Source organism: Mesorhizobium argentiipisi (SeqCode), from assembly GCF_037179585.1.
Lineage (GTDB): Bacteria > Pseudomonadota > Alphaproteobacteria > Rhizobiales > Rhizobiaceae > Mesorhizobium > Mesorhizobium argentiipisi.
In genome coordinates, this window is sequence record NZ_JAPYKO010000012.1 from 109629 (window position 1) to 164925 (window position 55297).

At 62.7% G+C, this 55297-nt stretch carries 54 protein-coding genes, 1 tRNA gene and 4 pseudogenes (2 of these 59 only partly in view); 35 read left to right on the forward strand and 24 right to left on the reverse strand.

The features are described from left to right. The 4 genes from O7A05_RS18150 to mgtE all read left to right on the forward strand — a co-directional run. Positions 1 to 214, forward strand: partial view of a DsbA family oxidoreductase gene (locus O7A05_RS18150; protein ID WP_337094371.1) — the final stretch only. The gene continues 470 nt to the left of window position 1, outside the view; only the last 214 of its 684 coding nucleotides appear in the window; its start codon lies beyond the left edge, outside the window; it ends in the stop codon at positions 212 to 214. A gap of 155 nt (positions 215 to 369) precedes the next feature. Continuing rightward, a complete protein-coding gene (locus tag O7A05_RS18155; protein ID WP_337094372.1) occupies positions 370 to 867 on the forward strand; it encodes a DUF6252 domain-containing protein in 498 nt (165 codons plus the stop codon). A 357-nt stretch (positions 868 to 1224) separates the two neighbouring features. Then, a complete protein-coding gene (locus tag O7A05_RS18160; protein WP_337094373.1) occupies positions 1225 to 3114 on the forward strand; it encodes an ABC transporter ATP-binding protein/permease in 1890 nt (629 codons plus the stop codon). Positions 3115 to 3391: 277 nt separating this feature from the next. After that, a complete protein-coding gene (gene mgtE, locus O7A05_RS18165) occupies positions 3392 to 4756 on the forward strand; it encodes a magnesium transporter (protein ID WP_337094374.1) in 1365 nt (454 codons plus the stop codon). A gap of 226 nt (positions 4757 to 4982) precedes the next feature. On the opposite strand, the gene gor is transcribed toward mgtE, so the two are convergent. From gor to rpiA, 3 genes are all read right to left on the reverse strand, one after another. Next, positions 4983 to 6371: a glutathione-disulfide reductase gene (gene gor / locus O7A05_RS18170; RefSeq protein ID WP_337094375.1), complete on the reverse strand. Its 1389-nt coding sequence runs from the start codon at positions 6369 to 6371 to the stop codon at positions 4983 to 4985. Between the two features lie 116 nt (positions 6372 to 6487). After that, a complete protein-coding gene (locus tag O7A05_RS18175) occupies positions 6488 to 7105 on the reverse strand; it encodes a DUF2059 domain-containing protein (protein ID WP_337094376.1) in 618 nt (205 codons plus the stop codon). A gap of 21 nt (positions 7106 to 7126) precedes the next feature. Further along, the gene (gene rpiA / locus O7A05_RS18180; protein ID WP_337094377.1) at positions 7127 to 7822 is read right to left on the reverse strand and encodes a ribose-5-phosphate isomerase RpiA; all 696 of its coding nucleotides are present in this window, start codon (positions 7820 to 7822) and stop codon (positions 7127 to 7129) included. 158 nt (positions 7823 to 7980) lie between these two features. Between rpiA and O7A05_RS18185 the strand changes: the two genes are divergently transcribed. Further along, positions 7981 to 8661 (forward strand): phosphoglycolate phosphatase, encoded by a 681-nt coding sequence (locus O7A05_RS18185; RefSeq protein WP_337094378.1) that lies wholly within the window; start codon positions 7981 to 7983, stop codon positions 8659 to 8661. Between the two features lie 127 nt (positions 8662 to 8788). Further along, a tRNA-Val gene (locus tag O7A05_RS18190) sits at positions 8789 to 8863 on the forward strand. A gap of 197 nt (positions 8864 to 9060) precedes the next feature. Here O7A05_RS18190 and O7A05_RS18195 read toward each other — a convergent pair. The 3 genes from O7A05_RS18195 to O7A05_RS18205 form a co-directional block, all read right to left on the reverse strand. Continuing rightward, entirely contained in the window at positions 9061 to 9231 is a 171-nt protein-coding gene (locus O7A05_RS18195; RefSeq protein ID WP_337094379.1) for a hypothetical protein, read from the reverse strand. Positions 9232 to 9367: 136 nt separating this feature from the next. Beyond that, complete coding sequence (locus O7A05_RS18200) at positions 9368 to 10741, reverse strand: MBL fold metallo-hydrolase (protein WP_337094380.1); 1374 nt, start codon at positions 10739 to 10741, stop codon at positions 9368 to 9370. 142 nt (positions 10742 to 10883) lie between these two features. Continuing rightward, the gene (locus tag O7A05_RS18205) at positions 10884 to 14291 is read right to left on the reverse strand and encodes a S8 family serine peptidase (RefSeq protein ID WP_337094381.1); all 3408 of its coding nucleotides are present in this window, start codon (positions 14289 to 14291) and stop codon (positions 10884 to 10886) included. Between O7A05_RS18205 and O7A05_RS18210 the strand changes: the two genes are divergently transcribed. Both O7A05_RS18210 and O7A05_RS18215 read left to right on the forward strand, forming a co-directional pair. Continuing rightward, a complete protein-coding gene (locus tag O7A05_RS18210; RefSeq protein ID WP_337094382.1) occupies positions 14259 to 14657 on the forward strand; it encodes a hypothetical protein in 399 nt (132 codons plus the stop codon). The genes O7A05_RS18205 and O7A05_RS18210 overlap by 33 nt on opposite strands. Before the next feature lie 439 nt (positions 14658 to 15096). Next, positions 15097 to 15780, forward strand: a complete 684-nt coding sequence (locus tag O7A05_RS18215; protein ID WP_224604813.1) for a Crp/Fnr family transcriptional regulator — start codon at positions 15097 to 15099, stop codon at positions 15778 to 15780. A 63-nt stretch (positions 15781 to 15843) separates the two neighbouring features. Here O7A05_RS18215 and O7A05_RS18220 read toward each other — a convergent pair whose 3' ends face one another. Then, a complete protein-coding gene (locus tag O7A05_RS18220) occupies positions 15844 to 20064 on the reverse strand; it encodes a cytochrome P450 (RefSeq protein ID WP_337094383.1) in 4221 nt (1406 codons plus the stop codon). Between the two features lie 118 nt (positions 20065 to 20182). Continuing rightward, on the reverse strand, positions 20183 to 21967 hold the full coding sequence (locus O7A05_RS18225; RefSeq protein ID WP_337094384.1) for an adenylate/guanylate cyclase domain-containing protein: 1785 nt from the start codon (positions 21965 to 21967) through the stop codon (positions 20183 to 20185). A 407-nt stretch (positions 21968 to 22374) separates the two neighbouring features. Between O7A05_RS18225 and O7A05_RS18230 the strand changes: the two genes are divergently transcribed. Both O7A05_RS18230 and O7A05_RS18235 read left to right on the forward strand, forming a co-directional pair. Further along, positions 22375 to 22632 (forward strand): PepSY domain-containing protein, encoded by a 258-nt coding sequence (locus O7A05_RS18230; protein WP_337094385.1) that lies wholly within the window; start codon positions 22375 to 22377, stop codon positions 22630 to 22632. Between the two features lie 283 nt (positions 22633 to 22915). Further along, positions 22916 to 23395 (forward strand): hypothetical protein, encoded by a 480-nt coding sequence (locus O7A05_RS18235; protein ID WP_415927022.1) that lies wholly within the window; start codon positions 22916 to 22918, stop codon positions 23393 to 23395. A 64-nt stretch (positions 23396 to 23459) separates the two neighbouring features. Here the strand turns inward: O7A05_RS18235 and O7A05_RS18240 are convergent, their stop codons facing one another. Then, positions 23460 to 25340: a L,D-transpeptidase family protein gene (locus tag O7A05_RS18240; protein WP_337094387.1), complete on the reverse strand. Its 1881-nt coding sequence runs from the start codon at positions 25338 to 25340 to the stop codon at positions 23460 to 23462. Between the two features lie 460 nt (positions 25341 to 25800). Between O7A05_RS18240 and O7A05_RS18245 the strand changes: the two genes are divergently transcribed. Next, on the forward strand, positions 25801 to 26202 hold the full coding sequence (locus O7A05_RS18245) for a rhodanese-like domain-containing protein (RefSeq protein WP_337094388.1): 402 nt from the start codon (positions 25801 to 25803) through the stop codon (positions 26200 to 26202). Between the two features lie 152 nt (positions 26203 to 26354). On the opposite strand, the gene O7A05_RS18250 is transcribed toward O7A05_RS18245, so the two are convergent. Next, positions 26355 to 27263, reverse strand: coding sequence for an alpha/beta hydrolase (locus O7A05_RS18250; protein ID WP_337094389.1), 909 nt, complete (start codon positions 27261 to 27263; stop codon positions 26355 to 26357). 47 nt (positions 27264 to 27310) lie between these two features. On the opposite strand from O7A05_RS18250, the gene O7A05_RS18255 reads away from it, so the two are divergent. Next, the gene (locus tag O7A05_RS18255; protein ID WP_224582445.1) at positions 27311 to 27763 is read left to right on the forward strand and encodes a MarR family winged helix-turn-helix transcriptional regulator; all 453 of its coding nucleotides are present in this window, start codon (positions 27311 to 27313) and stop codon (positions 27761 to 27763) included. 12 nt (positions 27764 to 27775) lie between these two features. Here O7A05_RS18255 and O7A05_RS18260 read toward each other — a convergent pair whose 3' ends face one another. Both O7A05_RS18260 and O7A05_RS18265 read right to left on the reverse strand, forming a co-directional pair. Continuing rightward, positions 27776 to 28387 carry a pyridoxamine 5'-phosphate oxidase family protein gene (locus O7A05_RS18260; RefSeq protein ID WP_337094390.1) on the reverse strand — a complete coding sequence of 204 codons (612 nt, stop codon included), beginning with the start codon at positions 28385 to 28387 and terminating at the stop codon, positions 27776 to 27778. Between the two features lie 92 nt (positions 28388 to 28479). Further along, positions 28480 to 28833 carry a gamma-butyrobetaine hydroxylase family protein gene (locus O7A05_RS18265; RefSeq protein ID WP_040982795.1) on the reverse strand — a complete coding sequence of 118 codons (354 nt, stop codon included), beginning with the start codon at positions 28831 to 28833 and terminating at the stop codon, positions 28480 to 28482. 255 nt (positions 28834 to 29088) lie between these two features. On the opposite strand from O7A05_RS18265, the gene moaA reads away from it, so the two are divergent. The 13 genes from moaA (at position 29089) to O7A05_RS18330 (ending at position 38704) form a co-directional block, all read left to right on the forward strand. Next, the gene (moaA, locus tag O7A05_RS18270) at positions 29089 to 30084 is read left to right on the forward strand and encodes a GTP 3',8-cyclase MoaA (RefSeq protein ID WP_337094391.1); all 996 of its coding nucleotides are present in this window, start codon (positions 29089 to 29091) and stop codon (positions 30082 to 30084) included. A gap of 117 nt (positions 30085 to 30201) precedes the next feature. Then, positions 30202 to 30651, forward strand: coding sequence for a hypothetical protein (locus O7A05_RS18275; protein WP_337094392.1), 450 nt, complete (start codon positions 30202 to 30204; stop codon positions 30649 to 30651). Positions 30652 to 30738: 87 nt separating this feature from the next. After that, positions 30739 to 31095 carry a hypothetical protein gene (locus tag O7A05_RS18280; RefSeq protein ID WP_337094393.1) on the forward strand — a complete coding sequence of 119 codons (357 nt, stop codon included), beginning with the start codon at positions 30739 to 30741 and terminating at the stop codon, positions 31093 to 31095. 124 nt (positions 31096 to 31219) lie between these two features. Then, positions 31220 to 32140, forward strand: coding sequence for a DMT family transporter (locus tag O7A05_RS18285; RefSeq protein ID WP_337094394.1), 921 nt, complete (start codon positions 31220 to 31222; stop codon positions 32138 to 32140). Positions 32141 to 32144: 4 nt separating this feature from the next. Continuing rightward, the gene (gene mobA, locus O7A05_RS18290; protein WP_337094395.1) at positions 32145 to 32777 is read left to right on the forward strand and encodes a molybdenum cofactor guanylyltransferase MobA; all 633 of its coding nucleotides are present in this window, start codon (positions 32145 to 32147) and stop codon (positions 32775 to 32777) included. Next, on the forward strand, positions 32774 to 33289 hold the full coding sequence (mobB, locus tag O7A05_RS18295) for a molybdopterin-guanine dinucleotide biosynthesis protein B (protein ID WP_337094396.1): 516 nt from the start codon (positions 32774 to 32776) through the stop codon (positions 33287 to 33289). The genes mobA and mobB overlap by 4 nt, the downstream gene beginning before the upstream one ends. Before the next feature lie 152 nt (positions 33290 to 33441). Next, on the forward strand, positions 33442 to 34227 hold the full coding sequence (locus O7A05_RS18300) for an ABC transporter substrate-binding protein (RefSeq protein WP_224716295.1): 786 nt from the start codon (positions 33442 to 33444) through the stop codon (positions 34225 to 34227). Between the two features lie 77 nt (positions 34228 to 34304). After that, complete coding sequence (locus tag O7A05_RS18305; protein ID WP_337094397.1) at positions 34305 to 35021, forward strand: ABC transporter permease; 717 nt, start codon at positions 34305 to 34307, stop codon at positions 35019 to 35021. Continuing rightward, complete coding sequence (locus O7A05_RS18310) at positions 35018 to 35842, forward strand: ABC transporter permease (protein ID WP_337094398.1); 825 nt, start codon at positions 35018 to 35020, stop codon at positions 35840 to 35842. Before O7A05_RS18305 ends, O7A05_RS18310 begins: the two co-directional genes overlap by 4 nt. 113 nt (positions 35843 to 35955) lie before the next feature. After that, positions 35956 to 36825 (forward strand): NAD(P)-dependent oxidoreductase, encoded by an 870-nt coding sequence (locus tag O7A05_RS18315; RefSeq protein ID WP_337094399.1) that lies wholly within the window; start codon positions 35956 to 35958, stop codon positions 36823 to 36825. Positions 36826 to 36831: 6 nt separating this feature from the next. Beyond that, positions 36832 to 37536 carry a DNA alkylation repair protein gene (locus O7A05_RS18320; protein WP_337094400.1) on the forward strand — a complete coding sequence of 235 codons (705 nt, stop codon included), beginning with the start codon at positions 36832 to 36834 and terminating at the stop codon, positions 37534 to 37536. Next, on the forward strand, positions 37496 to 38074 hold the full coding sequence (locus O7A05_RS18325) for a GNAT family N-acetyltransferase (RefSeq protein WP_337094401.1): 579 nt from the start codon (positions 37496 to 37498) through the stop codon (positions 38072 to 38074). Before O7A05_RS18320 ends, O7A05_RS18325 begins: the two co-directional genes overlap by 41 nt. Positions 38075 to 38134: 60 nt before the next feature. Then, positions 38135 to 38704, forward strand: a complete 570-nt coding sequence (locus O7A05_RS18330; protein ID WP_337094402.1) for a DUF3299 domain-containing protein — start codon at positions 38135 to 38137, stop codon at positions 38702 to 38704. 22 nt (positions 38705 to 38726) lie between these two features. Here the strand turns inward: O7A05_RS18330 and O7A05_RS18335 are convergent, their stop codons facing one another. The 4 genes from O7A05_RS18335 to O7A05_RS18350 form a co-directional block, all read right to left on the reverse strand. After that, complete coding sequence (locus tag O7A05_RS18335; protein WP_006205209.1) at positions 38727 to 39218, reverse strand: Lrp/AsnC family transcriptional regulator; 492 nt, start codon at positions 39216 to 39218, stop codon at positions 38727 to 38729. A gap of 108 nt (positions 39219 to 39326) precedes the next feature. Next, positions 39327 to 39944 (reverse strand): uracil-DNA glycosylase family protein, encoded by a 618-nt coding sequence (locus tag O7A05_RS18340; RefSeq protein ID WP_337094403.1) that lies wholly within the window; start codon positions 39942 to 39944, stop codon positions 39327 to 39329. A 28-nt stretch (positions 39945 to 39972) separates the two neighbouring features. Beyond that, a complete protein-coding gene (locus O7A05_RS18345) occupies positions 39973 to 40584 on the reverse strand; it encodes a glutathione S-transferase (protein ID WP_337094404.1) in 612 nt (203 codons plus the stop codon). Between the two features lie 47 nt (positions 40585 to 40631). Next, a complete protein-coding gene (locus O7A05_RS18350) occupies positions 40632 to 41255 on the reverse strand; it encodes a thermonuclease family protein (protein WP_337094405.1) in 624 nt (207 codons plus the stop codon). Between the two features lie 76 nt (positions 41256 to 41331). On the opposite strand from O7A05_RS18350, the gene O7A05_RS18355 reads away from it, so the two are divergent. Beyond that, positions 41332 to 42855 carry a sensor histidine kinase gene (locus O7A05_RS18355; RefSeq protein ID WP_224706481.1) on the forward strand — a complete coding sequence of 508 codons (1524 nt, stop codon included), beginning with the start codon at positions 41332 to 41334 and terminating at the stop codon, positions 42853 to 42855. Positions 42856 to 42872: 17 nt separating this feature from the next. Here O7A05_RS18355 and O7A05_RS18360 read toward each other — a convergent pair whose 3' ends face one another. Next, a complete protein-coding gene (locus O7A05_RS18360; RefSeq protein WP_337094406.1) occupies positions 42873 to 43868 on the reverse strand; it encodes a nicotinate-nucleotide--dimethylbenzimidazole phosphoribosyltransferase in 996 nt (331 codons plus the stop codon). Positions 43869 to 44034: 166 nt separating this feature from the next. Here O7A05_RS18360 and O7A05_RS18365 point away from each other — a divergent pair, with 166 nt between their 5' ends. Both O7A05_RS18365 and O7A05_RS18370 read left to right on the forward strand, forming a co-directional pair. After that, positions 44035 to 44265, forward strand: a complete 231-nt coding sequence (locus O7A05_RS18365) for a DUF1289 domain-containing protein (protein WP_337094407.1) — start codon at positions 44035 to 44037, stop codon at positions 44263 to 44265. 10 nt (positions 44266 to 44275) lie between these two features. Further along, a complete protein-coding gene (locus O7A05_RS18370) occupies positions 44276 to 44980 on the forward strand; it encodes a TIGR02281 family clan AA aspartic protease (RefSeq protein ID WP_337094408.1) in 705 nt (234 codons plus the stop codon). A gap of 112 nt (positions 44981 to 45092) precedes the next feature. Here O7A05_RS18370 and dusA read toward each other — a convergent pair whose 3' ends face one another. Continuing rightward, positions 45093 to 46088, reverse strand: coding sequence for a tRNA dihydrouridine(20/20a) synthase DusA (gene dusA, locus O7A05_RS18375; RefSeq protein WP_337094409.1), 996 nt, complete (start codon positions 46086 to 46088; stop codon positions 45093 to 45095). 115 nt (positions 46089 to 46203) lie between these two features. On the opposite strand from dusA, the gene O7A05_RS18380 reads away from it, so the two are divergent. Together O7A05_RS18380 and O7A05_RS18385 are read left to right on the forward strand one after the other, a co-directional pair. Further along, positions 46204 to 47265, forward strand: a complete 1062-nt coding sequence (locus tag O7A05_RS18380) for a site-specific integrase (protein WP_337094410.1) — start codon at positions 46204 to 46206, stop codon at positions 47263 to 47265. Positions 47266 to 47730: 465 nt separating this feature from the next. Further along, positions 47731 to 47901 (forward strand): hypothetical protein, encoded by a 171-nt coding sequence (locus O7A05_RS18385; protein WP_337094411.1) that lies wholly within the window; start codon positions 47731 to 47733, stop codon positions 47899 to 47901. A 4-nt stretch (positions 47902 to 47905) separates the two neighbouring features. Here O7A05_RS18385 and O7A05_RS18390 read toward each other — a convergent pair whose 3' ends face one another. Next, positions 47906 to 48163 carry a hypothetical protein gene (locus O7A05_RS18390; RefSeq protein ID WP_337094412.1) on the reverse strand — a complete coding sequence of 86 codons (258 nt, stop codon included), beginning with the start codon at positions 48161 to 48163 and terminating at the stop codon, positions 47906 to 47908. Positions 48164 to 48350: 187 nt separating this feature from the next. Here O7A05_RS18390 and O7A05_RS18395 point away from each other — a divergent pair, with 187 nt between their 5' ends. Then, a complete protein-coding gene (locus O7A05_RS18395) occupies positions 48351 to 49073 on the forward strand; it encodes a Crp/Fnr family transcriptional regulator (protein WP_337094413.1) in 723 nt (240 codons plus the stop codon). Here O7A05_RS18395 and O7A05_RS34450 read toward each other — a convergent pair. The 4 genes and pseudogenes from O7A05_RS34450 to O7A05_RS18410 form a co-directional block, all read right to left on the reverse strand. After that, positions 49064 to 49342, reverse strand: coding sequence for a DUF6894 family protein (locus O7A05_RS34450; RefSeq protein WP_415927023.1), 279 nt, complete (start codon positions 49340 to 49342; stop codon positions 49064 to 49066). The two genes, O7A05_RS18395 and O7A05_RS34450, sit on opposite strands and share 10 nt — an antisense overlap. A gap of 690 nt (positions 49343 to 50032) precedes the next feature. After that, positions 50033 to 50320, reverse strand: coding sequence for a hypothetical protein (locus O7A05_RS18400; RefSeq protein WP_337094414.1), 288 nt, complete (start codon positions 50318 to 50320; stop codon positions 50033 to 50035). Next, positions 50317 to 50655, reverse strand: a complete 339-nt coding sequence (locus O7A05_RS18405) for a hypothetical protein (RefSeq protein ID WP_337094415.1) — start codon at positions 50653 to 50655, stop codon at positions 50317 to 50319. Before O7A05_RS18405 ends, O7A05_RS18400 begins: the two co-directional genes overlap by 4 nt. 170 nt (positions 50656 to 50825) lie before the next feature. After that, positions 50826 to 52019 (reverse strand): annotated as a pseudogene (locus O7A05_RS18410) (chromate transporter); the annotation flags it as partial. Here O7A05_RS18410 and O7A05_RS18415 point away from each other — a divergent pair. The 3 genes and pseudogenes from O7A05_RS18415 to O7A05_RS18425 form a co-directional block, all read left to right on the forward strand. After that, positions 52017 to 52355 (forward strand): annotated as a pseudogene (locus tag O7A05_RS18415) (DUF1259 domain-containing protein); the annotation flags it as partial. The pseudogenes O7A05_RS18410 and O7A05_RS18415 overlap by 3 nt on opposite strands. 78 nt (positions 52356 to 52433) lie before the next feature. Next, positions 52434 to 53030, forward strand: coding sequence for a superoxide dismutase (locus O7A05_RS18420; protein WP_337094416.1), 597 nt, complete (start codon positions 52434 to 52436; stop codon positions 53028 to 53030). A gap of 15 nt (positions 53031 to 53045) precedes the next feature. Beyond that, a complete protein-coding gene (locus O7A05_RS18425) occupies positions 53046 to 54041 on the forward strand; it encodes a YncE family protein (RefSeq protein WP_337094417.1) in 996 nt (331 codons plus the stop codon). Positions 54042 to 54518: 477 nt separating this feature from the next. On the opposite strand, the pseudogene O7A05_RS18430 reads toward O7A05_RS18425, so the two are convergent. Then, positions 54519 to 54794, reverse strand: a pseudogene (locus O7A05_RS18430) (transposase); the annotation flags it as partial. Here O7A05_RS18430 and O7A05_RS18435 point away from each other — a divergent pair. After that, positions 54704 to 55297: pseudogene (locus O7A05_RS18435) on the forward strand (IS256 family transposase) (its annotated part continues 441 nt past the right edge of the window); the annotation flags it as partial. The pseudogenes O7A05_RS18430 and O7A05_RS18435 sit on opposite strands and share 91 nt — an antisense overlap.

Genomic DNA, 55297 nt, shown 5'->3' on the forward strand with positions numbered 1-55297 from the left:
GGTCGAGACGCTGCTGCCGACCGATGCTGACGTCGAGGCCGTCCGCAACGAGATCGCCACCGCTTCGCGCATGGGCATCACCGGCGTGCCCTGCTTCCTGCTCGAAGGCAAATACGCGGTAATGGGCGCGCAAGATGCCGATACGCTTGCCGACGCGATCCGCCAGGTGGCCCAGGCCAAGGCGCGCGGCGAATTGGAAACCACCGCAGGCTGAGCCTTCCTTCTACGCAATTCCGGGCGGAAGCCGTCGCGCACCGTTCCTGGATTGCTCCTACCTGACAGTCGGCTCGCCACACGATCTGGTGAATCGCCCTGAAGACGGCGCTGAGCTAAAACCCGGCAGGGTTTAACTGATTTGAGGGGCACCGAATGACGGTCAGGCGTCGCGCATTGTTGCTGCTGTGCTTGCCTTTCGCTCTCGGGCTTTCGCTGACATTGCAGCGCGTGTCGGCCGAGGAAGCCGTCATGTCGGCGACTTTTGAAGGCAAACCCTGGACAGCGTCTTTCACCATGGCCCAGACGATGCAGATGGGCGGCAAGCCGATGCTGAACTTGTCGGGAACCGAGCAGGGCTCGCCGACCAAGACCTTCAATTCGATGCTGGTGCTCAAGGATCCGAACGACCTTGCCGGCAGCTATAAGCTCAAGACCGGGTCCGCCGCGAACAGCGCCAATTTCAATATGCTTGATTCCGGCGCCATGGTCGGCCTTGTCCGTTTTGCCAGCGGCGAGATCGTCATCGACAAATACGACGCAGCCGCAAAGACCATTTCCGGTCATTTCAGTGCCTTGGGAAAAGACGAATCCGGCAAGCCTGAAGGGCTCACGGACGGCAAATTTTCGGGCATTCTGGTCGCCGCGCAGTAGCCATTTCGGCTGAGCGGCGCCTCTTTTTTGTTCACAAACCCGTGTTTTTTGCTTCCCTTAGGGAAGCGTTCCGTCGGCTGGCTTAATTGCCCTTAACGCCGTGGAATAAAACCCAAAATCTGAGCGATGAATGAACTCCCGGCAGCAGCCTCCTGTTGCCCGCGCGCCACGGCGGGTAACCTTGTTCACATTCTCCGCCAGAAAATTAATGGAAAATGATCAATTGGTGTTACCCTATGTAACAAAACTAAGACAGGTTTGGGCGGGATCGTGATTCGGGTCGGTAGACCGCGACGTACAATACCGGAGCCAATATCCAGCGAGGCAAAAACCTCGCCCCTGACGCCGGTATCGTCGATGCGTACATTCTGGGGGCTGATGCGAGCCTACTGGTTTTCCGACCGGTGGAAGGAAGCCTGGACCCTCACCATCGTCATCGCGCTGCTGACGGCGCTGTCCAGCAAGGCTGGCGTCTGGTTTGCCGTGGCGCTGGGCGAGCTGGGCAATTCGATCGCCTTCTTGCACGACGCTGCCAACACTCACCCCTTGCAGACCATTCTGACCAATGCCGGCATATTGGTGCTGCTGGTGGTGCTGAAGGATGCCGGCCTTACCGGGGTGCGCAATCTCGTTTCGACGACTTTGCACCGCAAATGGCGAGGCTGGCTGAACAACCAGTTCAACCAGGCCTTGCTCGACGGCAACCATACCCATTTCCATGCGCAGCACGGCTCGGTGGCGGGCGGCATCGTCGCTCCGGACAACATCGATCAGCGCATCCAGGAATCGATCAAGGACATGACCGGCGGCGCCATCGGGCTTGCCATGGGCGTGTTGGGTGTGACGACTTCGCTTTATTTTATCGGCGAAAACCTGATTGGATCCTCGGTCGAAGTTAAAGGCCTGGAGTTCCTGGGCAGCTATGGCACGGCGGTGCTGGCTTTCCTTGCCGTCGCCACCTACGTGCCGCTGAATACGTGGATCGCCATCAAGCTCGGGCGATTGCTTGAGCGGCTCAATGTGCGCATGCAGCAGGCCGAGGGCAGCTACCGCAGCGAGCTGACGACATTCCTGCGCCGCAGCTTCCACGTCGCCGCCTCGCATGGCGAAGGCGTGCAGAAGTCGATGCATGACAGGCTCTATGTCGACATCGACAAGACGTGGGGGCGGCTCAATATCGTCAACACAAGCTACACGTCGTTCGAGCTGATCTACAATTTCGTCGGCGCCCGTATCGTTGCTTACGCCCCGGGCCTCGTGTCGTTCATCCATAATCGTCTCGACTACAAGGGCTACATCACCGGCTCTGAAATGGTCGCCCAGTTGATCAGCCAGTGCTCGTGGTTCATCCATGTGATGCCGGCGATTGCGACGCTCAGGGCCAACAGCCAGCGCGTGACCGAACTCGCCGACGCCATCGAAAACGTCCAGCACCCGCGCGAATTCTATCAGCAGACCGGCCGCTCCGACTTCAGCTACGCCAGCCAGAATCCGGTCTTCGGCCTCACCATCCAGAAGCTCGAACTGGCGCATCAGGGCGAAGATGCGACGCCCTTCCTCAGTGCCGCCAATCTGCGCTTCCGCCGCGGCGAATGGACCTTCCTCAAGGGCGAGTCCGGCTGCGGCAAGACTTCGCTGATCAAAGCGATCAACGGCCTGTGGCCCTACGGTCGCGGCACGATCGTCTTCCCGGAGGGCGTGACGAGCTTCTACGCCGCTCAAGAAGTCAAGCTGCAGCAGGTCTCGCTGAAGCAGCTCGTCTGCCTGCCGGGTTCAGAGAGCGATCATGGCGACACGCAGGTTGCGGCCGCCCTGCACAAGGCCGGTCTCGGCGACTTCATCGGCCACCTGGCCGATGAAAGCCGCGAGGGCAAGATCTGGGACCAGGTGCTTTCGGGCGGCCAGAAGCAGAAGCTGGTGGTCGCGCGCATCATCCTGCAGCAGCCGGGACTTCTGTTCCTCGACGAGGCGACCGGTGCGCTCGACCCTGAAGGCAAGATAGCCTTCCACCAGGCGATCAAGGACAATTGCCCGAACGTCACCGTCATCAGCGTCATGCATGAGGCGGTGGCGCCGCGCTCGCTGTCCGGCGAGGAGTTCTATCACAGCGTGGTTTCGATCGCCGACGGCGTGGCCACCAAGAAGCCGCTTGCTCCCAGCCTGCCGCGCGAGCTCACCACCATTCTCACCCAGTCCCGGCCGGTCGAGGACAAGTGGTTGCGCTTCCGCCGGCTGAAGCAGAAATAGCCATACCAAGCCTTTGACCGGCGACCGTCGCACGGCCTGGACTCTCGTCGATCACAGTCTCGCGATCCGGCCTGCTCGCATCCACTTTCAGCGCCCTTCGCGATTGACTCGGCAAAAACCCCTCCTATGTTGCGCCCGCTTGCCAAATTCAAACTCGAACCTCGCGAGCAGAAAGGTCAACCCGCCATGCCTGGCGACAGTCACAGTCGAACGCAACCGCCGTCCGCCCTGACGTGACCTGACGGCTCACGTCCTGCCGGACGGCATGGAGTGAGCCATGAACGAATTCGCACCCGTATTGGACGACGAAGCCGTCGCCATAGCCCGTGTTCTTGCCAACGATCACGTCGCAGACGTCGTCGAAGCTCTCAACCACGAGCCCCGCGAGACAGCGATCGAGCTTCTCTGCGCAGTGCCGTTCGAGCGGCTGGTGGAGATTTTCGACCAGCCCGAGCTCGAAGCAGCACCCGAGCTTGCCGAGGCCCTGCCACGCCCGAAGGCGAGCAAGCTCCTGACCGCCATGTCGGTCGACCGCGCCGCCGACATCCTGCGCGAGCTGGACGAACCGGCCCGCTCGGAGCTGCTCGGCGCCTTGGCGCCGCCGCTGCGGGCGACGCTGCTGTCCATCCTGGGATACCCGGAAGGCAGCGCCGCCTCGATTATGACGACGGAATTCGTCAGCGTGCCTTCGGACTGGACCGTCGGCCGCACGCTCGACTACATCCGTAAGGTCGAGCGCACGCGCGAAACCATCTACGCCATCTACATCGTCGATCCGGACACGCATCTCCTGCTGCGGGCGACCGGATTGCGCCGGCTGATCACCGGCAACCCGGAGGATTCGATCCTGTCGGTGGCACCCGACCGCATGCCGGTGACGGTGACGCCGCTCACCGATCGCGAGACCCTGGCGCAGACCATCTCCAAATACGACCTGCTGGCCTTGCCTGTCGTCGACCACGGCAGGATCCTCGGCATCGTCACCGTCGACGACATCATCGACACGATGATCGAGGAGACGACCGAGGACGTGCATCGTTTCGGCGGCATGGAGGCGCTGGACGAGCCTTATATGAAGATGGGTTTCCTCGCCATGATCCAGAAGCGCGCAGGCTGGCTCTGCGCGCTGTTCCTCAGCGAAATGCTGACGGCAAACGCCATGCAGAGCTACGAGGGTGAGCTGGAGAAGGCGATCGTGCTGACGCTGTTCGTCCCGCTGATCATGAGCTCCGGCGGCAATTCCGGCTCGCAGGCGACGTCGCTCGTCATCCGCGCGCTGGCGCTGCGCGAGATCGGGCTGCGCGACTGGTGGCGGGTGGCGCTTCGCGAGTTGCCGACCGGGGTGGTGCTCGGCTCGATCCTCGGCATCGTCGGCATCTGCCGCATCGCGCTCTGGCAACATTTCGGCTTCTACGACTACGGTCCGCACTGGATGCTGATCGCGGCGACGGTGGGCGCGGCGCTGGTCGGCATTGTCACCTTCGGCTCGCTGTCCGGATCGATGCTGCCCTTCGCGCTGAAGCGCATCGGCTTCGACCCCGCAAGCGCCTCGGCGCCGTTCGTCGCCACGCTGGTCGATGTCACCGGGCTGGTGATCTACTTCTCGGTGGCGCTGGTGATCCTGCGCGGCACGCTTCTTTAGATCAGGATGACGTTTCGTTGAATTGCTATCCTGATCTAACTGTTTGTTGGAGCATGATCTTCTCCGAAAACCGGTTCCCACGTTTCGGGATCATACTCTAGGCTTGGGACTTATCGCCGCCGGCATTGCCGGCGGCGGCTTGTCTCATCATCGGGCTTGCCGACCATAGACCGCGTCGCGCAGCGAGCCCGGGAAAGCGCCCGTCGAATTGCAGACCAGCTGAATGTCAGACCCGTTCGCCGTTCTTCACGCGATAGGTCGGCTTGTACATCGTCACCAGCTCCTCGGCCGCGGTCGGATGCACGGCCATGGTGCGGTCGAAGTCCTCCTTGGTGAGGCCAGCCTTCAGCGGGATACCGAGAAGCTGCGCCATCTCGCCGGCATCCGGGCCCAGAATGTGGGCGCCGATCACCTTCCTGGACGCTCCGTCGACCACCAGCTTCATCAGCATCTTCTCGTCGCGGCCGGACAGCGTGTGCCGCATCGGGCGGAATGACGCGCGATAGATCTCGACGTCGGGGAAGCGCTTGACTGCGTCGTCTTCCGACAGGCCGACGGTGCCGATCTCCGGCTGCGAAAAAACCGCCGTCGGAATGGTGTCGTGGTCCGGCGCGGTTGGATTGTCCTTGAAGGCGGTCTCGATGAAGCACATCGCCTCGTGGATGGCGACCGGCGTCAGCTGCACGCGATGGGTGACGTCGCCGATCGCCCAGATGTTGTCGACATTGGTGCGTGAATATCGGTCGACGACGATTGCGCCCGTCTTGCCGAGTTCGATGCCGATGCCTTCCAGGCCCATATTTTCGGTGTTGGGAATACGCCCGATCGCCAGCATCACCTGGTCGACCGTCAGTGTTTGGCCGGAAGACAGCAACACATCCAGCCTCCCCGCTGGGGTCTTGCGCACCCGTTCCGAAACCGCGGGGCAGAGGATCTTGATCCCCTTTTTCTCCATCGTCTCATGCAGCGAGCGGCGCAGATCCATGTCGAAGCGGCTGAGGATCTCCTGGCCACGATAGACCAGCGTAGTGTCGACGCCGAGGCCGTGGAAAATGTTGGCGAATTCCACGGCGATGTAGCCGCCGCCCTCGATCATGATCGCCTTCGGCAGTTCCTTGAGATCGAAGGTGTCGTTGGAGAAGATGCAATATTCATGGCCGGGCAGCGCCGGATGCGGCGCCGGACGGCCACCGGTGGCGATCAGGATATGGTCGGCGCTGACCGTGCGGTCCTCGGCAACCAGATAGATGCTGTGGGCGTCGACGAGCACTGCGCGTGAATGAAAGGTCTCGCCGCCGGCGCCTTCGACATTCCTCTTATAGATCGCCTCGAGCCGGGCGATCTCCTTGTCCTTGTTGGCGACCAGCGTCGGCCAGTTGAAGCTCGCCTCGGCCACGGTCCAGCCATAGCCGGCGGCGTCGGCGAAATGTTCAGGAAACTGCGAAGCATAGACGTAGAGCTTCTTCGGCACGCAGCCGCGGATGACGCAAGTGCCGCCGAACCGGTACTCCTCGGCGATGGCGACCCGCTTGCCGAGGGCCGCCGCCACCCGGGCCGCCCTCACCCCGCCTGAGCCGCCGCCGATGACGAACAGATCATAGTCATAAGCGGCCATCGCTTGGGCTCCTGCGGATGAGAAAGTCGGGGGTCACAGGTAGGCTGCCAAGCGGCAAAAGAAAAGCCCGGGGAACCCGGGCTTTGTGGTCCAGTGCCGTGGGCCTGTAATGCGGCTCAGTTCTGCGAGTCGTCCGCAGGGGCCGAATTGTCGGCGGGCGCCAAATTGTCCGCCGGAGCGGAATTGTCGGCGGGCGCCGTGGCGGCCGGAGCCGGTGCTGCCGGCGCCGCCGCCTTGGCCGCGGCCGCGAGCGTCTCGCCAACCTGCTGGGCGAGGTCGCGCGCTACGCCGTTTTGCCAGATGTCGGCGGCCTTCACGAGGTCACGTGTCACCGCGGGGCCGCTATCCAGCAGCTTCTTGCCGGCTTCCGAGCTGTAGAAGGCGGCGATGTCGTTGAGGTCTTTCTCGGAGAAAACCTTGGCATAGGCCATGGCCGCCTCCTTTTCGAGGTCGGCGCGCCGCGAGGCCATGCCGAGCGCCTTCTCGGTCACTGTCTTGCCGATCAGCTCCTGCATGTCCGGGTTCTTCTGGATGAGCTGTGACTCCAGTGCCGCTGCCGCCTGCGGCAGGATGTTGTCGAACGAGTCCGTGGCGTGGATCGCCGCGACCGCCGCACGGGCGGCCTTAAGGTGCGATTCGCTGACATCCTGCGCAAACACCGGCGAGGACAGCGCAAGAACGGCCGAGGCCGCCAGAAGCGTCGAAAGGCGGCGAACTCGTTTAGACAACATCATAGTCGGTAGAACTCCCTGGTTTCAGGCTGCATGGACGGTTTCGATACCGTCGCCGCCGGCGATGATGGCCGTTGACGCCAGCCCGATGAATAGACCGTGCTCGACAACGCCTGGAACGGCGAAGAGAGCATTCGAAAGCGCTCTTGTATCCGGAATGCGGCCAAAAGATGCATCGAGGATAAAGTGGCCGCCGTCTGTAACAAATGGCTGGCCCCCCGTCATCCTCAATGTAACCGGGCCGGAAAGGCCGAGCTTTGCCGCGGCGGCTCGAATCGCGATCTCGGTGGCGCGAAGGCCGAACTGGTTGACCTCGATCGGCAGTGGGAACCGGCCGAGGGTCTCGACCAGCTTGGACTTGTCGGCAATGACGATCATGCGATCGGACGCCGCCGCGACGATCTTCTCACGCAGCAGCGCGCCGCCGCCGCCCTTGATCAAGGTCAGGTCCAGGTCGACCTCGTCGGCGCCGTCGACGGTAAGGTCGAGTTCCGGCGTGTCTTCCAGTGTAGACAGCGGCACGCCGAGCTCGCGGCAGAGCGCCGCGGTGCGCTCGGAAGTCGGCACGCCGATGACCTTGAGGCCGGTCGCAACCTTCTCGGCCAGCAGCCGCACGAATTCTTCCGCCGTGGTGCCGGTGCCGATGCCGAGCCGCATGCCGCTGCCGACATGGGCGAGCGCGGCCCGCGCGGCTTCGACCTTCAACTGCCTTGCATCCATGGGGAGCCCCGATTTCGCCGGTTTCGCGCGCCTCCTAGCATTTTTGCCTGCCCCGTCAAAGGCTCCCGTTAAAGCCTCTGTGGACCGATCGAGGCTTCTTGCTTGAACCCGGCCCAGCCTGTATCGGCTGCGGCAACTCAATTGCCGCAGGACCGCCCATGACTCGCCCGATCATCGTCTTCGACCTGGATGGAACGCTGATCGACACCGCGCCCGACCTGCTCGACAGCCTCAACCACAGCCTGGCGGCAAACGATCTTGCCGCTGTCGATGAAGCCGGCTTCAGGCGCTTCGTGGGCCATGGCGGCCGCGTCATGATCGAACGCGCGCATGCCGCGCAGAACAAGGCACTGGTGGCGGAGGAGCACGACCGGCTGCTAAAGCTGTTCCTCGACCATTATACGCTGAACATTCCCGGCAAGTCCCGCCCCTACCCCGGCGTCATCGCTGCGCTCGATCGTTTTCAGGCCGCGGGTTATCTGATGGCGGTTTGCACCAACAAATATGAAGCGAATTCCGCGACGCTGATCGGCGCGCTTGGCATGTCGAACTATTTTGCCGCGATCTGCGGCCAGGACACTTTCGCTTTCCGCAAGCCCGACCCGCGCCATCTCACCGAGACGATCAGGCTCGCCGGCGGCGATCCGCACAACGCCGTGATGGTCGGCGATTCGCAAACCGACATCGACACCGCCAAGGCGGCCGGCATTCCCGTGGTCGCGGTCGATTTCGGCTATACCGATCGGCATGTGCGCGAATTCGAACCGACCCTGGTGATCTCGCATTTCGACACGCTGACGCCTGAATTGGCGGAACGGTTGATCGCAGCGGCGCGCTGAGCGGAACTCGGATCGAGACGGTCGAGAAACCGGAAACCGGTCCGCGCGATAAGCTTGGCACATCGCCTTGACTTCGCGCGCTCGCCTACCTTATATCGCGGCTCGCTTCGGCCTTCGGGCCTAAGGCGGGCGATTAGCTCAGCGGGAGAGCACACCCTTCACACGGGTGGGGTCGCAGGTTCAATCCCTGCATCGCCCACCATCTAACCTCCCGAAATGGTTAGATGACTTAGCTTCCAAACAAATTCCGAAAACTGCCATCGGCGCGTAACTGTCGCGCAGCGATTTTTGACCTCGGCCTGGTGCAGAGTCTGGACCTGATGAATGCAACGTTGCGAGGTTCTCCCCGCATAATGGCGCCTTGATCAACTTGCTGGCGGGCACGAATGCCGTCGTCGCCTAAATCAGCCCCCGCCTCACATTCATACGCGTCACGGCCGTCACCAGAACGGCGCCGGTCATGAAATAGAGGGTGGCGATGATGTGTCCTTGATGGAAATGCAGCCCGGCAAACAGCAGGGCCGTGATCACGGCAAGAAAGGCGATGACGCGGGAGAATGCATCGGGCATGGGGCGACCTTGTGCAATGTGTTGAGCCGGCCGCCCTCATTCAGCCGCTCGCTCCATAGAGCGGTTTTCGATTTTTCGCAATCGGCCTTGAGGTCGGACTGATCAGCGCCTGCCGCGCGGCGGCGCTCCGGCGGTCCTAGACGAGGTCCACTTCCACCCACAGCCCACCTGGTCCCCGGGCAGGATCGCGCGGCGCGCTGCGCACCGCCTGGACCGAACCGGACGGCGCGGCATAAGCCGGCTTTTCGTTCTTGTCGGCCAACCATGGATCGTCGGCGCGGATGACGCGGCCCTTTGTCTTTGCCTCGAGCGCGGTCAGGATGCCGTCATAGGGCATCTCGCCCCAGTGCACTTTCAAGGCGTCGACCTTGTTGGTAGGGATGAAGGCCGACAGGTCAGCGCTGGTCAGCAGATCGAAACCCTGTTTCTGCGGCGTGGCGTTCTGGCTGCCGTGATGGGCGACCTTGAGATAGACGGTGCGCGCCAGAAGATCGGCCGATGTGACGGTGCCCTGCCCCACCGGCCATTTCAGATCCTTCCAGCTCAGCCAGTTGCCGATCTGGGCGTCGCCCGGGAACAGCAGCACCCGGCCCGAGTCGGTGAACTCGAAGGCAAGCACCAGGCTGGTGTTGTTCACGCCGCGGTCGAGCTGCAAAGCAAGGTCGGCGGCGATCCCCATCCAATCGGCGTCGATGCGCCGCCAGGACTGGTCGCGGTCTTCCATGAATGCCGCGGCCGAAACCGGTCCGGAATAATGCTTGCGGACAAAGGCGGCGATGTCGATGGCCGGGTCGCTGCCCTTGTCGCCGGTGAGCGCCGCGGAAAGCGGCGTGCCGACATTGCGCTCGAACGGACTGAGCTCGTCGACGTAATCGGCATCGGTCGCCTCGTTGACCTTGAGGCCGCTTGCCAGCGCCCGCGCGAACGGGCCGCCGCTGGCCAGAGGGAACATCTCGCTCGCCTTTTCCTCCAGCCGAAGCGCCGCCTTGTCGCGTGGCGGGCCGAGCACATAGACGCGCAGGTTGGGCAATGCGTCGATCGTCACCGGTGGCCCGCCGGGCTCGAAATAGGTCGGTGACGGCTTCTGCGAAAGCTCGGCGGCAGCGTCGCGGGCCGAGCGCACCCGCTCACCGGCCGCGCCGAACTGGAAGCCGAGCACCGATTGCAGCCCGTCGCGGACACCGGCCATGTAGGAACTGAGCCCCTGCATTGCGTCGAGCTTCTGACCCACGCCTTGCAGCGCGGCGATCGCCTGGCCCTTGAACTTGTCGAGCTCCGCGGCCTCGGTATCCGCCGGATTCTCGGTCCACGCCATCCAGACGTCGCCAACGACAAAATCCCTGAAAAGGTCCTTGGCGGTCAGGAAGCCGGAGACATGATCCCAGTGTTCGTGCGTGACGACGAGGATGTCGATCTTGCCGCTGGTCTCTTTCTTGAGGTCGGCGACAATGTCGGCGACCAGCGCCGGGCCGCCGGTGATCGAAGCATGGATACCGCAATCGATGAGCATACGGAAAGGCTTTCCATCCGCCTTCTTGAAAGTAAGCAGATGGCAATCGCCGATCCCTTGGCAATAATGCCGCACGGTAACGCCCGATGCCGGCACTATTGCTGCGGCCGTTTTTGTCGGCCTAGTCCGCGTCGCCGGCTTTCTAGACATGGTCGTCGTCTCCGTCGCTGGCATGCAGCAAGGCAAAGGGCTCCGACACTTCGCCGCCGAAATAGAGCGCTCGCAGCGGCGACAGATAATTGGCCGCCATCGTCCCGGCCTGACGCTTCTGCCGGTCCGTGCTGCCGGTGTTCTTGATGATGGAGTAGCGGATCTCCTCGAACCCCTCGCGCGGGTCGATGATGATCGTGGCGCCGCCGCGGAACCAGAAGAAGCCATCGCCCTTGGCCATGCCTTGCGGCATCGCCGTGCCGTCCAGCGCAATCGGAATGCGCTGCTGGATCACGGCCACCACCTCGACGCGGAAGGAGCCATCCGGCTCGACGCGGCGCGTCGGGCGCACGCTGTAGATGTCGAAGGTCGTCTCGCCTTTCTTGGGCGCATGCATGACCGTGCCGTCCTCATTGTAGCGCGGCAGGTCGGGCAGCAGGCCGAACTGCTTGTAGAGATCCGGATCGGAGGCGAAGGCCTTGTGCATCGCCTTCCACAGCGCATAGCGGTTCTTGTCGTTGAGCGCGAAGATTTCGGCCCGCTTCAATTTCTGGTTCCAGCCGAGATCGATCTTGCTAAGCAGCCCCTTCAGCCAGGCAGGCGATGGATCTTCCGGCGCGCTCCAGGCCAGCGTCTCCTCCGAGATGGCGCGAACGTCGCGCGGCAACAGCTTCCATTTGCGGAACGATTCCAGGAAGGCCAGGCGATAGTGGAGCGGATCGTCGGGATAGGCGTCGCGGTCGGCAGTGATCAGGGCGCGCAGATATTCGCCAAAGGTGATGTCGACGGAAGGGCAATAATCGAGCGCGCGGATGCACATGGTCAGCATCTGCCTCGCAGTCTTGGCGACCTCGTCGGTCAGGCGCTCGACCAGGCTCGGATGCAAGGTTCCCGCCGGCAGGATGCCGGAGCCGCCGGTGGCAAGTTGGATCAGATCGTCGGTCCGCCGGTCGGTGATTGCCAGGAAGGCCTGGTAGACCGCGAAGACCAGGATCGAGCCGCGATCATGCGCCTCGAAGGACTTGTCGTAGTCGAGGTCGGCCATACCGGCGCCGCCATATTCGCGCAACGGCCCGGCCCTGACGCTGCCTTCGCCGAACTGCTTGGCGATACCGGAAAGCAGCGAGGCGGCCGACAATTCGCCCCTCGCCTTGCCGATTTCGAAGCTGACCAGTTCCTTCAGCGTAAAATGCTGGAACAGCGCGACGAGATCGGCGAAGGCCTCGTGGAAGGCGGGGACATCCGGGTTGGATGCTTCCTGGAAGCGGCGATGCAGCCCGTCGAGCAGCGCATGCGACATCTCATGCGCGACGATATCGCTGGACAGACACGAAAACACCGTCGTTCCGGGCGTGGTGACGTCGCCTTCATTGCCGGTCGCCGGGAAATAGCCGAACAGCAGCGCCTTCTTTTCCGGGCTGTAATAGGCATTCTCGGCGCGCAACGCATGCGGGTAGATGCGCAGGCGCGGCACATAATGCGCCTTCACTGTCATGTCGCCGGTGCGGCCGGGAGCCTCGGCGTAATGCGGCGCCCACAATGCCCGCCGGCCAAGCGCGCGCTCGAAATGGCCGATCGTGGTCATGGCGACCGCGTAGACCATCTGCTGGTGGAATTTCGGATTGCCTTCCGAAGGCGGCAGGCCGTCCTGCGCCAGAAGCACCTTGTCGTTGAGGTCGACCGGATCATAGACGCGGTCGGATGCGGGGTCGACATCGACCACTTCGAGATATTCGCCGATCGGACCGGGCAGCAGCGGCTTGTCCGTCGCCGGCTCGTCGTCCCACGGCACCGAAAGCGTCGCCTGGTAGACCGAAACCGAATCCAGCCGCTTGGCGACCGACGGATCGAGCGCATAGATGCGCAGGCGCCGTTGCGGCGGCGGCAGCGGCCGCGGCTTGCGCCTGATGGCCGGCGCGGGGCCCATGACCGGTGCGGGAACCGCTGCGCTGACGCCGGGCCGGCCGAGCAAACCTTCCAGAAACGCCTTGAGCGGCTTCGACGGTTTGCCCTGGTCCAGCGCCGCTTCGAGGAAGCGGTTGCGTGCCGCGGCCGAAACCTGATCCGGATCGCCGTCCGGGTCGGCGATCGTCTGCTCGATTGCCGCGCTGGTTTGCGCCATCTGCGTCAGTTCCAGAGCAAACATCCTTCGCTGCCGCAGCGTCGGCGGCGATAGCGGCGCCAACGAATTCCCGCCGGTCAGAAGGTCGAGCCAGCTCCATGTGTAGGTGGCGGGGGCGAGCTTCGTCAGGCTCCCCGCCGCCGGCGGCAGGAAGTCCAGCGCATCGAGAGCCCGCAACACGCCCTGCCCGATCTTCTCCTTCGTCTCCGCCGCATTCATCTTGGCAGTCGATTTCAAGGCCTTTGCGAACAACGCCTTGCGTACCGCCTCGATGCGCATCCAAGGCTGAGGATAATTCTTCACCACGTCCCAATGCTCGGCCAACCAGAGTGCGGCCGCGGCGGCGACCTGCGGGGTGGCCGCCGACGTGCCGTTGCCGTCCATGTCGACCACCTTGCGGCAATCGATTTCGGCCCAGGGCACGTTCGGCGTGTAGGCGCCGAGCGCCGTGTTCATCTTGGCAGGCGGCCCGTAATTGCCTTGCATGGTGCCGAGAGCAAGGCCGGCATAGGCGCGCCCGTCGCCCATCACGCCGCATGCCGCAAGCACGCGGTTGTAGCGGGCCGGATAGACGATGCTGCGCGGCGTGATGGTGAAATTGTTGCCGGCCGCCGTGACCATGACCAGACCGTGCTCGTAGGCAAGGTTGACGGCATCGACCAGGGCCTGCGAGGCGAGGCCGCCCATGCTCATCGACAGCACCTGCGCGCCCTGCTGGCGCGCATAGTCGATACCTTGCACCATGGTGCCGGTGGTCAGCCGCACCACCCAGTCGGCGATGCGCACCGGCAGGATCTTCGCCAGCGGCGCGCCACCGACGAAATCGGTGAAGCCCGGCCAGTGCGGCGAGGAGCCGTCGAGCTTGTTGCCGGCAAGCAGGCTGAGCGTGCCGGTGCCATGGCCGCGATTGCTGGTGAGCGTGCCTGCCGGAGCGTGATCGGTTGCGTTGTCCGGACCGGTCCCGTCGTCGACGAAGTTGCGTTGCTTCTGTGTAAGAAGCCCAACTGGCAGGGTCTGATGGCCCGGATCGAAACCGGTATCGAGATGGGCGATGGTGATGTTGGCCTGCTTGGCGCCCACCCTGTTGCGCGCCGCCGCGAACTGGCTGAAGTCCGGCGCGGCATTCCAGGCGATGCGCCCGGCGACCACCGCCTGTCCGCCCTGCGGGTCCTGATCGTCGAAAGCGCAGACGGGACTGGCGCTTGCCGCCATGCCGCGGTCGCCGACGCCGTTCCTGTAATCCCATTGCTGCTGGATATCGGGCTCGATCGCGAGCACCTCGCCGCCTGCGGCCGCAAGCGCTGGAGTCCGGCCAAGAAGATCGTGGGCGTGGTCCCAGGGATTGTCCGTATCGGCGGCATCCGTGGCCAACCGCAGCCAGGTGGCGCCGCGATCCCCGGCGGCGGCCGGACCTGCGCTATCGACACCAGGCGGGAGAGCAAGGATTGGTTCGGCTTCGATCCCGCCAATCCGAAGCGGCCGGCCTCGCACCGCGAGTCCCGCGCCGTCGCCACGAACCTTGACAAGGAGTCCCTTCACGGCTGCCATGGCGTGCCCCTCCCCAATGCGAACCATGGCGCCGACCGTCCGCTCCAGTCAAGCCAAGGTTCCTGCCATGCTTCGATTGATCTCTTTGCCGACTAGGCAATGATGCAGCCTGTCTTTCAAAGCAAAGCCGACCGAGACATGAACCCGCATATTTCAGAAACGACAGTCGCTCCGCCGGACATGCATATCTGTGATCGCCTTCACATACGCCGAACAGGATCTGCGCGCAGATACTGCACCGGGTTTCTCGAAAAGAAATTTCGATCACCTAGCCATTTTCAGATTTGCTGTCTGCGCGCATGGGCACCTCCCACCCAAGCGCGCGGACGGCGTTCCCAAGGATCGGCCCGCAACCGCCAGTGCGCCCGGTCTCCTTACAGTTTGCCGGCTTGTCCAATTTCGGCGTGTCGGGCGTGACATCGGAATCTCGTCCGCCGCCTGCCGAATTCGGTCAGCCACCACAGAAGGAGACGACGCTTTGATCGAGCACGCACTTATCCTACAATTTCCGCTTAACGAGAGGCGGAATCGTATCATGGCTACAAACGGCGCGGACGATAGGAACCTGCCGCGCCTGGCGCGCATCGACCCGCGCCAGTTCGACTTGCTGTTCAGCGGCTGCAAGCTGGAGCGCTATGCCGCCGGTCAGCATTTGTTCGTCCAGGAGGATGCGTCCGACCGCATCTATGGCGTAATGAGCGGCACCGTCGAGATTTCGCTCTATTCGCCGGGCGGGCAGAAGCTGGTGGCCAATATCGAACTGTCGCGCAGCCTGGTCGGCGAGATCGGGGCGCTCGACGGACGCCCGCGCACGGCGACCGCCATCTGCCTCACCGCCTGCGAGCTGGTTTCGCTGAGCCGGACACAACTCTTTGATCGCATTGAGAAAAACCCGCCTCTGGCCCGCGCGATGATCGAATTGCTGTGCGCAAGGCTGCGCTGGGTCAGCGGCGAGCTCGGCGATCAGGCCTTTTTCGGCATCGAGGCTAGGCTGGCAAAGCGGCTGGTGTTCCTGAGCGGCGTCATGGCCGATAGCGCCGGCTGGATTCCGATTTCGCAGTCGGAGCTCGGCGAATTCCTCGGCGCGACGCGCGAATCCGTCAACAAGACGCTGAACGATTGGCGCAACCGCCAGATGATCGCCATCAAGCGCGGCGGGTTGCGCATCACCAACATCGCCGCCCTGAACCACATCGCCGAATCGCAGGACGACGACTGAACGTCAGGCTCGGCGACTTTCGCTCCACCGGCCCGTTGCATCCGAGAAACTCAGCGCGCCCGGTCACAGCCGCGAGATCAGATAGCGCAGCGCCGAGCGGCTCGGCATAAAGAAATAGCCGCCCCCTTTGGTTGTGACAAACTGCGGCACGTCCTTGAGCACAGTGACCTTTTCCCAGGACGGGATCGAGAAGCGGCCGCCGCCGCGCGCGCCGATCGTAGGGTCCGTTTCGCCCACCAGGCCCTGGAACGAGTTCGATGAGACCCATGTCTGCTGGATGAACTCGTACTGGCGTTCGATGTCGGCGTTGAGGCACATGAAGAGCAGACCCTTCTCGGTCTTTCCGCCTCTGCCCTTCTTCTCATAGGTGCGGCCGACGCGCAGGATGCGGTGGCGCTTGCCGATCCTGATCTGCGTATCGCGGTCCTCGCCGAGCGAGTCGCGCGGGTTGGAACGGCGTATGTGGGAGCCGAGCGGGCAAGCGTGCCCTTGCGGGTCCTCGGCGCCGAGGGCGAAATCATTGTCGACGCCGCGGCCCGGACGGCCGTTCGGATTGCGCACCAGCGAACTGCCGTCCTGCCAGCGGCCAAGCATTTTTGCCGCCACCCAGCGCGGCGTGATCGTCGCATCGCCGGTCTCGCCGGCGGCCTGAACAGCGGCCTTTCGGCAATAATCGTCGAACAATTCGACATGCTGTTCGAACTGGCGCACGACGAGGAAGGTGCCGTTGCGGCCGAAATCGCGCGGCGGAGGCGGCTGCCCCGGGATCTGACGGTTGCGCCGCACCTGCGACAGGATCCCGGTGCGGTCCAGTGCCGCCTCGACCGACGGCGAAGCAGGATAGAAGCCATGCTCGTCGCGATAGCCGAACAAGAACTCGCCGGGCGCGACGAGATGCATGGGCGCAGCTCCCTTGGCGGCGCGCGCCGTACCGCGAACGATCGGCTGCGAGACGCCGTCGACGAAGCCGAAATGCTCGACCGCCCGCTTGCCGTCGCGCCGCACCATCAGCGGCAGCTCGGCGGTCACGGACATGCCCGCGCCCGTCGTCTGTCGCTTCATGGCCGCGATCTCGGCTTTCAGCGTAGCCGGCGTCTCGGCGTAGCAGACGATGACGAGGTCGACAGGATTTTTGGGCGAGCCCCACTGCCATTTGTCGGGAGCGTCGGGGCCGGTATCGTTGAGGATGCGGCTGCGCTCGGGCCTTCCCATGCCCTGGCGAAAAGCCACGGGAAACGTGTCCAGCGGCTCGTCGTCGACGCCGCCTTCGAGGCCCAACCGGCGCAGGCCGTTGGGGCCGAAAGCCACCGTCATGGCGCGGCCGGCCGGCACGCCGTCGCCGAAGCTGGTTTTTTCGGTCACGAAGTCGAGCCACGCCTTGCGCTTCGCCGCCGACAAACCGTCCGGCACCTCGATCGCAAGCATATGCGCATAGCCGAGCGCGCCGAACGGCCCGAAGAAGATCGACTGGATTTCCCCAGATTCCAGTTCTTCGAGCGGCGCGGACGCCGGTCCAGCCAGGCTGGTCGCGTCTGCCGGCCGCGCTTGCGGCCGCGGAAGCGAACCGAACAGGCTCAGCCAGTCGCGCGCCTCGTTGCCGGTGGCCGAGGCGATGCCGCGTCTGATCCTGGAGTTGATGCGGATGCGCGTGGTGTTGAGATGCGGATAGGCGCTGTACCAGAACAGCGTCGGCACCTGCTGGCGCCGTGCCCAGCGCTTGAAACGATCGCCGTCGCGCGCGCCGTCGAGGAACAGCCAGCGCGTGCGCGGATAGCCTTCGGTGTTGCTCCACACGCCGGTCAGACCGGCCGCGGCCTTGGCGATGAAATCCTCAAGATAGCTTTCCCAGCTGCCGCCGTAATTGGAGAAGAACACCAGCTTGTCGGTGCCGGGCAACAGCACCCAGCGGGCGAAATGAATGGTGTTGATGGTGGCAAGGAAGCCCGGCCTGAAGACTTTCTGCGCCGATATCGAGATGAGATAGAAGGAGAGCCGCAGCGCCAGCCGCCGCAAGATCCCCTTCTTCATCGTCGAAATCGCCGTCAAATTGTTCTGCGCGGTGTGGTCCTCATTGGCGAGGATCTTTTCGAGCGCGCTCACATCGACAGGCGTGTTCGCCGGCCGGTCCTTGTCCTCGAGCCGCCGCAGCGCCAGGAAGCAAAGGCCGACGAAAAGGATGAGGATGGCCAGCAGGCCGAGCACCGAAAGCAGAAGCGCGGCGCCGGCTATCGCGACATTGGCGAAGGTGACGCCATGCGGGTTGCCGAACACGAGCACATAGGTCATGCGCCAAAAGGCGAGAACGACGAGCGCGACGGTGGCGAACATCGCCGGCGTCAAAAGCGTCGTTGTCAGCGCGCGCGACCAGTGCCCCGGCGGTCTTTCCAGCAGGCTTTCGGCAGGCTCGAACGCCCAACCGAATTGCCCGAGGCAGCGCACATGCCGGCGCGCCTCGGCCAGCACGTCCATCGCGTTGCCGGCGCCCGCGCGCGGCCTCTCGACGATCTCACGCACGCTGTCGGCGAGCTTTGCCTCGGCCAGGATCCGCCGCACGGAATGTCCCGGCGTGCCGGAAAAAACCAGCCCGGCGGCGCTGCCGAAGGAGGGCGATATCTCGATATGGTTCTTCTTCAGGAAGTCCTCTAGCGAGCCGCCGTCCGGCAGGCCGCAGACATCCCTGAAGATCGGCCGCAGCCGGTGCCCGATCGATTGCGCAATCGAGGCAATGACGTCGTCGGTGCTGCCGTCGCCGGAGATTTCGACCACCAGCGCGCCGGTCTCGGTCCCGGTTTTCTCGTCCTTGCCGGTATGAGCGACGGCCAGGCTGGTGAAATGAATGGTGCCGACCTTGTCGAGCGCAGCGCTGAGTTCGCCGATCGCCGGATTGCCGAGATCCGCAACCTTGTCGCGTACCGCATCGAGCGGCACCGGTCGGGTGATCGGGCAGACCACCGTCACCATCGATTGATCGGCGGTGCGGCAAAGCGGCGAGCGCTCGAAATCGACCTTGAGGCTTGCCGGATAGGCGCCGACACTGACCATCTTGCCGGCCCTGCGTGCGCGGGCGAGCTTCGGTTTGCTGAACAGGGCGCGGACGCATTCGCCGATCTGGATGCGGGCGATCTCGGCGCCGATGCACAGATGGATGCCGTAACCGAAAACCATGTAATCGCGATGCGGGCGCGACGTATCGAACTCGTTCGGCCGCTGCACGATGTCCGGATCGAACATGGCTGAAAGCGTCGCCGGCATCACTACCGTTCCGGCCTTCACCAGGCGCTCGCGGCGCGTGCCCTTGCCGATGACCGCGTCACGCCTCGTGTAGCGCCATGGCCCGATCCAGATTGGCTTGAAGCGCATGGCCTCCAGCACGGCCCGGTCGAGCTTGCCGGTATCGCCGGCAGCGATGGCCTGATCGACGGCTTGCCGCGCATCGCTGCGCGACAGGATCACATCCAGGCAGTTGCTGCCGGCAAGCACGTTGGTCGGCACAAAGCCAGCGACCATGCCGAGCATGATGGAATGGATGTCGGGCAGCGACAGGCGCCCCTGATCCATCAGCGCGACGAGGCGGGCCAGCGGCCGGTCGTCCTTGCCCGGTCTTTCCCTGACCGCGGCGATCGAGCGGTCTATGACCTTGATCAGGCGATCGCCGCCGACCACGGCAAGCTGGCGCGTGGTGGGGTTTGCCGTCGGGTCGGAGAAGAACAATGCGCTGAGCGCGATCGACCAATCGGCGAATTCGGTTTCGTCGTCGATTTCGAGGCCGAAATAATCGCGGCAGATGCGCACCGGCACGATCTTCATCAACCCGGCGATGGCATCGAAACCGGGGCTGGCGCGAGTCACGATGTCGCGCGAATGGCGCTCGGCGATCGGCCGGACGATGGCTTCGACTTCCGCTGGCGGGAAAGCGCTCAGCACCGCCGATTTCATCTGCCGGTATGCGGCGCCGTCCTGCATACCGAGAATGAAATTCGAGCCCCGGGCGAGTTCGGCCATTTCCGGCCCATAGGGCGTCTCGAACTCATCGCCCCGCTCCAATATGTCGCGCACATCCGCGCCCTTGGTGACGAGCAGGAAATTGCCGAAGCCGAGATTGGGCCAGAAACGGCGCAGCAGCGACAGCAGCCAGCGCGGATCGCTAAGAAGAAAGCCGGCGATGCGGGAAGCAATGCTGCTCTTGGAACGCAGGCGGTTGATGTCGAAAGGCGGCATCTCGACGACTGGACGCTGGCTCTTCTGAGCGGCGCGGACGGCGGCGAAGTATTTCAAAGTGATCATCGCGTTCAAGCCCCCCGGCTGTCCACGTCAATGCGATGCCGGCATTGTTCTGGCCTAGATTTGCATCGGTCCGGCGTATGTGAACCCGTTCACAGTCATTTATTGTCGGCTCCGGCGATCATGCGGCAGACTTGGCCAGGTCGAAATTGGCGATCAGGAAATTGTTCTTGGCCGGGTCGACGAACGGTATCCAGCGTATCCTCTGCTCGGAAAAATCGGGATGCCTGGTCATGAAAATCGCAAGCTCGCGCGCCGCCTCGTCGCGCCGGCCGCTTCTCATCAGCGCGCCTATCTTCAGGAACCTGGCGTAGAAGTAGCCCGGTGACAGGTTGAGCGAGCGCTCGGCGGTGGCGATCGCAGCCGGCCAGTCCTCGACGAAGCAATAGGCCGCGGCCAGTTCCCCCAGATTGTGGAAGCGATAAAGGTCGAACGGGCTCAATCGGTCAGTGTCCAGGAAGAAGGGGATCGCGCTGGTCGCATCGCCAAGCAAAAGGTGCGCGCTGCCCATGGCCGAGCGGGCGAAGGCAAAGCTCGGATTGATGTGGATCGCTTCGGCAAGATGCTCGGCCGCCAATGCCGGTTGGCCGCGCATGATGTCGGCAGCGCCGAGATAGGCATGCGGACGCGCATCGAGGCTGTCCATCAGAAGCGCCTTGCGCGCAAGCGTCTCGACTTTCTCCAGATCGTCGCTGTCGCCAAAACGCAGCCATGCCCGCCAGAAATACCACCATGCGAGCTCGTTGAGCACCGCGCTTGAATTCGGATCTTCCTGGTAAGCCTTGTCAAAGAAGTCGAGCGCGATTTCGGTATCGCGACGTGTCCGCCTGTTCATGTGCCAGCGGCCGCGCCTGACCAGTTGCCAGGTTTCGAGACTTTCCCACGGCACCTGGAACGTGCGGGCCTGCTCGGCGCGATCGACCTCCTTGTCGAGGATGGAAACGATCTCACTGCCGATCTGGTCGCGCAGGCTGAAGATGTCGACGAGATCGCGGTCGAAGCGCTGCGACCAGACCAGGCGCCCGTTCGAGGTGTCGGTGAGCGACGTATTGAGGCGGATCTGCCTGTCGGAGCGCGCCAGCGTGCCGCTGACGATGTAGCGGGCGCCGAGCGCATTGCCGATGAGCCTTGTGCCTAGGCTGTCGTCGCGGAACTGGAAGCTGGACCCCTTGGCGATGACCGAAAGCCAGCGCGTGTTGGAAAGGCCGTATATGATGTCCTCGGCGATGCCGTCGGCCATATAGCCGACATCGGGTTCGCTCCCATTGCCCTGGAACGGCAGCACCGCGATTGCAGGGGGGCCTTTGGCGATCGGCCGGAAATGGCCGGGCGTGGCGGGGATGGAAGCGAAGGAAGCCGTCGCCGCGGGGCCGCCGTTGCCGCCGCGGCCGGCGATCAGCACCCGCACCGGCAGGGCGATGTTCTTCAGGCTGAATTCGCCGAGATCGGTGAAGACGGCCGACGTCTTGTCCTTCACGTGATGCCACGTCGTCGCCGAGATGGCGACGCCGTCATGCGGTGCGAATTCCTGCAGCCGGGCTGCGATATTCACGTCGTCTCCGTAGAGACGGCCTTCCCGGACGATGACGTCGCCAGTGTTGATCCCGGCCCGAAACGGCATGCGCATGTGCTCGTCGACCGCGGCATTCAGCGCCACGATCCGGTCCTGGAAATCGAAGGCCGCCCGCAAGGCCTCGATCGGGTTGCCGAATTCGGCCATAATGCTGTCGCCGGCGTCGCCGAACGTGCGCCCGCCAAAGGCGCCGCAACTGTCGGAGATGATGTCGCGCCTCTCCTCGAAGGCGGCGACGGCGAGCTCGTCGTCGATGCCCATCAGCCGGGAGAATCCTACGGCGTCGATCGAAATGATTGTTGCAAGCTGACGGGTATAATTCCGTTCAGCCATGATCGAGCCCCCAGTCCCGCTTCCAGTCCAGAACAGGCGACCTGCGCTCAAAAGAAACGCGTCGCCGTCTGCCGATGGATATCACCGGCAGGTCCGGCGCGCCGTTGCCACCCTGTTGTGATCAGAATTCTATCAGGGTCTTGCCGAAAGCTCTACTACGAACAGCTAATATGACGAACTCCCCATACGGCGCATGGTTAGTCATTTATTACATCAGGCGACACATCCGGATCACGCCTCTACCTTTTGAAATCAAAAAGATTTTCGCGCTCGGGGATGCTAAGTTGGTTACCAGCTGACCGCATCGAGGCAAACGTCTCGGGAAGCGTTATTCTTACGCAGCGGAACCAACCTGCCCACGTGCGAGTTTCTGACCGCACCTGCCAACACGAGATTTGAGGGCTCTCATGCGCACTGTTGTTTTGGCAACCGGTATCGCGGTTTGCCTTGCCGGCGGATCGGCCTTTGCGGCGGACGACCGGCCACTGCCTCCGCAAAATGCCAAGAAACTCTCGGAGATCGTCGCCAAGGTCGAGCACCGCACCGACTTCCGCTATGTGAAGGGGGTCGAATGGGACAGCGACGGCTACACCATCACCTACTACACGACGGACAAGGCCAAAGTCCAAATCACCTACGATCCCGTCAGCGGCGAACCCAGATAGGCCGCGCCCGCACGCAGCCATTTCGCCAGGCCTGCTACTACGGCAAATGGACCCCTGCACGATCTCCGGCATCTGTGTGTTAGAGCATGATCCCGACAAGTGGGAACCGGTTTCGGAGAAGATCATGCTCCAACAAAGAGGATGGCGATTCAACGAAACGTCATCCTAATCTAGCGCCTGAATACTCCTGTGCCGCGCTCCGGCGTGACAGGCCACCCCTTGCATCGATAAAACTTCGGTGGCTGACTGTCCGCCATGATTGCGGGCACGGGGGTGCATGGCGATGATCGGCTACGTCCTGAAGCGCATCCTGATGGTGCTTGTCGGCTATCTGGTTGCTGTGCTTGTCGGATTGATCGCCGTGGTGGTGATCTACGCGCTATTGAGCTCGTTGCCCAACGCCCCAAGTTACTTCGGGCTTGTGGAATTCACGCCGGTCGCCGTGCTGGTGGTGCCGCCGCTTGGCATGTTCCTCTATTTCCTGACAATCATCCTGACGGCGATGCAGACGCTGGTCTTTGCCTTGATCGCCGAGTTCTTCTCGTTGCGAAGCCTGTGGCTGCACATGTTCTTCGGCGCCGCTGCCGCATCTGCCGGTTTCATGCTGATCTGGCCCGACGCCGCGGATGATCCGGAGCGCTGGGCCGACATGGGCATCATCGCCGGCGCCGGCCTGGTGGCCGGCCTGATCTACTGGTTGATCGCCGGGCGCGATGCCGGCTTGCGCCGGCCGTTGATCAAAGCAATTCCAGGAAAAGTGTGAAGCGGTCAGGCTCGGCGGCTTCGCCGTAGCCTTCCGTCCGGAATTGCTTGAGAGTAAAAAGCGCTCAGCTTGAAGGCGCGCGCACCGCTTCGGTCGCGTCCAACGCCTGCATCAGCTTGGAATCGCGGCCGTAGACGTCGTCGAAATACTCGACCTTGCCGGACATGTCCGGCCAAGCGGTGAAATAGGCGACATAGACCGGAATGACGCGCGTGACATTCTCGGTCGAATGGCCGTGCTTCAGCTTCTCGGCGATGTCGTCGACCGTGGTGCCCAGCACGGCGGCGGCCATGCCGCGCGGATCCTGCAGCCGCACGCAGCCATGGCTGAGCGCGCGCATGTCGCGCCCGAAGAACGACTTCTGCGGCGTGTCGTGCATGTAGATGGCATGCTTGTTGGGGAAGAGAATCTTCAATTCACCCAAGGCATTGGCTTCGCTCGGCTGCTGCCGCACGCTGAAGGGAATGTTGGCGCCATAGGCACCCCAATCGACTGCCGCCGATGGGATGCGCTTGCCGCGCGAATCCGTCACCTCATAGCCGGCGCGGTCGAGATAGCCCGGATCGCCGCGCAGCCTTGGCAGCATCTCGTTGACGATGATCGACTGCGGCACGCCCCAATAGGGATGGAAGTCGACCTGCTTGATCTGGTTGTAGAAGAACGCGGTCTGGTTGGTGACCCGGCCGATGACTGCGCGGGTCTTCAGCTTCTCTTCGCCATTGTCGATATAGCTGGCGGTGAAGGCCGGCTGGTTGATGAACACGCGCGGGCTGCCGAGATCCGACGGCATCCAGCGCAGTTCCTCGAGCGCCACCTTGACCTTCTCGATCTTGTCGGCCTTCGACGAGCCGGCCAGCGAAGCCACCGTGCGCGGGCCGATGACGCCGTCGCCCTTCATGCCGGCGCGCTGCTGCACGGCCTTGATCACCGGCACCAGCTCGGGTCCGTAGACCTCGCTCTTGCCTAGCCTGGCAAGCACTTCGCCGTAGTTGCCGCCCATCTCATCATCGAGATTGCGGGCGATCAGCGTCAGCAACTTGGGTAGTTCCGGGCTGCTCTCGCCCGGCTTGAGCAGCAATTTGGGATCGACGACGATCTCGTTTTCCTCACTGGCCTCGAGCGCCTCCAGCTCGACGCGCAGCGCCTGGTACTCGGCATTCTGCGGATGCCGCGATTCCAGATAGGTGCGGACCTCCTGAGTATGCGCCAGCGTCTTCAGCGCCCCTTCCAGATCGAAGGGCTTGGCCGGGAAGTCGTAGTAACCGGTCATCCGATTGGGGTCGACGCGGCCGCTCTGGGCATCCTGCGCATAGCGCAGCACGCGCGCCGACAGCGCCATCTCGAAGCGGACCAGTTCCTTGGTCCGTTCTTCCGGTGTGGCGGCGGAACTGGCGGCAGCCGGGACATCGACGGAGTAGTCGGCAGGCGTCAGGCCGTAACTCGCCGCCTCGCCCAGGACGCGCACCGCATCCTGCGCCCGGCTGTTGGGGGCATTGTCGCTCACCCAGATGAAATCCGGATTGGCCGAATAATAGGCGATCAGCGCCTTGGCGATGTCCGGCTCGGCAAACAACTCGTAATCGCTCAAGCCTGCGACGGCATCACGGAAGCTGTTGCTCGTCACCGACGGGACAAAGGCGGCGTCCCGAGGGGTCGCGGCCTGCGGTGCCGGCAGCAGCGATTTGAAATCGACCCGCACGAGCTTGTCGGCCCTGTAGGTGTTATAGGTCGGGCTGCTGATCCTGACGCCGCTACCATCCTCTCCGGCTGGCCGCACCTTGCGCGGCTTTGGCGGCGGCGGAAACTCGCCTTGCGGGTTGTGCCGGATGCCGCCGCCGAACAGCATGTCGAACAGCCCTTGCGCGCTTGCCGACTGCTGCCCGAGGGCAAGCGTCGCCGCGATCGCGATCGCCAGGACGGCTTTTTTGTTCCCGAGGATTTTCATGCTTCACCCGCACCGGTTGAAACCGGTTCCCGTTCCACGCCGCTGGACGGTCCCGCCCTCCGCAAGGCGGATGTATGACGTGACTATACCGATTCATACTGATTTCGTTAAGCTTCCATAAATTTTCGGAGCCGTGTTGCAGAACAGTTTCACATCATCGTGAGACCCAAAGCGGCGATTGCTCCGGGCCCCACGGCGCTCGCAAAGGTGTCGAAAACAATCAGGCGTTGGCGCCGCCATCTATGGTCAACGATGCCCCTGTGACGAAGCGTCCTTCAGGGTCCGCCATGTCCACCAGGCGCGAGACAGCGCAACCCATGCCGCCCTCACGGCGACCGTTGCCGGCGCTATGGCGGCGTGGACGACGATGGCCGGCGCCGACGCCTGACCAGTGACAAACGCAAGGCTTTGTGATCGAAATTTCGGCGGCCGCAGCGAACGTGGCCGGGAGGATTTTGCCGTGAAGAAAGGTTATCGCCAGCTTCTCGACGAGGCGAATGCCGAGATCGAGGTCGTGTCGCCGGAGGAGGCAGCGGGGCTGCTGGAGGATGACGAGACGATCTTCGTTGATCTGCGCGACCCGCGCGAGGTCGAGCGCGACGGCAAGATCCCCGCCGCCAAGCATGTGACGCGCGGCATGCTGGAATTCTGGATCGATCCCGAAAGCCCGTATCACAAGCCGTTCTTCGCCAGCGGAAAGACCTTCATCTTCTTCTGCGCCGGCGGCTGGCGCTCGGCGCTTGCCACCAAGACGGCGCAGGACATGGGCCTGACGCCGGTCAAGCATATCCTCGGCGGCTACACCGCCTGGAAGGCGGCCGGCCTGCCCGTAGAGCCGGGGCAGAAAAAGAAGGCGGACTGATACGCTGATTAGGGTGTGTTGAGATTCAGGTCAGGCTGAGCCGAGAACGATGATTTCCGAGAACCGGAGCGGAGCGTACTTGAAGTACGCGAGCACCGGAAGCGGAGGAAACCATCGTTCGCAGGCCGGCATCACCTGAATATCAACGCAGCCTAGTGCAGCGTCGCTTCCCGCTGGCCAGTCACGAAGCCGACCGCGCGCGCGACGACATCCCTGTCGGCGAGGATACGGCGGTGGCCGAGCCCGTTGGCCCAGTGCAGGTGGACATGTTCGCCGGCGCCCGCATAGCGCTTCGCGTGGTCGGCATGGACTTCGCGATCGTCCGGCGCGTGGATGACCAGCGTCGGCACCGACGCTGCGGCCAGTTGGCGGTCGCCGGTGAATTCGCTGAGCGGCCGCCCGGACAGATGCTTCACCCGGTCCGCCATGGCGACGCGGGAGCGCGGCCCGACGTTCATCATGCGGCTGAAATCATCGAAGATCGCGGGCAAGGAGCTCGGCGCGGCAATCAGCACCAGCTTTTGCGCCGGAAGCCGCGGCATGCCCTTGACCGACGCCGCGACGGCATTGGCGGCAATCGCGCCGCCGAAGGAGTGGCCGACGACAGCGGCAAAGGGACCGAACCATTCGCCGGCAACCCGCGCCGCGTCCACGGCATTCACCATGTTGAGATGGCGGCCGAGCGAATGGCCATGCCCAGGCAGGTCGAGCGACACGACCTTGTAGCCGGCTCCGCGAAACCCTTCGATCAAGGCGCGCATATATTCGGTGCGCGAGCGCCAGCCATGGATGACGAGCACCGTGCCGCGCGACTCCCTGCCCGGCTCCGGCCGGAATTCATGCACCGCGACGCAATCCGTCCTGGTCTTCAGCCTGTGGTGGCGCGCCTCGGCCATGAAGGCTGAGGCACGCTCGACGGCCCGGCGTTCGCCGTCGCTCAAGGCCTTGACGCTCGGTGTGCGGCAAAACAATTCGAACGCGGCGCGGCCGCTAAGACGCGGCGCGACATGCTCGGCCGCACCAAAAACGCCCCGGATGACCTTCATTCCAAATGATGCCATATTGGCAGTCCACTCATTCGTTCAAGCATGAACATAATAGTTCAAACATGAACATTAAGCAAGAGCTGCCCTGGGACAACCCTCGCTTTCGCAACTGGGTTGCGGTGGCGCGCGCCTGTCATGTGCTGGAGCGTACGCTGGCGGTGAAGCTCGCTCCGCTCGACCTCAAGCCGGCGCAGCTCGACGTGCTGATGAACCTCTACCGCCACCCCGGCATGTCGCAGCACGATCTTGCCCGCAAGCTCTTGGTCGGCCGCTCCAACATCACCATGCTGTTGCCGCAGCTGGAAATCCGCGGCCTATTGCGCCGCGAAGGCGACGAGAAGGACAAGCGCGTGCTGCGCCTGAACCTAACCGAGGCGGGCGAGGCCCTGCTGATGAAAGCGTTGAAAGTTCACATGGCGCTGATCGAAAAGGCGATGAGCCAGTCGACGCCGGAACAGTGCGACATGATCGGCGAGCAGATGCGCAAGATCGCCGATGTCCTCAAGGAAGCCTGAGCCGGCTTCCAATCACCACATCGTTTTCTTTGCTCTTTTCGGCCATTCCTTGTCGTAGGTCTCGCCGTCGATGTTCTTGCGGCTGGTGACCTCGAGGATCTGGCCGGGCGTCGGCAGCGACTTCGGATCGACATGCCTCGCCGGGTTCCAGAGTTCTGAGCGCACGATGGCGCGTGCGCACTGGAAATAGACCGTGTCGACATCGATGACGGTGACCGAGCGGGCTGGCCTGCCGTCGACCATGAAGGACGCGCAAAGCTCGGCATCGGTCGTGATATGGGCGCGGCCATTGACGCGCAGCGTGGTGCCCGATCCCGGCACCAGGAAGAGCAGCCCGACGCGCGGATCGCGAATGATGTTCTTCAGCGAATCGGCGCGGTTGTTGCCGCGCCTGTCGGGCATCATCAGCGTCTTGTCATCGACGATGCGCACGAAGCCGGCGAGATCGCCGCGCGGCGAGCAGTCGAGCCCCTCCGGCCCGCTCGTCGCCAACGCCACGAAGGGCGAGGCCTCGATGAAGGGGGCATATTCGGGAATCACATGGTCGAGTTCCTTGACGACCGAAGCCTCGCCCGGCAACCCGTAGAGGGCCTCGAGCTGTTCGACGGATGTGATGCGCGACATCTTTTTCGCCTCCTGACCTTTTGCCGGCGCTACTCCATGTCCATGACGCCTTGACGACGGCGGCTGCCGACATTGGATTGCCACGCGCCGGGCTAGCGATCCCGGCTCAGCCCCTTCTCGGCCAGCTCGGCGAGATAGGCGTTCCAGCGCTCGTCCTTTTCGTGGCCGAGCGTATGCAGATAGTTCCAGGTGAAGATGCCGGTGTCGTGGAAATCGTCGAAGGTGATGCGCACCGCATAATTGCCGACCGGCTCGATCTTGAGGATGGCGACATTGCGCTTGCCCGGAACTGTCACCCGCTGCTCCGGCGAATGGCCCTGCACTTCCGCCGACGGCGAGGCCACGCGCAGGAACTCCGCCGGCAGTTCGAACGGCTGATGTCCCGGAAAGGTCACGGTCAGCAGCTTGCGGTCCTTCGAGACCCTGAGTTCCTTTGGCGCGGTCATGGCTGGTCCTGTCTGGGTTGCGCCCTTCCCTACGCCGCTTTGCACGATCCGGAAAGACCGGTGCATGTCGCCCAGAAGTGTGCAGCGGTTCTGGGACAAACGACATGCATCAGACAAAGACTTTTAGCCAGCCGACACGCGATGTCGGTCGGGGAATGTTACCAAAGATCAAGACCTTCTATCTTGAATGCGGCATTGGATCGTATCACATAGCTGTATATAACGACACCGCTCAGGCCACGGGAAGCGCTTGCAATGGACATGATCGACCCCTTCGGTCGCAAGATCAGCTATCTGCGCGTGTCGGTCACCGACCGCTGCGATTTCCGCTGCACCTATTGCATGGCCGAGGACATGACCTTCCTGCCGAAGAAGGATCTGCTGTCGCTCGAGGAGCTTGACCGGCTCTGCACCGTTTTCATCGAGAAAGGCGTTAGGAAGCTCAGGCTGACCGGCGGCGAGCCGCTGGTGCGCAAGAACATCATGCATCTGGTGCGCCAGCTTTCGCGGCATCTCGCGAGCGGCGCCCTGGAAGAGCTGACGCTGACCACCAACGGCTCGCAGCTGTCGCGCTTCGCGGCCGAGCTCGCCGATTGCGGCGTCAAGCGCATCAATGTCTCGCTCGACACGCTCGATGCCGACAAATTCCACCAGATCACGCGCTGGGGCAATCTCGGCAAGGTAATGGAGGGCATCGATGCCGCGCAGAAGGCCGGGCTGAAGATCAAGCTCAATGCGGTTGCACTGCGCGACTTCAACGACGCCGAAATCCCCGAGCTGATGCGCTGGGCGCATGGCCGCGGCATGGACCTTACCCTCATCGAGACGATGCCGATGGGCGAGATCGAGGCCGACCGCACCGACCAGTATCTGCCGCTGTCGCTGCTGCGCGCCGCGCTGGAGCGCCAGTTCACGCTCGCCGATATTCCTTATAAGACCGGCGGCCCTGCCCGCTATGTCCATGTCGCCGAGACCGGCGGCCGGCTCGGCTTCATCACGCCAATGACGCATAATTTCTGCGAAAGCTGCAACCGCGTGCGGCTGACCTGCACCGGTACGCTCTATATGTGCCTTGGGCAGGAGGATGCCGCCGATCTCAGGGCGCCCCTGCGCGCCTCCGAAGGCAACGAGCTGCTCGACACGGCAATCGACGAGGCCATCGGCCGCAAGCCCAAGGGCCATGACTTCATCATCGACCGCCGCACCAGCCGCCCTTCGGTGTCGCGGCACATGAGCGTCACCGGCGGCTGATTTTTTCTACGATTTAGTGCAGGATCACCTTCGGTCATTGACCAAGGGGGGATCATGCAACGCCTGCAGCGCATCGGTTGGCCGTCGGTAACGGCCATCTTGTCCCTGGCGACAATCATGACGACGACCGCAACGGCCAAGCCGTTCACTTACGTGAATGCGCGGTTCGGCACGGTGTGCACTTTCCCGGATCAGATCTTCACGGAGCGCATGCCTGAGCCGGAAAACGGCGACGGTCTGGAATGGCACAGCGCCGACGGCGCCAGCGTGGCGTGTTACGGCAGCTATAATGCACTCGACGACACGCCCAAGAGCCTCATCGGGAACGAAAAGTTGAGCCCCGAGCCAGGAGAAAAGGTCACCTACGGCAAGACCGGCAAGAACTGGGCGGTGCTGTCGGGCACGAAGGGTGACAAGATCTTTTATCAGCGGTCCGTGTTCGGAAAAGAGGACGTCATCCACACCGTCTTCATCGAGTATCCTGCAGCGCTCAGGGCGAAATACGACCCGCTGGTCGGCGCCATCGCTGCAAGCCTGCACGAGGCGTCCGGGCCACACCGGAAATAAACCATCCACACCGCCTTCCACCCGATTTACCGCCATCCTTTTCCGGCCTAGCTTTCGAGCGCGATTTTCGCTCTAGGGGGAGTGCACATGCGCACAATCATGCTTTCACTTGCAGTGCTTGGGATTGCCTCTATGCCGGCCGCGGCTCAGTCGATCGGCGGCACCTACACCGTCGCCGGCACCAATTTCGACGGCTCGAAATATGGCGGCGAGGCAACCATCACGCTGACCAGCGACACGACCTGCACGATCCACTGGGAGACCGGCGGTTCGACCTCGGACGGCATATGCATGCGTAACGACAATGCGTTTTCCGCCGGCTACGCGATGGGCGAGGAAATCGGTCTCGTCGTCTACAAGATCGAGAAGGACGGCTCCCTGCGCGGGCTGTGGACCATCGCCGGCCAGAACGGCAACGGCACCGAAGTGCTGACGCCGAAGTAAGCTTTCTAAAGCTTGGCCAATCGATCTCCCGGGCCACGCAGAAATTGGTGGCCCATTTCTTTGCCGTTGCTGTTTTCCGGCCGCCTGCTACAGGCTTGGTTTAAAATAATATCCGGAAACGCCTTTGCCCCTCTCGCCAAATCTGCGCGGCGCGCTGTTCATGGTCGTGGCCATGGTCGGCTTCACCCTGAACGATGCGATCACCAAATTCTCGTCCGAATCGATGAACATGGCGCAGGTCATGCTGGTGCGCGGCGCCTTCGCGTCGCTCTTCGTCGGCCTGCTCGCCTGGCGGCGCGGCGCACTTGCCAATCCGGCCGCCATGCTGCAGCCGATGGTGGCGACGCGCGTGGCCGGCGAAGCCGGCGCCACGGTATCGTTCCTGATCGCGCTTGCGCATTTGCCGATCGCCAACGTCTCGGCCGTGCTGCAGGCGCTGCCGCTGGCGGTGACCATGGGCGCGGCGCTGTTCTTCGGCGAAGGCGTCGGTTGGCGGCGCTGGCTTGCCATTGCCGTCGGCTTCGCCGGCGTGATGATCATCGTGCGGCCGGGCTTCGAAGGGTTCAGCGTCTATTCGCTGCTGGCATTGGCCAGCGTCGCCTGCTGCGCGGTGCGCGACCTCGCCACCAAGCGCATCCCAGAGGCGATCCCGACCATGCTGGTATCGACGGCGACCGCGCTTGCCATGACCGTGCTGGGCGCGCTGCTTTTGTCGCCAATGGGCGGCTGGACGCCGATGAGCGGCCGGGCGACCACACTGCTGGCCTTGGCGGCGGTGCTGGTGCTGATCGGCTATCAGTTCATCATCATGGCGATGCGCTCGGGCGACATCTCGTTCATCGCGCCTTTCCGCTACACGGCCCTGCTCTGGTCGATCCTGCTCGGCCTCGTCATTTTCGGCGACGTCCCCGACCTGCCCATGATCGTCGGCGCCGCCATCATCATCGGCTCGGGCCTCTATGCGCTCTACCGCGAGCGCATCGTCGGCAGGCAGCAACCTGCCGCCGAAAGCGCTGGACCCGACATGGCGCCGGACGGCATATAGGCCGATGGACCGAAATGTTGCAGGGATCATTCTGGCGGGAGGCCAGTCACGCCGAATGGGCGGCGGCGACAAGCCATTGCTTTCGCTGGGCAATGAGAGGCTGATCGATCATGTCGCGCAACGCTTGAAGCCGCAGGTTGCGGCCCTGGGGCTCAACGCGAACGGCGATCCGGCGCGGTTTGCCGCCATGGACCTGCCGGTGCTCGAAGATACGGTGCCGGGCCATGCCGGGCCGCTGGCGGGCATTCTCACCGGCCTCGAATGGGCGACGAGGCAAACGGGCTGCCGGTGGCTGATGAGCGCCGCCGGCGACACGCCGTTCTTCCCCGAAGACCTCGTCGAGCGCCTCGCAGCCGCAACCCGCGACCGCCCAGGCGCGATCGCCGTCGCCAGTTCGGACGGCAGATGGCACCCGACCTTTGCGCTCTGGCCGCTCGGCCTGCGCGACGCCCTGCGCCATTTCCTGGTTGATGAGGACAACCGGCGGGTTTCGGCCTTCATGGAGCGCCAGGACTATGTCAAGGTCGAGTTCCCCATGATCGAGACCGACGACGAAACGATCGATCCGTTCTTCAACGTCAATACACCGGACGATCTTGCGGCGGCGGAGCGTCTGTTGCAAAGCCTCAGGCCATGAGACGCGTATTCGGCATCACCGGCTGGAAGAACTCCGGCAAGACGACCCTGACGGAAAAGCTGGTCACCGAGCTGGTGGCGCGCGGCTGGACGGTGTCGACGGTGAAGCATGCCCACCATGACTTCGACATCGACAAGCCGGGCACCGACAGCTTCCGGCATCGGCAGGCGGGCGCGACGGAAGTCGCGATCGTCTCCGGCCGGCGGTGGGCGCTGATGCACGAATTGCGGGGCGAGGACGAGCCGACGCTGGACGATATCCTGACGCGGCTGTCGCCCTCGGATATCGTGCTGGTCGAAGGCTACAAGCGCGAAGCGCACAAGAAGATCGAGGCAAGGCGGCTCGAAGCCAAGGACCGGACACCGCTTTCGGCCAACGATCCCAACATCGTCGCGGTCGCCGCCGACTTTACAGTCGAAGGCGAGGACCTGCCGGTTTTCGACCTCAACGACACGAAGTCGATAGCCGACTTTGTCGAGCGCAGCACAGGTCTCGTTGCTCGAACCAAGTAACGCGGCGGCACGTCCTGATTGTCGTTTGCCGTTGATTTGCAGTTGCTTTTTTCTTGGAAAGAGTGGGAGTATCCGCCCCAGCGGGCGGTCAGGAAACGACCGACCACAAGAGCCGCACGGGACAGCGGCCATGACAATATGAGAGGATTATCATGCGTATTGCACTGCGTATCGCGCTTGCCGCTTCGGCCGCGCTGCTGACACTTGGCGTCGCCCAGGCTCAGGAAAAGACCCTGAGGATCGGCACCGAAGGCGCGTACCCGCCCTTCAACAACCTGACCTCGGACGGCCAGTTGGTCGGCTTTGACATCGATATCGCCAAGGCGCTCTGCGACGAAATGAAGGTGAAGTGCACCTTCGTCGCGCAGGATTGGGACGGCATCATCCCGGCGCTTCAGGCCGGCAAGTTCGACGCCATCGTCGCCTCGATGTCGATCACGCCCGAGCGCCAGGAGAAGGTGGACTTCACCCACAAATACTACAACACCCCCTCGGCCATCGCCGTGCCGAAGGATTCGCCGGTCAAGGGTGTGACCAAGGAAGACCTCGCCGGCAAGACCATCGGCGTCGCCACCACCACCACGCATTACAACTATGCGTCGAAGACCTACACGGACAGCACCATCAAGGGCTATCCGAGCAGCCCCGAGGAGCAGGCAGACCTCGCCAATGGCCGCCTCGACGCCATCGAGGACGACATCGTCGTGCTGCAGCAGTGGCTGGATTCGCCGGACGGCGCCTGCTGCAAGATCCTCGGTCAGCCCTCGCCGCAGCCGGTCGAGATTTTCGGACCGGGCGCGGGCATTGCCGTGCGCAAGGGCGAGACCGATCTGGTCAACAAGCTGAACAACGCGATCGATGCCATCCGCAAGAACGGAAAGTACAAGGAAATCAACGACAAGTACTTCAAGTTCGACGTCTACGGCGCTGAATCCTGATCGATAAGCCAAGGGTGGCGAGGCATCCTCGCCGCCCTTAAATCCTTCCGGGACCGCCACGGAGACACGACCCGTCAATGCCGGCCCAAAGCATTTGGACACTTCTCAGCTGGGGACCGGATGGCTGGAGTGACGACATTGCCTCTGGCGTGCTGGTCACCATTGCATTGGCGCTCGCCACACTGCCGATTGGCCTAGTGATCGGCTTTTTCGTCGCCTTCGCCAAACAGCATGAAGAGCCGTCGCTGCGCCTGGCCGGCAACATCTACACCACGGTCTTTCGCGGCCTGCCGGAACTGGTGACGCTGTTCCTGTTCTTCTTCGGCATGCCGCTTCTGTTGCAATATATCGTGCGGCTGTTCAATCCGGACGCAACGATCGACGTCAACAGCTTCGTCGCCGGCATGATCGTGCTGGCGCTGATCTTCTCCTCCTACGCCAGCGAGGTCTTCCTCTCCGCGTTCCGCGCCATTCCGAAAGGCCAATATGAGGGTGGATACGCCATTGGCCTGTCGACATGGCAGACAATGCGGCTGGTGATCCTGCCGCAGCTGATACGCATCGCTTTTCCGGGCCTTGAGAATTGCTGGCTGAGCCTGCTCAAGGACACATCGCTGGTCTCGGTGGTCAATCTCGCGGAGACCTTGCGCCAGTCCGGTGTGGCAGCGCGCGTCACCAAGCATTCCTTCCTCTTCTATAGCGTCGCGGCGCTGATCTTCCTGGCGCTGGCCGTCCTGTCGTCAATCGCCACGAGCTACATCCTGCGCCACCTCGGACGGAGGGAAGCGCGATGAGCGTCAGCCAGGCTATCGCCATCGACAAGCCGCCGCCGCAGGCGCGCGGCTGGCCGCGGGTCCGCATCCTCGGCTACGCGCTGGTCGGCATCTGGATGCTTTTTGGCCTCGGCATCGTCGCCTACCTGGTCTATGCCTGGAACGCCGAATTCTTCGCCCGATATGCACCCGCCTATCTGCAGGGCTTGGGAACCACCCTGTCGCTGGTGAGCATTTCGATGGTCCTTGGCGCCATCCTGTCGCTTCCGGTCGCCTATGGCCGCATGTCGAAGAACCCGTTCCTGTCCGGGCTCGCCTATTGTTATGTCTATTTCTTTCGCGGCACGCCGCTGCTCGTGCAGACCTACCTGGTCTATTACGGCATCGGCTCGTTCCGCCCTGAGCTTGAGACGGTCGGACTGTGGTGGTTCTTCCGCGAGGCCTTCTATTGCGGCGTCTTTGCCTTCTCGCTCAACACCGCCGCCTACCAGGCGGAAATCCTGCGCGGCGCCATCGAAAGCGTGCCGCGCGGCCAATGGGAAGGTGCGGCCTCGCTCGGACTGCACAAATTGCAGACACTGCGCAAAGTGGTCTTGCCGCAGGCGATCATCGTCGCGCTCCGGCCCTACGGCAATGAGCTCATCCTGATGATCAAGGCCTCGGCGATCGTCGCCATCATCACGGTCTACGACCTGATGGGCAATGCCAAGCTCGCCTATGCGAAATCCTTCGACATCCAGGCCTATATCTGGGTGGCGATCGTCTATCTGGTGATGGTCGAAATTCTGCGCCACGGCGTCGAGTGGATCGAGCGCCGCATCACCGTCCATCTGCATCGATAGATTGCCGCCCGGCCGCCTGCACCAGCCGATGCAGCGCTGCGTGCCTTGACGAATTTTTCGCATGGCCTAGACCTTCCGCCACTGGAAACTGTGTTTTGTTGGAAGGCAGGCTTATGGCATCGGTTGCATTTCTCGGTCTTGGCGTCATGGGCTATCCGATGGCCGGGCACCTCAGGAACAAGGGCCGCCATGACGTCACCGTCTACAACCGCACCAAGGCAAAGGCCGAGCAGTGGGTGGCCCAGCATGGCGGCAAACTGGCGCTGACGCCGGCCGAGGCAGCCGAGGGCAAGGACTTCGTCTTCTCCTGCGTCGGCAACGACGATGATCTGCGCTCGGTCACGACCGGCGCGAACGGCGCCTTCGCCGCGATGAAGAAAGGCGCCATCTTCATCGACAACACCACCGCCTCGGCTGAGGTAGCGCGCGAGCTTGACGACGCCGCGCGCAAAGCCGGCTTCTCCTTCCTTGATGCGCCGGTGTCCGGCGGCCAGGCCGGCGCCGAGAACGGTGTGCTGACCGTCATGGTCGGCGGCGAGCAGACCGCCTTCGACAAGGCAAGGCCCGTCATCGACGCCTATGCCCGCATGGTCGGCCTAATGGGGTCGGCCGGCGCTGGCCAGCTCACAAAGATGATCAACCAGATCTGCATTGCGGGCCTCGTCCAGGGTCTGGCTGAGGGCATCCATTTCGGCAAGAAGGCTGGCCTCAACATCGAAAAGGTCGTTGAGGTGATCTCCAAGGGGGCGGCCGGCTCCTGGCAGATGGAGAACCGCCACAAGACGATGAATGCCGGCAAATATGATTTCGGCTTCGCCGTCGACTGGATGCGCAAGGATCTCGGCATCTGCCTGGCGGAGGCCAACCGCAACGGCGCCAAGCTGCCGGTGACGGCTCTTGTCGACCAGTTCTACAAGGATGTCCAGGACATGGGCGGCAAGCGCTGGGACACGTCCTCGCTGCTTGCGCGGCTGGAAAAATAAGCGACGATGCCTCTGCCCGATCCGAGCTGGAGCGCCGACGACATCGTCGCTCACTTGCGTTCGATCGGCACCGAGGACAACCGGGCGGGCATGGCGCGCTTCGGCATCAACACTGCCAGCGCGCTCGGCATCGGCAATTCGCAATTGCGGCCGCTGGCGCGCAAACTCAAGAGGAACCACGAGCGATCGCTTCTGCTGTGGGACAGCGGTGTCCGCGAAGCGCGGCTGATTGCGGCCTTCACCAGCGAGCCTAAGAAGGTCGATATCGATCAATGCCGGTGCTGGGCCGCGGATTTCGACAGCTGGGAGATCGTCGACACCGTAGCGGACCTCTTTGCCGAGACGCCATTCTGGCGTGAATTGATAGACGAGTTCGCCGAAGACGACCGCGAATTCGTTCGGCGCACCGCCTTTGCCATGCTGGCCTGGAGCGCGGTGCATCTCAAGAAAGAGCCGGACACGACCTTCCTTGCCTATCTGCCGCTGATCGAGAACCATGCCGGCGATCCGCGCAATTTCGTCCGCAAGGCGTTCAATTGGGCGCTGCGGCAAATCGGCAAGCGGTCGATGAGCCTGCACGCCCCTGCCCTTGCGCTGGCGGAAAGATTGGCGGCATCGTCGGACAAGACGGCGCACTGGATCGGCAAGGATGCGGTGAAGGAATTGACGGATGCCAAACAGCTCGCAAGGCTCGCAGCTGCAAAAACCTGACCTTGCCGGGATTCGGTTCGTCGAGGTGACGCCAGAGGCACGCGCCGACTTCGAGAACCTGTTCGAGCAGCCGGGGGCGCCGAAATATTGCTGGTGCATGGCCTGGCGCCACTCCAGCCGCGAACACATTAAGAACGACGAGAAGAAGCGCATGATGATGGCGCTCATCGATTCCGGCACCCCGGTCGGCATCGTCGCCGAGTTGGACGGCAAGCCCGTGGGCTGGTGCTCGGTCGCACCGCGCGAGACATACCGGAAACTTTCAAAACAGCAGGACGACACCGAGACCAGCATATGGTCGATCGTCTGCTTCTATGTGCCGAGAGCCTTGCGCGGCGGCGGGCTGGCCTCCGCTTTGCTTGACGCTGCGATCGACCATGCCTTCAGCAAAGGCGCGTGTGTCATCGAAGCCTATCCCGTCGATGAGGCAGCACCCAGCTACCGCTTCATGGGATTTCGCGAGATGTTCGTCGCGCGCGGCTTCCATGAGACCGGGACTGCCGGTACGCGCCGGCATGTGATGCGGCTGGATCGGTGAGCCGGATCGGCCACGACGCTTTTACTCGATTCAGCAAATGGACTGACGGAGGATGGAGCGATGACGAGCAAGCGTTTCAAGTCAGGGGCGCTGGCGACTGCGCTTCTCCTCGCAGCCACTGGAGCCGATGCCGCGGCCGACGTGGCGCATATCTTCTGGAAGGATCTGCGCCCCGCGACGCAAGCCGTCGCTGAGGACGCAAACCTGCCGATGATCGCGGCAAAACTGCCCGACCATGGCGAGACCTTGTCGCTCAATCTGCAGGACAAGACGATACAATTAGCCGGCTATGCTTTGCCGGTCGATCGTGACGGCGATCTCGTCTACCAGTTCCTGCTGGTGCCTTGGACGGGCGCCTGCAGCCACATGCCGACGCCGCCGCCGAACCAGATCGTGCTGGTGACGCCGGCGCATCCCTACAAGATGAAAGAGGCCTACGAGCCGGTCGCGGTCACCGGCGTGCTGCAGCCCGGCATGGAGAAGAGCCAGCTTTTCATCCTCGACGGCGTCTCGATCGTCCAGTCGGGCTACACGGTGCGCAAGGCCGAGGTAGCGAGCGTCGACACCGTGCCGGACACCGTGACGCTGCCGGTCAACTCGCCGTGGAATTTCCTCAACAAGAAGAACTAAGGCCTGTCCCCTGGCCTGGCGTCTACGCTGCGTTGGCGCCTGATTCCTTGTCCAGCACCATGTAATCGAGCGGAATTTCCGTCGTGTACTTGATCTGCTCCATGGCGAAGGACGACGAGACGTCGCGGATCTCGATCTTGGCGATCAGCCGCTTGTAGAAAGCATCATAGGCGGCGATGTCCGGAACCACCACGCGCAGCAGGTAATCGACGTCGCCGCTCATGCGGTAAAACTCGACCACTTCCGGGAATTCCTGGATGACCTCGGAAAAGCGCCGCAGCCATTCATGGCTGTGCGAATTGGTGCGGATCGACACGAAGACGGTGACGCGCACATTGACCTTCTCATGGTCGAGGATGGCAACACGCCGCTTGATGACGCCCTCTTCCTCCAGCTTCTGGATGCGCCGCCAGCATGGCGTGGTCGACAAGCCGACTTTCTTGGCGACATCGGCGACCGCAAGCGTCGCGTCCTCCTGCAGGAGGCGGAGAATTTTTCTATCGAGGCGATCCATGGGGAAGCTCCAGAGGAATAGTTTCCCCATAATCCCTTTTATCGGACCCTTTAACAAGAAAGAAATTCTGTCAAAGGCGCGAAAAGCGAGTGATATCTTGCAGGATGCCTAACCAATGCGATAGCGGATTTCCGACCTGAGGAAGGGCAGCAAATCCATTTCAAACCAAGGATTCTTCTTCAGCCAGCCGGTATTTCGCCAGGACGGATGCGGCAGCGGCAGCACTTTGGACACGGACGGTCCATCCCATATGGCGCGCCAGTTCCTCACCGTCTCGGTCAATGACGGCAGCCGTGTCGCGCCCATATGCCATGCCTGCGCATAACCGCCGATGGTCAGCACCAGGTCGATCTTGGGCATCAGCGCCATCAGGTCCGAGCGCCAGGCCGGCGCGCATTCGCGACGCGGCGGCAGGTCGCCGCCCTTGGCGTCCTGGCCGGGAAAGCAAAAGCCCATCGGCACGATGGCGAACTTTTCTGTGTCGTAGAATTCCTGCGCGCTGACGCCGAGCCAGTTTCTCAGCCGGTCCCCCGAGGCATCGGTGAACGGCATGCCCGACACATGCACCTTGGTGCCCGGCGCCTGGCCGGCAAGCAGGATCCGCGCCGTGGAGGACGGCTGCAGCACCGGCCGCGGCTCGTGCGGCAGGGGCCGGCCGTGTGGCTCCTCGACGCAGATACGGCAGGCCCGCACCCTTTCGGTCAGGCGCTCCAGCGCTTGTCTCATATCGGGCGGATTGTCCAATTTCCGTCGCTCAGGCCGTCGCGCTCGGCCGGCTTGTAAGCGCCGCGTACCAACGCAGCACGTTCGTGCACTCTTCCGGCACCTTGATGCGGGCCGGCTTCATGAAATCGATGGCGATCATGCCGGTGATGTCGGCGACCGAATAGGCATCGCCGGCGGCGAATTCGCGCTTCGCCAGTTCATTGTCGAGCAGGTGCAGGAATTCGATCGCTTTCGGCTTATTGGCATCGCCCCATTCCGGAATTTGCGGCACTTCCCATTCCTTCATCGCCGGATGGATGTGCCGGAATGCGGCGGCGACGCTGGCCATCAGGTTCAGTTCCATACGCCTTTGCCACATCTCGACCACGGCCTTGCCGAGCGCGCCCTTGCCGAACAGCGCGGGCTCGGGATGCAACTCCTCGAAATAGCGGCAAATGGCGATCGATTCGGTGATGATGGTGCCGTCGTCGAGCTCGAGCACCGGCAGGCGCCGCAGCGGATTGCGCTGAGCCACCTGCTCACCGCGATGCTCCAGCGCGCCCATGTCGACGGGCACCAGCGGCACCGTCAGCCCCTTCTCGGCAAGGAAAACACGCACGCGCCGGGGATTGGGCGCGCGGCCGCCGTCGAACAGCTTCATTCCATCCTCCAGCTTCTCCACCGGATCATAGGGCGCGGGTCCGCCCATCACCAGAAGCGAACAAATTCGCGCAACGCATCGCCGAACGAGGCCAGCATGCCGTGCTTTCTCTCGACCGGCGCGTCATGATGGCTGTCGCGCCAGTCCTGCGGCTCCTCGAAAGCGCCTGCCCAGATGCCGACCTTGGCCGCTCTCGCCACCGCTTCCTCGGTTTCGAAGCCGCCGAAGGCAACCGCCCATCCGGCCTGCACCTGGGCCCGGTTTAGGTCGGTGTCACCTGCCCTGCAATCGCCGAGCAGCCGGCCATAGCGGTCGCGCTGCCAGCCGCTGCAGGAAACAGGCCTGCCGGCGATCAGCCCTACCAGCGACTGCCGCGCCAGCTTGCCGCAGGGGTAGTCGGCGCCGGCCTTCCGGCAGGTCTGCTGATATTCCGGAGCGTCGATGCCGCGCATGCGGATGCGCTCGGCCCCGAGCGTGATCGAATCGCCGTCATTGATGATTGCCGTGCCTTGCTCCTTGCGTGTCTCGAAGCGATCGAGCCGCGCCGCCACCAGGGTGAGCAACCCGAGCAAAAGGAAGGCCAGCCCATAGTCCAGCAGCTTGCGCCAGAGGCTGCGCGGCGGGCTCGCCGCATAGCGTGGGCGCGGTCCTCGCGGCCCGAAACGGCTCATATGGCAAACAGTCTCTTAATCATTCGAACGTAGCTTAACGAAGCGACAGTCGCTGCGCGCAGAAATTGAAGTCTGTATGCCTTTGCAACGCTCGAACACAGCGGATAAATTTATTGTGGACCGCCGTAAACCGCACCGCAACAGCGATGTGGCGCGCGCGGTGCGCAAGACGCGCGACCGCCTTTCGCAGCAGGCGGGCAGCCTCGATTTCGACCGTGAACTGCTGAAGCTGCATGCGCGCGCCATGGTGGTCAGCGCGGTGGCGATTCCCTTGCTCGTACTCGCCGTGGCAGCTATCGGCCGGCTGGCGGGTCTGGACAGCCAGATCGCCATCTGGGCCCTGTCGACGCTGCTTTGCTACACGATCGTCGCTTTCATGGCGCGTCGCGTGGAGCGGACCGAAGCGGCCGAACTCGACCCGGTGCAGACACGTCGCGACTTCCTGATCGGCCATTTCCTCTGCGGCCTTGGGTGGGCGTGGTTCGCCTGGTTCGGCTGCGCCACATGCCAGATCGACGAGTTCAATGTGGCCAAGGCCATGGTGCTGCTGATCGCCATGGCGACGACCGCCGTGATGGCCTCCTCGCTTGGCGGCGCGCTGTTCGCGACCTTTGCCATTCCCGTTGCCGTTTATGTCTACACCGTCATGCGCCTGTGGACTCCGATCGAAGCCACGATGGCGGCCTTGCTCATCGCAGCGCTTCCCTTCTTCGGTTACGTCGCGCGTCATCTCAATCAGGCTTCGTTGATGGTGCTGTCCTTCCGCTCGGAAAAGGACGCGCTGATCGCCGAGCTGGAGACGGCGAAATCGATGTCGGACGAGGCGAGGCGGCGCGCCGAGGACGCCAATCTGGCGAAATCGCGTTTCCTCGCCTCGATGAGCCACGAGCTCAGGACGCCGCTCAACGCCATCCTTGGCTTCTCCGAAGTGATGGCCAATGAGGTCCTGGGTCCGATGAACAATCCGACCTACCGCGACTATGCCCATGACGTGCACGAGTCCGGCCAGCACCTGCTCGACCTGATCAACGAGATCCTCGACCTGTCGCGCATCGAGGCCGGCCGCTACCAGCTCAACGAGGAACCGGTCGTGCTGGTCACCATAGTCGAGGACTGCTGCCACATGATGGAGCTGCGCGCCCGCAACAAGGACATCCGCATCATCCAGGAGTTCGAGGAGACCTTGCCGCGCCTCTTCGCCGACGAGCGCGCCGTCAGGCAGATCACGCTCAATCTTCTCTCCAATTCGATCAAGTTCACCCCGTCCGGCGGCGAAGTGCGCGTGCGTGTCGGCTGGACCGCCGGCGGCGGCCAGTACATTTCGGTCAAGGACAACGGCCCGGGCATACCGGAAGAAGAAATCCCGGTGGTGCTTTCCGCTTTCGGCCAGGGCTCGATCGCCATCAAGAGCGCCGAGCAGGGAACCGGCCTCGGCCTGCCGATCGTGCAGGGGCTGCTTGCCATGCATGGCGGCGAGTTCGAGCTTCATTCCAAGCTGCGCGAAGGCACCGAGGCGATCGCCATCTTCCCGTTGAGCCGGGTGATGGAGGAACTGCCGGCCTTGCCGACCAAGACGGTTGCGGCGCGCGGGCGCCGCTGAAGCAATTTCCGCCGGCGCTAAAGCCGGACAGCCATCGCCATGCCGGAACTGGTCAATGCCGTGGCTTTGACGATACCGGCGGCGAGAGCGGCCCCTACCCCTTCGCCATGGCCGATGCCGAAATCGAGCAGCGGCTGCAGCCCGAGCCTTTCGGCCGCCTCGGCGTGGCCAGGCTCTGGCGACAGGCTGGCAAGCAGGCAATGGTCGAGCGAGCCTGGATTGCCCGCATAAAGGACAGCGGCCGCCGCCGTCGCCACGAACCCGTCGAGCAGGACAGGGATCTTCTCCATGCGCGCCGCGAGAATCGCGCCGCAGATCGCCGCGAATTCGCGTCCGCCGACCCTGCGCAAGGCCTCGAGCGGATCGCTCAGATCCGGGCCATGGAATGCCAGCGCCCGATCGACGACCTCGGCCTTGTGCGCGATCATCGCTGCGTCTGCGCCCGCGCCTGGGCCAACCCAGTCGATGCCGCTGCCGCCGAACAGCGCGGCGCAAAGCGCGGCGGCTATCGTCGAATTGCCGACTCCAAGATCGCCAAGGCACAGAAGGTCGGCGCCGCCCGCGACCGCCTCCATGCCAAAGGCCATGGTTGCGGCGCAGCCGCGTTCATCGAGCGCAGCCTCCTCAGTGATGTCGCCTGTGGGGATATCCAAAGCGAGGTCGAACACTTTCAGGCCGAGATCGTTGGCGATGCAGACCTGGTTGATGGCGGCGCCGCCGGCAGCGCAGAGCTCGACCTCGTTGGCGGTCGCCGCCACCGGCCGCGGTGAGATGCCGTGCCTGACGGCGCCATGATTGCCGGCGAAGATCGCCATCAGCGGCCGGTTGATCGTGGGCGGCGCGCGCCCGCTCCAGGCGGCAATCCAGGCTGCGATGTCCTCGATGCGCCCAAGCGATTCTTTCGGCTTGTCCGCCTTGGCAAACAGCGCGCGGACACGCGCCCCCGCCGCGTCATCGGCCGGCGGCAGCGCCGCCAGGAGGCTTCGGAAATCATCGAAAGGCTTAGCAGGCATTTATGTCGGTCGCGCTTCGTTGCGGAAATCGCAAGCGGCATAGCCGCCTTCTCCACCCGGCACAACCGCCTGGACGATGCCGCGAACGCGCTGCCTTGCGGCGCAATGCGGAGGGCTTGCATTGCTCCGGTGGTTGCACCATGTGGAATAAAGCCAAGAGAACAGCATGACCGCCATCGAATCCCCCTGCATCCTGGTCTGTTCGATCGATATGAAAACCGGTTTCTGCTTCGGTTGCGGCCGCACGCGCGACGAGATTTCCGCATGGCTCGCGATGACCCCCGAAATGCGCCGGGCGGTGATGGCCGAACTGCCGGCACGGCTCGAAACGGTGGAGCGACGGCCGCGCCGCGAAACCCGCCGAACCCGCATGGCGCGCGAGCGCGGCGTCTTGTGAGAAGAAACCGATGAATCGGCCGTTCTGGCTCGTCATGGCGGTGATCGGCGTCGGGGTCGTGCTGCTTATGCTCAACAATTCGGCCGGCCACACCTTCGGCATGAACAACAATGATTTCGGCAGGCTGATCTGGGTCGGCGTGCTGGTGATGGTGATCGGTGCGAGCCTGCTCCGCTCCGGCCGGCCGCTGGGCGACATGGCACGCAATATCGGTGTCTGGGCCGCACTGATCCTCGTGCTGATCGCCGGCTATCAGTATCGCTACGAGTTGCAGGATGTGGCGAGCCGCGTGACCGCCGGCCTTGTCCCGGGCAGTCCGCTGGCGCTCGGCGTGGAGAATGGCCGCCCGACCGTCACGCTCGACAAAGCCGACAACGGCCATTTCGAAGCCCGCATCCTGGTCAACGGCACGCCGGTGCGCGCCGTGGTCGACACCGGCGCGACCAGCACGGTGCTGACGTCCGAAGATGCTCAAGCCGCGGGTTTCAACCCGGTGGCGCTCAGCTACAGCGTGGATGTCGCCACGGCCAACGGCATGGCGCGCGCGGCGATGGTCAGGACCGACGAGGTGGCCATCGGCGGCATCGTGCGCAAGGACATGTCGGTGATGGTCGCCGCGCCCGGCATGCTGGATCAAAGCCTGCTCGGCATGAACTTCATCGGCTCATTGTCGGGTTTTGACGTACGCGGCGACCGCATGATCCTGCGGGATTAATCATAATTCTGCGGGACTAATATTGCCGAGAAGTGCGCGGCGGTTCTGCGGCAACGACATCGCTTGAGCATATCGCCTGAATCTGTTCGGCACGACGCTTCTTCCGCCGAAGTCAGGCTGCTTCGGCTTCCGCCTCGAAATCGACAGCGGAAAACGCGCTCCGCAACACCTCCGCCCCAGCTCCGGGCTTGTTTGCGTCGGTGGAAAGGATCTGCCGGAAGCGACGCGCACCGGGCAGGCCGTGGAACAGCCCGACCATATGGCGGGTAATGTGGCCGAGCCGTCCGCCCCGCTCAATATGGCGCGCGGCATAGCCGGCCATGGCGTCGATCAGCGCCGAATAGTCGAAGGCGGCAGGCGCCTCGCCGTAGAAGGCGGCGTCGACGCCGGTCAGGACCCCCGGCGTATGATAGGCCGCGCGGCCGAGCATCACGCCATCGACATGAGAAAGATGCGCCGACGCCTCGGCGAGCGACTGGATGCCGCCGTTGATGCCGATGAATTCGTCCGGCTTTCTGGCCTTCAACCGGTAGACGCGCGGATAGTCGAGCGGCGGGATCTCGCGGTTCTCCTTGGGGCTCAGCCCTTCCAGCCAGGCCTTGCGGGCGTGCACCCAGAGCGCATCGGCGCCAGCGGCCAGCACGCCGTCGGCGAGGATGTCGAGAGCGGGTTCCGGATCCTGATCGTCGACGCCGATACGGCATTTGACCGTGACGGGGATTTTCACCGAAGCTTTCATCGCCGCGACGCATTCGGCGACCAGAGCCGGCGTCTTCATCAGGCAGGCGCCGAACGTTCCCGACTGAACGCGGTCGGACGGACAGCCGACATTGAGGTTGATCTCGTCATAGCCGAAGGTCTCACCGATCCGCGCGGCCTCGGCAAGTTTTGCCGGATCCGATCCGCCAAGCTGTAATGCAACCGGGTGCTCGATATTGTCGAAACCGAGCAGTCTTTCGCGCGCGCCATGGATGACCGCGTCCGCCACCACCATCTCGGTGTAAAGCAGCGCGCGGCGCGTCAGCTGACGGTGGAAGAACCGGCAATGCCTATCCGTCCAATCCATCATCGGGGCCAAAGCCACTCTATGCTCTTGATATTTCAGCATTTTTTCTTTAACATCAAATTCTTAGCTTCTGCCGAGCCAGCCCGAATTTACGCCAGAATACGACCCTTTTCGCCACGTTTCGATCTATCAGTGCACACGGAGCGCACACGAAAAAATGGCCACCTACACAAAACTCTCCTCCGGTTCCTGGCGTGTCCAAGTCCGTCGCAAGGGTCGCTATGTCAGCGAGACGTTCCTGCGCAGAGACGACGCACGGCGATGGGCGACCGAAACCGAGCGCCAGGTCGATCGCGGCGAGACGCCGACCAAGTCCCGTGTAGCGCGCCTTAAAACTTTCGGCGAACTTATCGACCTCCACATCGACGACATGTGCGATGTAGGCAAGTCCCCTCGCCGCTCCAAGGCCGCGGCCCTGGCTATGCTGAAGAGGCAACTCGGGAAGTGTAACGTCGCGGCTCTCGATCGCGAACGGCTTATTCGTTTTGGTCGTGAGCGGGCCGCCCAAGGCGCTGGACCTATGACTCTCGGTATAGACATCGGCTTTATAAAACTTGTCCTGTCTCATGCCGCGGCCGTCCACGGTCTACCAGTTAAAGTGGAACCCGTCGATCTCGCGCGCATCGCACTTAAGCGCCTTGGCCTTGTCGGCAAGGGGTGTGAGCGTGACAGGCGGCCGACCCAGGATGAACTCGACAGGCTAATCGCTCACTTCGATTCAAATCCTCTCCAGATAGCGCCGGTTGGCCGGATCATACGTTTCGCCGTTGCGACCGCGATGCGCCAGGAGGAAATTTGCAAGGCCCGTTGGTCCGACTTGGAGAATCGCACGCGGATGCTTCTCATCCGCGACCGGAAAGACCCCCGCAACAAGAAAGGCAACAATCAGCGAATCCCCCTGTTCGCGGCTACTGGATTCGATGCATGGGCCATTGTTGAGGAGCAGCGCGCAAGGCGAAGCAATGACGATGATCGAATTTTCCCGTTCAATCACAAATCAGTCGGCACCGCCTTCCGTCGAGCATGCGCTGATCTGAGCATCCACGACCTACATTTTCACGATTTGCGGCACGAAGGAACGAGCCGCCTTTTCGAAGCTGGATTCACGATTGAACAGGTGGCACTCGTCACAGGACACAAAGATTGGAAGATGTTGCGCCGCTATACGCACCTTAAACCAGAAATGCTTCACACCATCCAAGCGGCGAACGCTGCATAATCTACGGCAGTGGCGCTGAATACCCGTCCCGTGGATCGTTGAGGCTTCGATCGCGACTACGGTATAAGCCCTCCCCATCCGCGAAAGAATCAGCCCGGCTGAGAGACCGAGCATCCCAGCTTCCATCCCTATTCACAGGATCACTGGCGCATAGCGAGCCCATTCGCAGCATTCAGCGCACCTGAGGTTCCAGCGGGAAACCGGGCTGAGCGGATGCTGGAGCCGCCAAAGCCCTGTTTTGGGCGCCTATGCGATGGCGGCCGGGAGCTTCAGTGGCTGGATCATGGTCCGTCCTGGAGTGAGGCTTTGGTAAAAGCGCGTCGCCGGCTCCTTTATCGTCTGTCTCGGATTGCGATTGGCCTTAGGCGGCACGAACCGGTGAGCGATTCACATTTTCTTTCAATGATATCCCCGCTGAAACCTTCAGCGCCGTGCGTGGTTTGGGAGGAACGGAGGCCCGAACTGATGCGCGATGGAAAAGACGGCAAGGACGACGCGGCGAGCGAGATACTTATCTCCCGGCTCGTCAAAGAGGTCGGCATTTCTAGGGCGCAAGCTCGAGAGCTCATCGAGTTGATTGGCACAGACTGGGCTTCATTGCTTCGCGAAGCGCGGTTTTTAAAGGACCGCCACTGAGCCACTATACGAGCCTTTGTATCCGACCCTGATCAAGCCGGAACACCCCATCCCCGCCGCCTTGCTTCTCGAAGTCGGTCTGCAGTTCATCCCAAGTGCCAAGATAGCGCCCGCACTCGGAGCAATTGATGGAGGTTGACGGCAAGGCGTCGGCAGGAATGTTCAACCGGATGGTGCCACAGAAGGGGCATTCCAGCCGGTGATCAAGATATTCACCAGCATGCGAGCGTAAGCCGTTTCGTGAGCCGTTTTGTGAAGACATTGCCTTCTCCCGTTGATTGGGCGAAAGCGCGATGGACTCTTCCAAGCGCCCGGATGCCGATGCTGGAACGGGCGCCAATGCCTTGCTACACTGCATGGGCTGTCAGGGCACTTAAAAATCTGGCTTCTTCGATGTTCTTCGGCTGCCGAGTGCAATGACCTAGCTTGCCGGTCTTGGAGATGCATTGGTGGCGAATGCCTTTGTTGCGAAGGTGACGGGGTTTGGCGGCCTCCGCGAAGACGACCGTAAATGGCTCGAGAAAGTCTCCACCAACCCGCGGACAGTCGCACGGAACGTGGATCTAATCACCGAGGGCGAGGCGCCCGACCACCTGATGGTGATTCTGGAGGGCTTCGCCTACCGCTACAAAATCATCCTGGAGGGGAAACGGCAGATTTTTGCATATCTTGTGCCCGGTGATTTCTGTGATCTGCATGTCGCGATCCTCAACACCATGGATCACAGCATCGCAACCCTTTCACCTTGCCGCATCGCCTATATCCCGACCCGCACCGTGCACGAGCTGACGGAGACGCGGCCTTCGCTGACGAAGGCTTTCTGGTGGTGCACGCTGGTGGACGAAGCCGTTTTGCGCGAGTGGCTGGTCAATGTCGGGCAAAGGACGGCGGATAAGAGGATTGCACATCTCTTCTGCGAACTGCATGTCAGGCTTGACGCCGTCGGCTGGGCAACGGACGGGTCGTTTGACCTGCCCATCACTCAAGCCGAGCTTGCTGATACCGTCGGGCTCTCCAGTGTACATGTTAACAGGAGCCTGAAGACGCTGCGCGAAGCTGGCCTGGTCACATTCCGGGAAAATATCGTTCACATTCCCGACGTCACCCGTTTGAAGGCATATGCGAATTTCACCCCGAATTATCTCCATTTGGAAATCGACCGTCAGTCATAGTGCCCTATCCGGACCGTGATGGCGAAGACCAATCGCCCCTCATCATTTGATACTTCCATCCTCCATTCCCCGTCTGGGACGAGCGTGCGTTCGCGTAACATCTCCCCCGATGCGCGCACCGATTGCTCCCTGGCCGACTGAACATCCGATAGGGACACTCCCTCGCTGTCAGGAGAGAGATCGTGGGTGGGCACGTTGAAGAAGTAGCGGGGCATTGCCCTCCGAGGGGCACCAGAAACAAGTCGATCCGGTGTTAGGCCTGAGCGCATTTCTCGTATCTTGTCTTCCGGCGACGCTAATTGGTTCAGGGGACGGCGCAATAAAGAATGATAGTCGAGTGTACGACGCGGGCCATCGCAGTTGCGGGTCCCGAGCAGGCGGTCACCCGCCTGCTGTAGGGCGCTTTCGTTGAGCCAGCCTAACCAAGCGCGGTCAGGTCCTCATCCGTAGCGCTCTCCTCAGCCAGGGTTTCCTGAAGCGCCGAACGGTGACTAAATCGGAGGCGACCTATGGCTATCACAAGAGCAGCAGAGGCTGGAATCTTCCAGCCATCCGAGCACGCTCTTCTTGGACGCGCGCACGCTGTTTCGCCCTTTGTACTACTTCCTACCGTCCTTGCGCGAACGATGGCGACGATGGTTGCCGGATCGACGTCATGGTGGCGCTCAGGGTCATCAAGCACCGAGCGGATATAAGGCCAAAGGGAAATCATCGGGATTTTCCCATTGCTCACCGTAGCGCAGGATGATCAGGAGCTTAGCCGATACATTTCCAGAGTTTCTGCTCTGGCCGATAGGCTGATGGACCGATATCGCAGATTTCAACAAAAGCGAACGTCCCGCTTATGTTCCTCGGGCGTAAGGCGACGCGCCCGGTCGGGATCGCGCGAAGCGGACCGGGAGAGAAAAAAGGCCGTCCCAATCGATGGCGGAAACGGCCTTCCCCTAGCACGCTAGGATTTAATAGCTTGTCTTGGGTGCGGCTGTTGCGGCCGCCGCAGCCCTTGCATGGTGCTTTGCGTGCCTCACCGGGCACTTGTGCTTCTTAGTCGGTTTGCAGACCTTCTTGTTCGCCACATTCTTCTGGTGCGGCTTCGTGGCGGTTGTTGTGGCCGTCGCGTTATTCATGGTCGTATCGGTCGTGGCGGCCGGAGCGGTCGTCTTGGTAGCGGCGGCGTTGCCTAGAACCGGCATCGAGAAGGCCAGGCTGACAGCGAGGCCAACAGCGGAGAGGAGGGACTTTTTCATGGCTTTTTCTCCTTGCTATGCAGGTCGGTTTTGGGCACCGCATCGGGATCGATCGGTGTTACGCCAAGCAGCTTCAGAGCTTTCGCAAGTGTCCGGATTCCCTGCGCTTCTTTCTTGGCAGAGCAGAACCGGTTTCCTTTTCGTTGCAGTGCCTTCGCCGCGGTGACCTGCGTTGCCGCGGCATGGCCTTCGAGGGCCTCATCGACCTGGCGGTTGAGAGCGGCGCATCGCTGGGTTCGGGTTGTCGCGACCCTTGCCTGGCCCGCTTCAACCGGGCCACTTACGAGCGGAATGCTCAGCAACGCGCCCATCAAGCCGATCGAGAACCTTTGCATCGCTTGTCGCCAATCCGAACAAGTGCTGCACTGCTGCAGCCGATGATCGACCCTCTCAGCTCGATTTTACGCTCGAAGGATTTCTGGAGTTTTTCTACTTTGTTTCTGAATTGTGTCTGAAGCTGCGCGGAAAACTCGAGCATTCGTCCGATAAACCGGCGGTCCGGTGCTCAGATCTGCCCGGCCACGAAGATCCCATAGATCAGCCCCAGAATGGAACATCCCGCAAGAACCGGAATCATCCCGACCTTGAAGCGGAAGACTGCGATCATCGCACCAAGCGTCAGGACCAGGGAGGCTATTTTCAACGAGGTCATCACGGGGACATCCACCGTAACCCCAAGGCCATGGATCTCGTGGAGCTGAGCAAAGAGCACATGCAATGCAAACCAGACTGCCAGATTGAGAACGACGCCGACGATCGCCGCTGTGATCGCCGACAACGCCGCAGACAGCGCCTTGTTGCTGCGCAGCACTTCCATGTACGGAGCTCCAAGGAATATCCATAGGAAGCAGGGGACGAAAGTTACCCACGTCGTGAGAAGGCCGCCGAGCGTGCCCGCGAGCAGCGGCGACATGGAGCCCGGTGACCTGTAAGCTCCCATGAAGCCGACGAACTGCGTGACCATGATCAGTGGGCCGGGCGTCGTCTCAGCCATGCCGAGCCCATCCAGCATTTCGCCTGGTTTCAGCCAGCCATAGTGGTCGACGGCTTGCTGCGCCACGTAAGCCAAAACCGCATAGGCGCCGCCGAACGATACCGCAGCCGTCTTGGAGAAGAAGAAACCGATATCCGTGAAGACGTTGCCTTGCCCCAACATGGCCCACAAGACGAGAGTGGGAGCGAGCCACAGTACCAGGAAGACGCCGGCAACTCTGAGGGACCAGCCTATCGCTGGGCGTGCATGGGCGGGGGTCTCTTCACCGAGGGCCGTGTCGGCATCGGCCACTTGCTTGCCGCTGGCCTTGGCATGGCTACCGCCTGATGCAAAAGCTGCCCAGCCAACCCGATTGCCGAAATAGCCAATGAGGGCTGCTGCAAGAACGACCAGCGGAAACGGAACATGGAAGAATGCCAGCGCGACAAAAGCCGCAACGGCCAGCCCTCTCAGGACATTGTTCTTCAAGGCGCGGCGGCCGATCCTGAGCACGGCTTCGATCACGATCGCCAGCACCGCAGCCTTCAAACCGAAAAACAGGGCTTGGACCGCCCCGACATTGCCGAAAATGGCATAGACGCAGCTGAGGGCCATGATGGCGACAGCGCCGGGAAGCACGAAGAGAATGCCCGCAACCAGCCCGCCCTTGGTCTTGTGCAGAAGCCAGCCGATGTAGATGGCAAGCTGCTGCGCTTCCGGACCGGGGGAGTCTACCAGGTCAGTATCCCACGGGCGGAAAAGATAACGGACACCGACATGCCGGTGCCTGCCGCGATGGGCTCGGCCATCGCCATCAATTTCCAGCCGACAGGCAACGGGAAGGCGGCGATTACCGGCGACTTCGTGCTGGTCGCAAGCGAAGTCAACCCTGTGCTGCGCGCCCTGCGCGACAACGGCATCGAGGTGACTGCCCTTCATAGTCATATGCTGAACGAGCAGCCTCGCCTGTTCTTCATGCATTTCTGGGCCAATGATGACGTGGAGAAGCTTGCGCACGGGCTTAGGGCGGCGCTCGACAAGATTCATCTCGCGAGTGGCTGAGAGGACTGGAGGTCTCGGCCCGGCTCGGCCTCCGGGACCTTCACTCTCAACACGCAGCACGTATAGGGAGGTAGGAAAATGCCGTACAGCATCAAACCGCTTGGCTGTGATCCGGCGCGGATCAAAGGCATGTCGGAACGCCTTATCGTCAGTCACTACGAGAACAATTACCAGGGAGCTGTGAAACGGCTCAACCTGATCGAAGAGCAGCTCGCAGAGTTGGATTACCAGTCCGCTCCGGGCTTTCTCGTCAACGGGCTGAAGCGCGAGCAGCTTGTCGCGATGAATTCGATGATCCTGCATGAGCTGTTTTTTGATGGGCTCGGCGAACAGAGCGCGCCGGAGGCGCCTTTGCGCGATGCGTTGGAGCGCGACTTCGGCTCATACGAGCGATGGCGAAGCGAGTTCATCGCCATGGGGAAGGCACTTGGCGGAGGCTCCGGCTGGGTGCTGCTCACATGGTCGCCGCGCGACAACAAGCTCGTCAATCAGTGGGCATCCGACCATTGCCACACGCTGGCGGCGGGTCAGCCGATATTGGCGCTTGATATGTATGAGCATTCCTATCACATCGACTTCGGCGCCAAGGCCGGTGGCTATATAGATGCTTTCATGGAAGCCGTGCGCTGGGCAAATGCGACAGCGCTCTATGAGCGCTACAGCCGGGCGAGTTGAGCGTTAGGCGGTGCAATGCGCACGGCTATCATGGCTTTCGCGATTGCAGCGATGACCCAGGCGGCAACGGACGTCTGCCAGGCCGCGGATGCGCCTCTGATCCAAGTGCAACGCATCCCCCTGGAAAACGTTCGCGGCCGGATCGACCACATGGCCGTGGATATTGCCGGGAACCGCCTGTTCGTCGCAGAGCTCGGGAACGACAGCGTCGACATGGTCGACCTCAAGTCCGGCAAGGCCACTGGCAGGATCAGCAATCTCAAGGAGCCGCAAGGAATCGCCTATCTCAGTGATGGCGATTTGATTGTCGTCGCCAATGCCGGAGACCGCTCCGTGCGATTCTTTCGAGCTGCCGATCTTGCCCCTGTGGGGACCGTTGCCCTGGGAGAAGATGCCGACGATATCCGGACCGACACCGCCGGCGGCAGGGTGCTTGTTGGATACGGCAACGGTGGCTTGGCTGAGATCGAGCCGACCAATCGTTCCTTGGTCAGCGAGATAAAGCTGGCCGGACATCCCGAAGGCTTTGAAATCGACCGCAAGGCGAACCGTGCCTTCGTCAACGTGCCTGATGGACGTCAGGTCGCGGTCCTCGATCTTCGATCCGGCAAACAGGTCTCGACCTGGAAATTCACCAGCCTCAACGGGAATTTTCCCATGGCACGTGTCGGCTCAGGCGGGCCGGTCGCAGTTGTTTTCCGCAGCCCGCCTAAACTGGTGCTGCTGGATCCCGCAACGGGTTCGGTCGAGCAGAGCGTCGATGTCTGTGGCGACGCCGACGATGTCTTTTTCGACGGCAAACGGCAGCAGTTCTATGTGAGCTGCGGTGACGGGGAGATCGACGTGATTGAGCGCGACGCAAATGCGCTCAAAACGATCGGAAACGTTGGGACATCCGCCGGAGCAAGAACATCCCTTTTTGTACCGGAACTGGACAGGCTCTTTGTCGCGGCGCGTGCCGGATGGTTCGAATCGCAGGCTGCTATTCTCGTCTTTCGCCCCTCCCCGTGAAAAGAAGGTCACAGTTGAATTCCACGGCCGTGAATCTCGTCGACGGCGAGCCTAGTAGGGCCGACATTCCACAATGGCGCGGGCGCTTGTTGGCCACCGGCGTGCGCGGCCGAATTCAGGACCCGCCCGATTGCACGCCGCAGCCGCCGATCACCGCACGCATCCCCGAAAGATCTTTCGAAGCCGGGAGTGGTACGTGTGCGAGGTCCATCAACGATACGGAGAGGATTCGCAACGGACCCAAAACCATTTCCTTCAAAACTTCCCACTTATCCGCCGATGTTCGATTCAATATCGAGGAACCTGACATAACCCGTTGACATATAAGAATGTGAGCCCGGAGCGCGTGTAAAATCCGTTACTTGCCGCTTTCCTCTCTGGTGCGGACGAGACGGTCGAACTGAAATTTATTTGTTCTAAATCAAATAGTTAATCGCTGGGCCGTGCGCAGCGGGTTCTTCTCACCGTATGCGGCTAGGCCTCCTGGATGACGGCGGTCAGCGCCTTCTCGGCCATGCGGCGCGGCTCGAGGGAAACTCGGAAAGTAGCTTCCCTTCCTCAGCTTCGGAATGCGCAGCTCGACCGTGCCGGCGCGCGTCGCCCAGTCCCTGTCCCGGTAGCCGTTGCGCCGGTCGCGGCTCCCACCTCCATCTCCATCAGCCGCTCGGCGGCAAAGCCGATCATCTCGCGCAGCAGATCGGCGTCAGGTGTCTTCTCCACGAGCGCGCGCAGGTTCATCATGTCGTCGGTCATCGGTGGTCCTTCCAGTGAGGAGTTGGCTTCGACAACCAGACCCTACCGGAAAGCGTCGGCGCGTTCAGGGCATCTCGACGCGCTCGGTCGACGACCTGGTCAAGGCCATGGGCATGAGCGGCGTGTCGAAGAGCCAGGTCTCGCGGCTGTGCGAGGAGATCGACGGCAAGGTGAAGGCCTTCCTCGATCGGCCGATCGAAGGCGACTGGCCCTATCTCTGGATCGATGCCACCTACCTGAAGGTCCGCCGCGGCGGCCGCATCGTCTCCGTCGCCGTCATCGTCGCGGTTGGCGTCAACGCGGACGGCCGGCGCGAGGTTCTGGGCATGGAGATCGGCACCTCGGAGGCCGAGCCGATCTGGACCGAGTTCCTGCGCAAGCTCACCCGGCGTGGCCTCAGAGGCGTCAAGCTCGTCGTTTCCGACGCTCATGAAGGCCTCAAGGGCGCCGTCACCAAGGTACTGTCGGCCACGTGGCAACGCTGCCGGGTTCACTTCATGAGG

What these genes read in the sequence shown, in the direction of transcription:
- O7A05_RS18155 (WP_337094372.1), top strand. Translation starts at nt 370, where the DNA reads ATGACGGTCAGGCGTCGCGCATTGTTGCTGCTGTGCTTGCCTTTCGCT.
- O7A05_RS18160 (WP_337094373.1), top strand. Translation starts at nt 1,225, where the DNA reads ATGCGTACATTCTGGGGGCTGATGCGAGCCTACTGGTTTTCCGACCGG.
- mgtE (WP_337094374.1), top strand. Translation starts at nt 3,392, where the DNA reads ATGAACGAATTCGCACCCGTATTGGACGACGAAGCCGTCGCCATAGCC.
- gor (WP_337094375.1), bottom strand. Translation starts at nt 6,371, where the DNA reads ATGGCCGCTTATGACTATGATCTGTTCGTCATCGGCGGCGGCTCAGGC.
- O7A05_RS18175 (WP_337094376.1), bottom strand. Translation starts at nt 7,105, where the DNA reads ATGATGTTGTCTAAACGAGTTCGCCGCCTTTCGACGCTTCTGGCGGCC.
- rpiA (WP_337094377.1), bottom strand. Translation starts at nt 7,822, where the DNA reads ATGGATGCAAGGCAGTTGAAGGTCGAAGCCGCGCGGGCCGCGCTCGCC.
- O7A05_RS18185 (WP_337094378.1), top strand. Translation starts at nt 7,981, where the DNA reads ATGACTCGCCCGATCATCGTCTTCGACCTGGATGGAACGCTGATCGAC.
- O7A05_RS18195 (WP_337094379.1), bottom strand. Translation starts at nt 9,231, where the DNA reads ATGCCCGATGCATTCTCCCGCGTCATCGCCTTTCTTGCCGTGATCACG.
- O7A05_RS18200 (WP_337094380.1), bottom strand. Translation starts at nt 10,741, where the DNA reads ATGCTCATCGATTGCGGTATCCATGCTTCGATCACCGGCGGCCCGGCG.
- O7A05_RS18215 (WP_224604813.1), top strand. Translation starts at nt 15,097, where the DNA reads ATGGCTACAAACGGCGCGGACGATAGGAACCTGCCGCGCCTGGCGCGC.
- O7A05_RS18220 (WP_337094383.1), bottom strand. Translation starts at nt 20,064, where the DNA reads ATGATCACTTTGAAATACTTCGCCGCCGTCCGCGCCGCTCAGAAGAGC.
- O7A05_RS18225 (WP_337094384.1), bottom strand. Translation starts at nt 21,967, where the DNA reads ATGGCTGAACGGAATTATACCCGTCAGCTTGCAACAATCATTTCGATC.
- O7A05_RS18230 (WP_337094385.1), top strand. Translation starts at nt 22,375, where the DNA reads ATGCGCACTGTTGTTTTGGCAACCGGTATCGCGGTTTGCCTTGCCGGC.
- O7A05_RS18235 (WP_415927022.1), top strand. Translation starts at nt 22,916, where the DNA reads ATGATCGGCTACGTCCTGAAGCGCATCCTGATGGTGCTTGTCGGCTAT.
- O7A05_RS18240 (WP_337094387.1), bottom strand. Translation starts at nt 25,340, where the DNA reads ATGAAAATCCTCGGGAACAAAAAAGCCGTCCTGGCGATCGCGATCGCG.
- O7A05_RS18250 (WP_337094389.1), bottom strand. Translation starts at nt 27,263, where the DNA reads ATGGCATCATTTGGAATGAAGGTCATCCGGGGCGTTTTTGGTGCGGCC.
- O7A05_RS18255 (WP_224582445.1), top strand. Translation starts at nt 27,311, where the DNA reads ATGAACATTAAGCAAGAGCTGCCCTGGGACAACCCTCGCTTTCGCAAC.
- O7A05_RS18260 (WP_337094390.1), bottom strand. Translation starts at nt 28,387, where the DNA reads ATGTCGCGCATCACATCCGTCGAACAGCTCGAGGCCCTCTACGGGTTG.
- O7A05_RS18265 (WP_040982795.1), bottom strand. Translation starts at nt 28,833, where the DNA reads ATGACCGCGCCAAAGGAACTCAGGGTCTCGAAGGACCGCAAGCTGCTG.
- moaA (WP_337094391.1), top strand. Translation starts at nt 29,089, where the DNA reads ATGGACATGATCGACCCCTTCGGTCGCAAGATCAGCTATCTGCGCGTG.
- O7A05_RS18275 (WP_337094392.1), top strand. Translation starts at nt 30,202, where the DNA reads ATGACGACGACCGCAACGGCCAAGCCGTTCACTTACGTGAATGCGCGG.
- O7A05_RS18280 (WP_337094393.1), top strand. Translation starts at nt 30,739, where the DNA reads ATGCGCACAATCATGCTTTCACTTGCAGTGCTTGGGATTGCCTCTATG.
- mobA (WP_337094395.1), top strand. Translation starts at nt 32,145, where the DNA reads ATGGACCGAAATGTTGCAGGGATCATTCTGGCGGGAGGCCAGTCACGC.
- mobB (WP_337094396.1), top strand. Translation starts at nt 32,774, where the DNA reads ATGAGACGCGTATTCGGCATCACCGGCTGGAAGAACTCCGGCAAGACG.
- O7A05_RS18300 (WP_224716295.1), top strand. Translation starts at nt 33,442, where the DNA reads ATGCGTATTGCACTGCGTATCGCGCTTGCCGCTTCGGCCGCGCTGCTG.
- O7A05_RS18305 (WP_337094397.1), top strand. Translation starts at nt 34,305, where the DNA reads ATGCCGGCCCAAAGCATTTGGACACTTCTCAGCTGGGGACCGGATGGC.
- O7A05_RS18310 (WP_337094398.1), top strand. Translation starts at nt 35,018, where the DNA reads ATGAGCGTCAGCCAGGCTATCGCCATCGACAAGCCGCCGCCGCAGGCG.
- O7A05_RS18315 (WP_337094399.1), top strand. Translation starts at nt 35,956, where the DNA reads ATGGCATCGGTTGCATTTCTCGGTCTTGGCGTCATGGGCTATCCGATG.
- O7A05_RS18320 (WP_337094400.1), top strand. Translation starts at nt 36,832, where the DNA reads ATGCCTCTGCCCGATCCGAGCTGGAGCGCCGACGACATCGTCGCTCAC.
- O7A05_RS18325 (WP_337094401.1), top strand. Translation starts at nt 37,496, where the DNA reads ATGCCAAACAGCTCGCAAGGCTCGCAGCTGCAAAAACCTGACCTTGCC.
- O7A05_RS18330 (WP_337094402.1), top strand. Translation starts at nt 38,135, where the DNA reads ATGACGAGCAAGCGTTTCAAGTCAGGGGCGCTGGCGACTGCGCTTCTC.
- O7A05_RS18335 (WP_006205209.1), bottom strand. Translation starts at nt 39,218, where the DNA reads ATGGATCGCCTCGATAGAAAAATTCTCCGCCTCCTGCAGGAGGACGCG.
- O7A05_RS18340 (WP_337094403.1), bottom strand. Translation starts at nt 39,944, where the DNA reads ATGAGACAAGCGCTGGAGCGCCTGACCGAAAGGGTGCGGGCCTGCCGT.
- O7A05_RS18345 (WP_337094404.1), bottom strand. Translation starts at nt 40,584, where the DNA reads ATGAAGCTGTTCGACGGCGGCCGCGCGCCCAATCCCCGGCGCGTGCGT.
- O7A05_RS18350 (WP_337094405.1), bottom strand. Translation starts at nt 41,255, where the DNA reads ATGAGCCGTTTCGGGCCGCGAGGACCGCGCCCACGCTATGCGGCGAGC.
- O7A05_RS18355 (WP_224706481.1), top strand. Translation starts at nt 41,332, where the DNA reads ATGCCTTTGCAACGCTCGAACACAGCGGATAAATTTATTGTGGACCGC.
- O7A05_RS18360 (WP_337094406.1), bottom strand. Translation starts at nt 43,868, where the DNA reads ATGCCTGCTAAGCCTTTCGATGATTTCCGAAGCCTCCTGGCGGCGCTG.
- O7A05_RS18365 (WP_337094407.1), top strand. Translation starts at nt 44,035, where the DNA reads ATGACCGCCATCGAATCCCCCTGCATCCTGGTCTGTTCGATCGATATG.
- O7A05_RS18370 (WP_337094408.1), top strand. Translation starts at nt 44,276, where the DNA reads ATGAATCGGCCGTTCTGGCTCGTCATGGCGGTGATCGGCGTCGGGGTC.
- dusA (WP_337094409.1), bottom strand. Translation starts at nt 46,088, where the DNA reads ATGCTGAAATATCAAGAGCATAGAGTGGCTTTGGCCCCGATGATGGAT.
- O7A05_RS18380 (WP_337094410.1), top strand. Translation starts at nt 46,204, where the DNA reads ATGGCCACCTACACAAAACTCTCCTCCGGTTCCTGGCGTGTCCAAGTC.
- O7A05_RS18385 (WP_337094411.1), top strand. Translation starts at nt 47,731, where the DNA reads ATGCGCGATGGAAAAGACGGCAAGGACGACGCGGCGAGCGAGATACTT.
- O7A05_RS18390 (WP_337094412.1), bottom strand. Translation starts at nt 48,163, where the DNA reads ATGTCTTCACAAAACGGCTCACGAAACGGCTTACGCTCGCATGCTGGT.
- O7A05_RS34450 (WP_415927023.1), bottom strand. Translation starts at nt 49,342, where the DNA reads ATGCGCTCAGGCCTAACACCGGATCGACTTGTTTCTGGTGCCCCTCGG.
- O7A05_RS18400 (WP_337094414.1), bottom strand. Translation starts at nt 50,320, where the DNA reads ATGAAAAAGTCCCTCCTCTCCGCTGTTGGCCTCGCTGTCAGCCTGGCC.
- O7A05_RS18405 (WP_337094415.1), bottom strand. Translation starts at nt 50,655, where the DNA reads ATGCAAAGGTTCTCGATCGGCTTGATGGGCGCGTTGCTGAGCATTCCG.
- O7A05_RS18420 (WP_337094416.1), top strand. Translation starts at nt 52,434, where the DNA reads ATGCCGTACAGCATCAAACCGCTTGGCTGTGATCCGGCGCGGATCAAA.
- O7A05_RS18425 (WP_337094417.1), top strand. Translation starts at nt 53,046, where the DNA reads ATGCGCACGGCTATCATGGCTTTCGCGATTGCAGCGATGACCCAGGCG.